At 41.4% G+C, this 57671-nt stretch carries 51 protein-coding genes and 5 pseudogenes (1 of these 56 only partly in view); 27 read left to right on the top strand and 29 right to left on the bottom strand.

Translation table 11 applies throughout. The features are described from left to right. Nucleotides 1-274 precede the first annotated feature (274 nt). Genes V7K30_RS01225 through V7K30_RS01210 form a run of 4 tightly spaced genes read right to left on the bottom strand, consistent with a single transcriptional unit; the run spans nucleotide 275 to nucleotide 2736 of the window. On the bottom strand, nucleotides 275-472 hold the full coding sequence (locus V7K30_RS01225; protein WP_334996322.1) for a hypothetical protein: 198 nt from the start codon (nucleotides 470-472) through the stop codon (nucleotides 275-277). A gap of 54 nt (nucleotides 473-526) precedes the next feature. Then, nucleotides 527-904 (bottom strand): hypothetical protein, encoded by a 378-nt coding sequence (locus V7K30_RS01220; protein ID WP_334996320.1) that lies wholly within the window; start codon nucleotides 902-904, stop codon nucleotides 527-529. Between the two features lie 24 nt (nucleotides 905-928). Beyond that, a complete protein-coding gene (gene map / locus V7K30_RS01215; RefSeq protein WP_334996318.1) occupies nucleotides 929-1714 on the bottom strand; it encodes a type I methionyl aminopeptidase in 786 nt (261 codons plus the stop codon). Continuing rightward, a complete protein-coding gene (locus tag V7K30_RS01210) occupies nucleotides 1714-2736 on the bottom strand; it encodes a Gfo/Idh/MocA family protein (protein ID WP_334996316.1) in 1023 nt (340 codons plus the stop codon). The genes map and V7K30_RS01210 overlap by 1 nt, the downstream gene beginning before the upstream one ends. 902 nt (nucleotides 2737-3638) lie before the next feature. Between V7K30_RS01210 and V7K30_RS01205 the strand changes: the two genes are divergently transcribed. Further along, entirely contained in the window at nucleotides 3639-3938 is a 300-nt protein-coding gene (locus tag V7K30_RS01205) for a ferredoxin (RefSeq protein WP_334878730.1), read from the top strand. Nucleotides 3939-4144: 206 nt separating this feature from the next. On the opposite strand, the gene V7K30_RS01200 is transcribed toward V7K30_RS01205, so the two are convergent. Then, nucleotides 4145-5734, bottom strand: a complete 1590-nt coding sequence (locus tag V7K30_RS01200; protein ID WP_334996313.1) for a SpoIID/LytB domain-containing protein — start codon at nucleotides 5732-5734, stop codon at nucleotides 4145-4147. 262 nt (nucleotides 5735-5996) lie between these two features. Between V7K30_RS01200 and V7K30_RS01195 the strand changes: the two genes are divergently transcribed. From V7K30_RS01195 to V7K30_RS01180, 4 genes are all read left to right on the top strand, one after another. Continuing rightward, nucleotides 5997-6260 (top strand): sulfiredoxin, encoded by a 264-nt coding sequence (locus V7K30_RS01195; RefSeq protein WP_334996311.1) that lies wholly within the window; start codon nucleotides 5997-5999, stop codon nucleotides 6258-6260. A gap of 193 nt (nucleotides 6261-6453) precedes the next feature. Beyond that, nucleotides 6454-6945 (top strand): Dps family protein, encoded by a 492-nt coding sequence (locus tag V7K30_RS01190; RefSeq protein WP_334996309.1) that lies wholly within the window; start codon nucleotides 6454-6456, stop codon nucleotides 6943-6945. 94 nt (nucleotides 6946-7039) lie between these two features. Next, nucleotides 7040-7693: a nucleotide exchange factor GrpE gene (gene grpE, locus V7K30_RS01185; protein WP_334996307.1), complete on the top strand. Its 654-nt coding sequence runs from the start codon at nucleotides 7040-7042 to the stop codon at nucleotides 7691-7693. 688 nt (nucleotides 7694-8381) lie between these two features. Next, complete coding sequence (locus V7K30_RS01180; protein ID WP_334996305.1) at nucleotides 8382-8708, top strand: STAS domain-containing protein; 327 nt, start codon at nucleotides 8382-8384, stop codon at nucleotides 8706-8708. Here V7K30_RS01180 and V7K30_RS01175 read toward each other — a convergent pair whose 3' ends face one another. Together V7K30_RS01175 and V7K30_RS01170 are read right to left on the bottom strand one after the other, a co-directional pair. Next, a complete protein-coding gene (locus tag V7K30_RS01175) occupies nucleotides 8709-9845 on the bottom strand; it encodes a PP2C family protein-serine/threonine phosphatase (RefSeq protein WP_334996303.1) in 1137 nt (378 codons plus the stop codon). Between the two features lie 154 nt (nucleotides 9846-9999). Next, nucleotides 10000-10767 carry a DUF1350 family protein gene (locus V7K30_RS01170; RefSeq protein ID WP_334996301.1) on the bottom strand — a complete coding sequence of 256 codons (768 nt, stop codon included), beginning with the start codon at nucleotides 10765-10767 and terminating at the stop codon, nucleotides 10000-10002. Nucleotides 10768-10771: 4 nt separating this feature from the next. On the opposite strand from V7K30_RS01170, the gene V7K30_RS01165 reads away from it, so the two are divergent. Continuing rightward, on the top strand, nucleotides 10772-10912 hold the full coding sequence (locus V7K30_RS01165) for a hypothetical protein (RefSeq protein ID WP_334996299.1): 141 nt from the start codon (nucleotides 10772-10774) through the stop codon (nucleotides 10910-10912). A 55-nt stretch (nucleotides 10913-10967) separates the two neighbouring features. Here the strand turns inward: V7K30_RS01165 and V7K30_RS01160 are convergent, their stop codons facing one another. The 7 genes from V7K30_RS01160 to V7K30_RS01130 all read right to left on the bottom strand — a co-directional run bounded on the left by V7K30_RS01160 (nucleotide 10968) and on the right by V7K30_RS01130 (nucleotide 16379). Then, nucleotides 10968-11687 (bottom strand): hypothetical protein, encoded by a 720-nt coding sequence (locus V7K30_RS01160; RefSeq protein ID WP_334996297.1) that lies wholly within the window; start codon nucleotides 11685-11687, stop codon nucleotides 10968-10970. Between the two features lie 335 nt (nucleotides 11688-12022). After that, nucleotides 12023-13945, bottom strand: a complete 1923-nt coding sequence (locus V7K30_RS01155) for a M48 family metallopeptidase (protein ID WP_334996295.1) — start codon at nucleotides 13943-13945, stop codon at nucleotides 12023-12025. Nucleotides 13946-13951: 6 nt separating this feature from the next. Beyond that, entirely contained in the window at nucleotides 13952-14539 is a 588-nt protein-coding gene (locus V7K30_RS01150; protein WP_229461425.1) for a LemA family protein, read from the bottom strand. A 337-nt stretch (nucleotides 14540-14876) separates the two neighbouring features. Next, nucleotides 14877-15128, bottom strand: coding sequence for a hypothetical protein (locus tag V7K30_RS01145; protein ID WP_334996293.1), 252 nt, complete (start codon nucleotides 15126-15128; stop codon nucleotides 14877-14879). A gap of 68 nt (nucleotides 15129-15196) precedes the next feature. Then, complete coding sequence (locus tag V7K30_RS01140) at nucleotides 15197-15349, bottom strand: hypothetical protein (RefSeq protein WP_334996291.1); 153 nt, start codon at nucleotides 15347-15349, stop codon at nucleotides 15197-15199. Nucleotides 15350-15806: 457 nt separating this feature from the next. Continuing rightward, the gene (locus V7K30_RS01135) at nucleotides 15807-16196 is read right to left on the bottom strand and encodes a DUF1499 domain-containing protein (RefSeq protein WP_334996289.1); all 390 of its coding nucleotides are present in this window, start codon (nucleotides 16194-16196) and stop codon (nucleotides 15807-15809) included. Between the two features lie 45 nt (nucleotides 16197-16241). Further along, a complete protein-coding gene (locus V7K30_RS01130) occupies nucleotides 16242-16379 on the bottom strand; it encodes a hypothetical protein (RefSeq protein WP_334996287.1) in 138 nt (45 codons plus the stop codon). Here V7K30_RS01130 and V7K30_RS01125 point away from each other — a divergent pair. Beyond that, nucleotides 16360-17508 carry an alanine--glyoxylate aminotransferase family protein gene (locus tag V7K30_RS01125; RefSeq protein ID WP_334996285.1) on the top strand — a complete coding sequence of 383 codons (1149 nt, stop codon included), beginning with the start codon at nucleotides 16360-16362 and terminating at the stop codon, nucleotides 17506-17508. The two genes, V7K30_RS01130 and V7K30_RS01125, sit on opposite strands and share 20 nt — an antisense overlap. Nucleotides 17509-18651: 1143 nt before the next feature. Here V7K30_RS01125 and V7K30_RS01120 read toward each other — a convergent pair. Beyond that, nucleotides 18652-20052 (bottom strand): hypothetical protein, encoded by a 1401-nt coding sequence (locus V7K30_RS01120; protein WP_334996283.1) that lies wholly within the window; start codon nucleotides 20050-20052, stop codon nucleotides 18652-18654. 433 nt (nucleotides 20053-20485) lie between these two features. Between V7K30_RS01120 and V7K30_RS01115 the strand changes: the two genes are divergently transcribed. After that, nucleotides 20486-21259, top strand: a complete 774-nt coding sequence (locus tag V7K30_RS01115) for an MlaE family ABC transporter permease (protein WP_334996281.1) — start codon at nucleotides 20486-20488, stop codon at nucleotides 21257-21259. 122 nt (nucleotides 21260-21381) lie between these two features. Here the strand turns inward: V7K30_RS01115 and V7K30_RS01110 are convergent, their stop codons facing one another. Continuing rightward, nucleotides 21382-21831, bottom strand: a complete 450-nt coding sequence (locus tag V7K30_RS01110; protein WP_334996279.1) for a hypothetical protein — start codon at nucleotides 21829-21831, stop codon at nucleotides 21382-21384. Between the two features lie 225 nt (nucleotides 21832-22056). Continuing rightward, entirely contained in the window at nucleotides 22057-23184 is a 1128-nt protein-coding gene (locus V7K30_RS01105) for an ABC transporter ATP-binding protein (RefSeq protein WP_334996277.1), read from the bottom strand. Nucleotides 23185-23393: 209 nt separating this feature from the next. Here V7K30_RS01105 and mrdA point away from each other — a divergent pair, with 209 nt between their 5' ends. The 3 genes from mrdA to V7K30_RS01090 all read left to right on the top strand — a co-directional run bounded on the left by mrdA (nucleotide 23394) and on the right by V7K30_RS01090 (nucleotide 26402). After that, on the top strand, nucleotides 23394-25241 hold the full coding sequence (gene mrdA, locus V7K30_RS01100; RefSeq protein WP_334996275.1) for a penicillin-binding protein 2: 1848 nt from the start codon (nucleotides 23394-23396) through the stop codon (nucleotides 25239-25241). 182 nt (nucleotides 25242-25423) lie between these two features. Then, nucleotides 25424-25675 (top strand): helix-turn-helix domain-containing protein, encoded by a 252-nt coding sequence (locus tag V7K30_RS01095; RefSeq protein WP_334996273.1) that lies wholly within the window; start codon nucleotides 25424-25426, stop codon nucleotides 25673-25675. Then, nucleotides 25653-26402, top strand: coding sequence for a hypothetical protein (locus V7K30_RS01090; RefSeq protein ID WP_334996271.1), 750 nt, complete (start codon nucleotides 25653-25655; stop codon nucleotides 26400-26402). Before V7K30_RS01095 ends, V7K30_RS01090 begins: the two co-directional genes overlap by 23 nt. On the opposite strand, the gene V7K30_RS01085 is transcribed toward V7K30_RS01090, so the two are convergent. Together V7K30_RS01085 and V7K30_RS01080 are read right to left on the bottom strand one after the other, a co-directional pair. Further along, nucleotides 26365-27522 carry a DNA cytosine methyltransferase gene (locus V7K30_RS01085; RefSeq protein WP_334996269.1) on the bottom strand — a complete coding sequence of 386 codons (1158 nt, stop codon included), beginning with the start codon at nucleotides 27520-27522 and terminating at the stop codon, nucleotides 26365-26367. The two genes, V7K30_RS01090 and V7K30_RS01085, sit on opposite strands and share 38 nt — an antisense overlap. Before the next feature lie 74 nt (nucleotides 27523-27596). Continuing rightward, entirely contained in the window at nucleotides 27597-28400 is an 804-nt protein-coding gene (locus tag V7K30_RS01080; RefSeq protein WP_334996267.1) for a M15 family metallopeptidase, read from the bottom strand. Nucleotides 28401-28502: 102 nt separating this feature from the next. On the opposite strand from V7K30_RS01080, the gene V7K30_RS01075 reads away from it, so the two are divergent. Both V7K30_RS01075 and V7K30_RS01070 read left to right on the top strand, forming a co-directional pair. Beyond that, complete coding sequence (locus V7K30_RS01075) at nucleotides 28503-29420, top strand: AEC family transporter (protein WP_334996436.1); 918 nt, start codon at nucleotides 28503-28505, stop codon at nucleotides 29418-29420. Beyond that, entirely contained in the window at nucleotides 29408-29545 is a 138-nt protein-coding gene (locus V7K30_RS01070; RefSeq protein ID WP_334996265.1) for a hypothetical protein, read from the top strand. Before V7K30_RS01075 ends, V7K30_RS01070 begins: the two co-directional genes overlap by 13 nt. Here the strand turns inward: V7K30_RS01070 and V7K30_RS01065 are convergent. The 4 genes from V7K30_RS01065 to V7K30_RS01050 all read right to left on the bottom strand — a co-directional run bounded on the left by V7K30_RS01065 (nucleotide 29529) and on the right by V7K30_RS01050 (nucleotide 33719). Next, nucleotides 29529-30494, bottom strand: coding sequence for a hypothetical protein (locus V7K30_RS01065; RefSeq protein WP_334996264.1), 966 nt, complete (start codon nucleotides 30492-30494; stop codon nucleotides 29529-29531). The two genes, V7K30_RS01070 and V7K30_RS01065, sit on opposite strands and share 17 nt — an antisense overlap. A 243-nt stretch (nucleotides 30495-30737) precedes the next feature. Then, entirely contained in the window at nucleotides 30738-31397 is a 660-nt protein-coding gene (gene tsaB, locus V7K30_RS01060; RefSeq protein WP_334996262.1) for a tRNA (adenosine(37)-N6)-threonylcarbamoyltransferase complex dimerization subunit type 1 TsaB, read from the bottom strand. A gap of 356 nt (nucleotides 31398-31753) precedes the next feature. Next, nucleotides 31754-33154 carry an esterase-like activity of phytase family protein gene (locus tag V7K30_RS01055; RefSeq protein WP_334996260.1) on the bottom strand — a complete coding sequence of 467 codons (1401 nt, stop codon included), beginning with the start codon at nucleotides 33152-33154 and terminating at the stop codon, nucleotides 31754-31756. 316 nt (nucleotides 33155-33470) lie between these two features. After that, nucleotides 33471-33719 carry a Ycf34 family protein gene (locus tag V7K30_RS01050; protein ID WP_292790237.1) on the bottom strand — a complete coding sequence of 83 codons (249 nt, stop codon included), beginning with the start codon at nucleotides 33717-33719 and terminating at the stop codon, nucleotides 33471-33473. 86 nt (nucleotides 33720-33805) lie between these two features. On the opposite strand from V7K30_RS01050, the gene V7K30_RS01045 reads away from it, so the two are divergent. Both V7K30_RS01045 and V7K30_RS01040 read left to right on the top strand, forming a co-directional pair. Next, nucleotides 33806-35122, top strand: a complete 1317-nt coding sequence (locus tag V7K30_RS01045) for a CCA tRNA nucleotidyltransferase (RefSeq protein WP_334996259.1) — start codon at nucleotides 33806-33808, stop codon at nucleotides 35120-35122. A gap of 390 nt (nucleotides 35123-35512) precedes the next feature. Continuing rightward, entirely contained in the window at nucleotides 35513-35914 is a 402-nt protein-coding gene (locus V7K30_RS01040; protein WP_334996257.1) for a response regulator, read from the top strand. Here V7K30_RS01040 and V7K30_RS01035 read toward each other — a convergent pair. From V7K30_RS01035 to V7K30_RS01020, 4 genes and pseudogenes are all read right to left on the bottom strand, one after another. Then, nucleotides 35877-36281 (bottom strand): DUF2294 domain-containing protein, encoded by a 405-nt coding sequence (locus tag V7K30_RS01035; RefSeq protein WP_334996255.1) that lies wholly within the window; start codon nucleotides 36279-36281, stop codon nucleotides 35877-35879. The two genes, V7K30_RS01040 and V7K30_RS01035, sit on opposite strands and share 38 nt — an antisense overlap. 280 nt (nucleotides 36282-36561) lie before the next feature. Next, nucleotides 36562-36717, bottom strand: a pseudogene (locus tag V7K30_RS34140) (uracil phosphoribosyltransferase); the annotation flags it as partial. 46 nt (nucleotides 36718-36763) lie between these two features. Next, nucleotides 36764-36859 (bottom strand): annotated as a pseudogene (locus V7K30_RS01025) (hypothetical protein); the annotation flags it as partial. A gap of 146 nt (nucleotides 36860-37005) precedes the next feature. Next, nucleotides 37006-37266: pseudogene (locus V7K30_RS01020) on the bottom strand (GTP cyclohydrolase II); the annotation flags it as partial. A gap of 285 nt (nucleotides 37267-37551) precedes the next feature. Between V7K30_RS01020 and V7K30_RS01015 the strand changes: the two are divergent. From V7K30_RS01015 to V7K30_RS00975, 9 genes are all read left to right on the top strand, one after another. Further along, the gene (locus tag V7K30_RS01015) at nucleotides 37552-38034 is read left to right on the top strand and encodes a tetratricopeptide repeat protein (protein ID WP_334996251.1); all 483 of its coding nucleotides are present in this window, start codon (nucleotides 37552-37554) and stop codon (nucleotides 38032-38034) included. A 121-nt stretch (nucleotides 38035-38155) separates the two neighbouring features. Beyond that, nucleotides 38156-38776, top strand: a complete 621-nt coding sequence (locus V7K30_RS01010) for an ABC transporter substrate-binding protein (RefSeq protein ID WP_334996249.1) — start codon at nucleotides 38156-38158, stop codon at nucleotides 38774-38776. 9 nt (nucleotides 38777-38785) lie between these two features. Further along, nucleotides 38786-39049 (top strand): ABC transporter substrate-binding protein, encoded by a 264-nt coding sequence (locus V7K30_RS01005; RefSeq protein ID WP_334996247.1) that lies wholly within the window; start codon nucleotides 38786-38788, stop codon nucleotides 39047-39049. 23 nt (nucleotides 39050-39072) lie between these two features. Then, nucleotides 39073-39588 (top strand): ABC transporter permease, encoded by a 516-nt coding sequence (locus V7K30_RS01000; protein WP_334996434.1) that lies wholly within the window; start codon nucleotides 39073-39075, stop codon nucleotides 39586-39588. A gap of 250 nt (nucleotides 39589-39838) precedes the next feature. Beyond that, the gene (locus tag V7K30_RS00995; protein ID WP_334996245.1) at nucleotides 39839-41767 is read left to right on the top strand and encodes an aspartate kinase; all 1929 of its coding nucleotides are present in this window, start codon (nucleotides 39839-39841) and stop codon (nucleotides 41765-41767) included. An 857-nt stretch (nucleotides 41768-42624) separates the two neighbouring features. Further along, a complete protein-coding gene (locus V7K30_RS00990) occupies nucleotides 42625-44685 on the top strand; it encodes a tetratricopeptide repeat protein (RefSeq protein WP_334996243.1) in 2061 nt (686 codons plus the stop codon). Between the two features lie 507 nt (nucleotides 44686-45192). Beyond that, entirely contained in the window at nucleotides 45193-45885 is a 693-nt protein-coding gene (locus V7K30_RS00985; RefSeq protein WP_334996241.1) for a hypothetical protein, read from the top strand. A gap of 45 nt (nucleotides 45886-45930) precedes the next feature. Further along, nucleotides 45931-47847, top strand: a complete 1917-nt coding sequence (locus V7K30_RS00980) for a hypothetical protein (RefSeq protein WP_334996239.1) — start codon at nucleotides 45931-45933, stop codon at nucleotides 47845-47847. A gap of 10 nt (nucleotides 47848-47857) precedes the next feature. Further along, entirely contained in the window at nucleotides 47858-49258 is a 1401-nt protein-coding gene (locus V7K30_RS00975; protein WP_334996237.1) for a DUF1802 family protein, read from the top strand. A 70-nt stretch (nucleotides 49259-49328) separates the two neighbouring features. Here the strand turns inward: V7K30_RS00975 and V7K30_RS00970 are convergent, their stop codons facing one another. Both V7K30_RS00970 and V7K30_RS00965 read right to left on the bottom strand, forming a co-directional pair. After that, nucleotides 49329-49574, bottom strand: a complete 246-nt coding sequence (locus tag V7K30_RS00970; RefSeq protein WP_334996235.1) for a ribbon-helix-helix domain-containing protein — start codon at nucleotides 49572-49574, stop codon at nucleotides 49329-49331. Between the two features lie 102 nt (nucleotides 49575-49676). Further along, nucleotides 49677-49805, bottom strand: a pseudogene (locus V7K30_RS00965) (aspartyl protease); the annotation flags it as partial. A 224-nt stretch (nucleotides 49806-50029) separates the two neighbouring features. Between V7K30_RS00965 and V7K30_RS00960 the strand changes: the two are divergent. From V7K30_RS00960 to V7K30_RS00950, 3 genes and pseudogenes are all read left to right on the top strand, one after another. After that, nucleotides 50030-50575, top strand: a complete 546-nt coding sequence (locus V7K30_RS00960) for a DUF4277 domain-containing protein (protein ID WP_334996233.1) — start codon at nucleotides 50030-50032, stop codon at nucleotides 50573-50575. 462 nt (nucleotides 50576-51037) lie between these two features. Beyond that, a pseudogene (locus tag V7K30_RS00955) lies at nucleotides 51038-51394 on the top strand (hypothetical protein). Nucleotides 51395-51868: 474 nt separating this feature from the next. After that, nucleotides 51869-57671 carry the 5' portion of an amino acid adenylation domain-containing protein gene (locus tag V7K30_RS00950; protein WP_334996231.1) on the top strand. The gene runs 3026 nt beyond the window's last position, so the window shows 5803 of its 8829 coding nt (coding positions 1-5803); the start codon lies at nucleotides 51869-51871; its stop codon lies off the right edge, out of view.

The raw sequence follows: 57671 nt of genomic DNA, 5'->3' as shown, positions 1-57671 counted from the left end.
TTTAGTTAAGGCTTAACTCTTTATCAAAGTACATTTTTTTAACGAACCGCGTTCGCAAAGCGTCTCCAAGAGTTGGCGCAAAGAACGCAAAGTAAGAGAAGAAAAAAATGCTTAACTGAACCGTATTGTATTTTAAGGGATAAGAATTAAATAACATACAATTTATGTCCCTGGCTTACCTCACCCTCAATCCCTCTCCTTATAAAGGAGAGGGAAGCTAGAGACAGGATGAAGTTTTGCATTTTATTTAATCCACGTTCCTAACTACCTTTAATTAGGCAAAAGTCAATTGACTAATACGCTTCAAAATCTGGAGTACATTATATAAATCATTACCACGGTTACGGATATCAAAAATATCTGAAGTGGCATAACGAGGAGGATAGCCTTTGAGCAGTTTAATGAACATAAAACTGCCACCAGAAGTAATCATGCCAAATACTATATCTTGTGACTGGGGAGCAGCCAGCATATATGCCAAAATTTGGTCAAGTCCTGCTTCTACAGAATAAGCAACCTGTTTTGACTAAATGACTGTTACCCAGAATTTTTGATTTAGAAGTAAGAAGTCAATTCGTCCTTTGATGATAGTTTGGTTGTCTTGTGTTTCAATCTCGATAGATTTCTCTAATTTGAGGTGAAAAGGAGGTAAATAAAATTTGCCAATGAATAGCAGTGGCGATAAAACAGTCGTGTTAATTGTATTTTCTAATAAAGGCGGATAGTTTCGTAAATTTATGTAACCTGCCTTGATTTGATCCAATAGCTGCTGTTCTAAGTTTGTTACTTCTGGTAAGTCATCTTGCCACTCTCGAAAGAATTCTTCCGAATCAACTAACTCTAATCCATAGAGCAATATTAGTTGCTCAAGTGTGGGGTTTTCCGCAGCAAGAGTTTGAGCCATTATGTTAATCAAGTAGTAGAAAAATCAACCAGCCCAGTAATTCTCGCCTTCTGGTAGGGTAAGGATTTCAACCCCATCTTCAGTTACAGCTAAGGTATGCTCACATTGAGCAGAAAGCTGGCGATCGCGCGTTACCGCAGTCCATTTATCGCCCAGAAGCTCGACTTCGTAAGTGCCTTCGTTAATCATTGGCTCAATAGTAAAAACCATCCCTGGTCTGAGGCGCTTGCCCTTCCCGCGTGTGCCATAGTGAGGAACATCGGGTGCAGTATGGAAAATGTTACTGATGCCGTGTCCAACGAAATCTCGCACTACAGAAAAGCCTTGTGCTTCAGCATACTCTTGAATGGCTGCACCAATATCACCAATGCGTGCCCCAGGTTTAACTTCAGCAATACCCAAGCGGAGACATTCCTCTGTCACCTCTACCAGCTTTCTCGTTTTTGGGGAAGGAGTACCAACAAAAAATGTCTTGGATGTATCGCCGTGATAACCCTCAACAATCGGCGTCACATCAATATTAATGATGTCACCTTCTTTGAGGATTTGCTTGGCGTTGGGAATGCCATGACAAATTACCTCATTTACACTAGTGCAAATCGATTTAGGATAACCCTTATAACCAAGGGGTGCGCTTTTTGCTCCATGCGCTTGTGTCCAACGTTCGGCTTCATCATTTAGTTCAAGAGTGCTAACCCCTGGCTTCACAAACGGTTCGAGATGCTGGAGAAGTTTGGCTGCTAAACGCCCAGCTTGTCGCATTTTGTCTAATTCTCGCTGGGATAAAATCACAATTAGTTCAGTTTTCATTAACTTTTATCTAAAGTATCTTTCATAAACATAGTTAACCCTGTCTGTGCAGCTCTTTGTGCAGCATCAGCAACTTTTAGGGTATATAAGCTCTCCTCTGGGGTAACGTACAAAGGAGTGCCATCAAAAAGATGATCTAACACCATACTCGTGTCTTTGGCGAACAAACCCCGGCGAGGTTCAACCTCTATAGGTGTTGTTTCCCCTGGCTGGATGAAAATTCCTGTGTCACCATCAAAAATTAAACCACCTTTTTCACCGTGAACTTCAAACTTGCGTTCTGATTGCCAAATACTTTCACCTTTGCCATAGACTACTTGGGCTAAAAGTCCACTGTTAAAGCACAGTTCACTAGTGCAGAAACAGGTTTGGTAATATTCCGGTTCTATTTCCCAATATCGCTGGTGACAGTTAACAGTAAATACTTTACCAAATAAATCGGTGAGACGATGTAGGCGAGACAGCGCACCAATTAAGGGAAAGCCGAATAATTCGTGGTTATAAGTCCATTTGCGGGGTGCGGGATTCTGGGGATTGATGGTGCTGTAGCGAACATAAAACACCTCACCAATTTTGGCTAAGTTTTGCTTTAAGGCTTGATGCAAACCACCCAAAAGTTCCAGGTGTTCAACGTGCAGGAGTTTTTGTTGTGCTTTGGCTAAGGCAATAAGTTCCTCAGCTTCAGCCACATCCAACGAGAGAGGATACTCCACAATCACATGTTTGCCGTTGGTAAGCGCTGCACGAGCGATCGCACCATGATCTCGATTAATAGTGCAAATCACCACCAAGTCTATATCTTCGCGCTCTACTAGCTCTTGCCAAGAACTCAACGCTTCAATCTCGTACTCTTTGGCAAAGGTTTCTGTTTTTTCTGCGGTATGACCAATAACTGCGACTAAATGCGATCGCATTCGCTCATCATGGAGAAATGCTTCAGATCGAAACTTTGCCGCATACCCAGTACCCACCAAACCTACACGCACTCTTGCTTTTTCCAAAGCTGCTTCTGAATTATACATGATCCTCACTAGTTCTGTTTTTGATCCTGCCACGCTTCTAGTGGTGAGATTCTCTGTTCATTTCACCAGTCTAGACTCTACAACATTCGTCCTACCCTCTCAAGGACGGATGAGCGACTTTATTTGAAGCTAGGCAGAAATACGGATGCAGTTCGATGTAGTCGTTCTTGTACCCCTACTCTTAAAGCTTACGAAGCGCAGCATCAACCACAGCAGAAGGAGAAGAGGAGGCAAAAAAAACCAATTGGAAGAGCATTTAAATCAGGACTTACATAATGAAAACCTAAAACCTAGATCCCTTTGAGCAAGGCTTAAAAGCTCTCTTTTTAAGGGTAGGGCTATTTCGTTCCTTAAAAGGTGCTAATTTACAAGCGTTTAACCCCAAAAAATCAGGTGATTAAAAAATCTGATTCAACAATTATCATGGCGATCGCGGAGCGTCTTGCACCAGAAGCGCAGAACGCACTTAAATTTACGGAGTTGTAGCGGTAATTTTTGGATTACCAACTCAAAGCTTATTTCTCGCTCATAATATTGACAAAATCTCTACCTGAACCTGATCGAATGAAACAGCTATGCTTTTTAAGGGAAGTTAGGGATCTCTTCTGCGTAAGTCTTACAAAATATAGGTGGCATTAATCCTATTCATGTTTTTTCATCTCTTAGATAGTTTTTTCTAATCACAGCCTGACTAGTGCCGGAATTAATATAAATAAAACTTATCAGGATTAAGCAACTAAATTTCATTACTAATCGGGTTCAATTTCCAGTTACATCGTTTAATTTTTCTCGTAGTATCAGAATTGAAGCAAACTTTGAACCAGCGGCTAATCCCACAGAACAGCCGTTACCTTTGCCTAAAGATAACTTATACTGCCCTTTGCAAAAGAGAGGATTACTCAATGCCAACTTATAAAGTGACACTAGTCAACGAGGCCGAAGGGCTGAACCAAACACTTGACGTTGATGACGATACCTATATTCTAGACGCTGCCGAAGAAGCTGGTCTTGACCTGCCTTACTCTTGCCGCGCTGGTGCTTGCTCGACCTGTGCAGGTAAACTCGTAAAGGGTACCGTTGATCAAGGAGACCAGTCATTCTTAGATGACGATCAAATAGAAGCTGGATATGTGCTGACCTGTGTGGCCTACCCAACCTCTGACGTGACAATCGAAACTCACAAAGAAGAAGAACTCTACTAAGAGTTGGGTGCCTCAACAATAAACCTCTTGCAAGAGTTAATCATGTTGAAAAAATAAAAGCAGGGCATCGTAGGGTCAACACCCTCCCAATGCCGTGTGTACCTCTTAAAGCGACTTTGACAAAAAGCCTAATTTAGTATTGAGCAGGAACACAAAATTTACTGTGTTCCTGCTTGATTTTTTAAGTATGGAGTTTCCCGATTAACTTAAAGTTTAGTCTCTTTGCTGAGAATTTTAATCTGAGTACCAGGATAGTAGAATTGGAGAATTTTTGCACTTGACCAACCTAATTTAGCTAAATTTTGAGCGCCAGTTTGACTCAAGCCGACTCCATGTCCTAATCCACCCCCAATAAAAGCGTATCCCCACAGTTCGGGTTTGCCTTTGTTCAGGGGTTCTATGTAAAATAGCGTACTCTTAGGAGCAGCAAAGGCACTACGAACTTCGTCTTTGTGGAGAACAAAGGTGCTGTGATCAGTTTTAACCGCGAGTTCAAGAATGCGTCCACTCTGACTTCGCTTCACTACTGCCATAGCCTGAATTGTCTTAAATTTGGCATCGGGACTGTTCTTCACCTGTAAAAATTTCTGCAAGTCCTTGGTAATATCCTTTAAAGGGGTTTCCTTATGCCAACGAAACATATCCCACTTGCTTTCATTAAATCCTTGTTGCGTATTAATAAATTTTTGGAAGTTCTTTTCATCTGCTAAACTCTGCTTAGACAAGTCCCAAAAATTAGTCGGAGCATCCAGTACAGGGCGCAGGTAGGGACGATCCTCGCCATTCCAGACATCGCTGAAGGAGGCTGTAACGCCACCAGTAGTGGAAGAATACAGGGCGTCTACTAGTTCATTTTTATAAGTTAGTACCTTACCCCTGGTTGAGGCGATCGCTCGGTCTGTTTTGGCGGCCGCCCCATTCAGCCCATAATAAACTTGGCAGTGAGTATCAGCACACAACTGATAGTTATCTGCGGCAAACCTGCGTAAATTTCTCAAGGCATAAGTCCGGGCGAGAATTGCCTGGGCTTCCAGCGCCGTTGTTGGTACATCCGTGCCTATTTCGTAAGGCAGAACCCCACGCAAATAAGTTTCTAAGGGTACTTGATTAACTAGAGTGTATGTGCCGTAGGCATTCGGTTGCAAATTCAGTCGCCCAGCATAAAGACGAGCATTTTCTGGTTTTTCGCTTTTATTCACCCGAATCAAGTTTTTATCAGTGCTGATTTCCAAATCATTTGGGCTATAGCGTTTACCATCCACCACCCAACTAACTCGCGGCACTTGTTTTAAAACTTTAGTATCAAGATATACTTTTTCTTTGGTAGAAGCTTGGATGTTCTGCAATAACAAGCGTCGCAGTAAAGGAGTGCTATAAACATCTCGTTTTGCCCAAACCTGCCAGCGTTCTGGCTGGGCTATTTCCACTTCCATTCCCTGAGAACGCCATTTATTAGCACTGTCTTCCGCAGTTTCAAAAGTGCGGTATGTGCCCAAAACTACCACTTCTTCGACTGCTGGCTGGGGTAAAGCTTGCATGACTGTTTCCAGCTTTACAGGGTTCTTAGTAAACAGAATTTCCTGCTTGTTGTCCGCTTGAAATTTTAGCTTTAAGCGATCGCCTTTTATGGGTTCCAGTTGCAGCTTGGCTGTCGGTTGTGAGCCAAATCGCTGCACAATCCCAATTTTCAGTTCCATATCCTGGATGTTGCTCTCAGGCCCTGATGCAGCAGTTAGTCCCAATAGACAAAATGTTGTCAGCACAGTGTGGGAAAAACGCCAAAACGAAAATTTCATGGCTATCTGATAGCGTACCCCTACGGGGAAGCAAGCTACGCGCAGTGTCTCGTAGAGAAGTAGTAGCGAGTAATCAAGCGTTTTCTGCCCCTTAATACGGCGTTGGAGCTGATTTTCCAATTGCTTTGTAGCGCGGTTTTTTTGTCGCATGAGTGCTCCAATGATACCATTACCAGTTTTGCCCAAAGTAGTTGCAAAACGAAGTCATAATGACTATGATTTATTTAGAGACACAAAACAGAACTAGTTGGATAAACTCCTTATGGTTAAAGTCCAAGAAATTCCATTAAATCAGATAAAACGGCCGTTGCCCCGTGTAAACGATCCAAATAAAGTGCAAGCTTTAATGGAATCGATTGCGGAGATTGGGCAGCAAGAACCGATAGATGTCCTAGAAGTAGATGGACAATATTATGGCTTTTCTGGTTGCCATCGGTATGAAGCTTGCCAGCGTTTAGGCAAAGAAACCGTTTTAGCCAGAGTCCGTAAAGCACCACGTAGTGTTCTGAAGATGCACTTGGCATAGAGAATGAGAGTGGGGAGCAGGGGGAGCAGGGGAAGCAGGGGAAGCAGGGGAAGCAGGGGGAGAGAAATAACTTTTAACTCCTAACTTACAACTCCTAACTCCTAACTCCTAACTCCTAACTCCTAACTGACTGTGCCCATGCCCATTCTCTATACCCATGTTCAATTACATATAACCTAATTAGGAGAAAATTATGTCATCGAAAGTAACAGTCAAAAATGTAAATATCGGCATTGACGAGGCGAGTAGGGCTAAAATTGCTGAGGGTTTATCTCACCTGTTGGCTGATACTTATACGCTGTATCTAAAAACTCATAACTTTCATTGGAATGTAACAGGGCCGATGTTCCAAACATTGCATTTGATGTTTGAGACTCAGTATACAGAATTAGCCTTAGCAGTTGATTTAATTGCGGAGAGAATTAGAGCGCTTGGCTATCCCGCACCAGGAACCTACAGCGAATATGCCAAACTGAGTTCGATTCCAGAAACTCCCGGAGTTCCTAAAGCTGTGGAAATGATCGGCTTATTAGTGGAAGGACAAGAAGCCGTAGTCAGAACTGCACGGTCTATTTTTCCCGTGGTAGAGGAAGTTAACGACGAACCTACCGCCGATTTATTGACTCAGCGGATGCAAGTACACGAAAAGACAGCTTGGATGTTGAGAAGTTTGCTGGAAGAATAGGGAATAGGGACTGGGGACTAGGGAGACAAGGAAGATAAGCAATCCAATCCCCAATACCCAGTACCCAATCCCCAATCCCCAATCCCCATTCCCCATGCCCAATATTTATTTCACCCAAAAGTTGCAAGATTTAATGCAACAGGTGGGTATTTCTAGTTTTAAAGCGCTGAGTCGCGCTGCTGGCGTCTCAGAGCGTCAACTTTTGCGGTTACGACAAGGAAAACTAGAGCAGATGCGGGTAGATGTGCTGCTCAAGCTGTCGCCAGTGCTACAGATGCCATTGAATGAATTAATCGCAACTTTTTCAACGGTAGAGTTGTTACAAGAGAAAGTAGCACCTACTCAGGAATTATTAGAAGAAATTGCAGATTTAAGAAAAGAGTACCAGCGATCGCAGCAACAAATAGAACAGCAGCGAGAGATATTACTACAAGAACTCCAGCAGTCAAGTTTGCAACTGCTGGAGTCTTTATTATTGCAATGGCCAACAGCAGCACAGAAAGCGCAGGAGAATCCACAGCTAGCAGCAGTCAAAATAGTACCGTTGGTGCAGAAACCCCTAGAAAAGCTTTTACAGGCGTGGGGAGTGGAAGCGATCGCACCCGTGGGAGCCGAATTACCTTATGATCCCCAACTGCACCAATTGATGGAGGGAACCGCACAACCTGGAGAAATAGTCAAGGTGCGCTACACTGGGTATCTTCAAGGTGAGAAGCTGCTTTACAGAGCCAAAGTGAGTTCTGTCTGAGGGAGTTAGGAGTCAAGAGTTATAAATCATAACTCCTCACTTTTGGCATTATCTGTTGAGAAGTTATAGACATTGGGAATACTAAAATGGCAGAGGCGATCGCCTCAAAGAACTTCCTATTGGAGCATTGGTGTAGGTTCGAGCTTGGTTGGCACTGCTAAAACCGAAATTTTTTGCTATAGAGCGTTACTCCAGAGGTAAATTATTTCAATAATGTAAGCAATTGGACATAAATAAAAAAATATTTGGGAAATAATCTCAAAAGCAGTAACTTCAGCTTGTAGGTAAGTATATATCTACATAAATGAGATGCAAGTAAGTCGGCGTTAAAAAATCAACCTATGTGACGAAACCTCAAATCAGCAAACAGCTTATAAATCAGCCATTCCAACCTTATTACAAAACTAAATATACATATTTTTACCATGCTGACTTACTTATCTTGTTTATTTATAATTAGTTTTTTCCTAGTAAGAAAACTATATTTAATGAAAATAATATTATTTTTATAATTACAAAAAAATAGATTGAAATATTGATAGTTAATCTTTATTCATCCAAATTAATTATTAATCTTTACTCAATAGTTAATCTTATATTTTATTTTACAGGCATTTTCAAATATTCTATGATGGGTATATAATAGCGAAATCAGACCATCATTTACACAAATTAGCGTGACATAATTATGAGAGAACAAGTGAAAGTTATTAAACTCAGCGGAAATTTAAACGCCACAACTTCACAAGAATTTCGACAAAATATTACTAATATTTTACTAAGTGGTGCAAAAATTGTGTTAGTTGATTTTCAAGATGTAACGTTTATGGATAGTTCCGGTTTGGGAGCCTTAGTATTAGCTTTCAAAACCTTGCGAGCCGCGGATAGTAAGCTTGTTCTCTGCTCAATTAATGAGCAAGTCAGGATATTATTTGAACTGACTAATATGGATAAAGTATTTGAAATATTTCCCAGCCAAGACGCATTTAATCAGGTTATAGTCTCAAATAGTTAATTAATCAAAGTTAATTTGCAAAATAGATAAATCATCATCAAAAGCATCTTTGGAGTTCAGAGCGATTAAATAACTCAGTACGCGATCAAGTTGGCAATCAACAGGATCTTGTAAGCTAACTAGTAGCTGAATAAAAGCATCCAAACTCCAAAGTGTGCCATCTGATTTAGTGATTTCATAAGCGCCATCACTAAAAATGTAAAGGGAACTGAACTTTTCAATATTGCAAAACCCATCAACATATTTTGCCTCTGGAAACATTCCAACTGGCATACCGGGAGATTTTAAGAGTTTAACTTCAGACTTTCTTGGAGATGTGCCTGTTACTAAAACTGCTGGTGGATGACCTGCACTAGCATAAATTAACTGGCGGTTGATTCGGTTGTAAACTCCGTACCAAATCGTAAAGTATTTGTCGTTTTGATAATCCATCTGAAAGGTATCATTCAAAGCCTTCAATACATCACTAGGTTGATAATAATTCAGACTTTTGAGCGCACGGGAACGCAGTAAATTCAGCACTGAAACAGAGGGAAGAGTAGCTTTCAGTCCATGTCCGGCAGTATCCAGTAAGTAAATTGCCAGATAATCAGCATCGAGCCAATAGTAATCGAAACAGTCACCGCCAAGTTGTCGCGAGGGAATGAATCGGAAATTTATATTAAAGGGTTCGGTCATTGAAAGAGGCAGGAGCGATCGCACATATTCTGCTGCTTCTGACATTTCTGATTCTAAAAGCAACTTTTGAGCCTGCAAATCTCTACTCAACTGATGCAGGCGTAATCCTGCTCTTACCCGTGCTTGTAATTCATTATGCTCGATAGGTTTGGAGATAAAATCATCAGCACCAGCATCTAAACCTTTGACGCAATCGGCAACGGAATCTAAGGATGTTAATAAAATAAAGAATGTGGTATAAAATTTTGGGTCTGTCTTAATGCGTTGGCAAACTTCCAGTCCAGTCAAACCCGGCATGATCCAATCACAAATAATTAGTGCTGGACGATAAGCTACTGCTTTTTCTATTCCTTCCTCGCCGCTACTGGCAGTAACTACCTCATAACCCTGTTTTTCCAACATCCTTTTCAGGAGTATTTTTATTGAATAGTCGTCATCAATTACTAGTATTTGAAACATAGAAAATTGTAGGAAACACTCATTAATAAATGGCTGTAAAAATAGAAAATAAAAATCCGATATTGGCGAATGAGTTAGTAGTATAAATACAGAGATACTACTAACTCATTTATATTTTCCCGTCGAATTTATGACTTTTTAACGTCATAAAATATTATGGGGGTGCAAGAGGATTCATCCACAAGAGGATAGTATTTTTTAGCTGATTCAAATCGCGGTATGCTTCTTGCTTGAACCATTGTCCTAATGCGTCAAAGGGGGTGAAAGATGTTCCAGTTTGCCATTTAATATCTTGACCTAGAGGTGTTGTGTGAGTTCCTGGTAACGTTTGTGCTGTCACCATCTCATCAAAGCGTTCTTGTAAGATTTTGGTTAAAGCTGCCGATTGATCAATGGTGTCATTGCTAAATTTTATTAATAAATTGCGCCGGATATTGTAACGTTCTTGGAGAAGCTTGTTAGTTTCCAACGGTGAGGGGGTAAACTCGATTTTCAAAGTAGAATTGAACTGTTCTACTAGGGGGATAGCTTCTTTAGCGGCGTAGTTATTGAAGGATATTAAAATATTGCCTGCACGTTCTACTTTAAAGAGGCTACCAATCAGCAAGTGAAGTTTACAGCCCATGCTGTGTCCAACGCCGTAGATGGGGAAGTAAAGCTTGCGTAATGCCCCAGAGTCGTGTAGGCGTTCGAGAGTGCGGTCAAAGTTTAGCAGTACGGATTGTGCGATCGCAGTATGATCCAATGTATTGACAAAAGGCGTAGCAATTACAACATAACCTTTACTTGCCAGTTGTTCGAGCAACCAGCGATAAGTGATGTGCGGTGCAGTGGCGACAAATGCACCTCCTAAAAAATGAATGATCCCTATGGGATTTCGGGGAATGATTACCCAGTTGCCTCTAACTTCTTTCCAGTCCATGCCGATGAGCGATCACTTTCTTGATATTCTTTATGTTAGACCGGGGATTGCAACCGTGGGAAGGATTATGGAAAAAGCCATTGAGAATATCTGGCTAGTAGGTTGCAAGTTAACCCATCCGGCAGCGTCTATGGACTTACCCTGAGCATCTACGCGTTCTCCAATCACTTCTTTTACGCACGTTGTCCTGAGTATTGGTTTTAACGCTGAGTCTGTAATTTTTTCATTTCGTGTTGCACATCTAATGCAATTTGTAATGCTTCATTGAGCAACCTTCCATGCTCAGTAGCCTGTTCATTTACTTGCATGGCTGTTAAAGTTGCCAAATTGTTGACGAATAGCTCTGTATTACTAAGGAGAAAGCTCTTATTCTCTCTCAAAATCCTTTCTGTCTTCAAAGCGCGAACTAAATCAGTTTTTGTGAGTTTAAGCGCTTCGATAACACCCTCTCTTTCCTTTATAATTACTTCTGGATTGCCAGCTTCTTCTATTTGGTCATTGATATCTATTACTCTAATAACAGTATTATATCTATTAACCTCATTTAACAGAATTTGCAGAGAATTCGTCATATTATTTTTGACAATTTTATTTCTAGCTTTCCATATTAAATATAAGATACTTTGCGTCAGACCACCAATCCAAAGTCCTAAGATAATTAACAATATCCAAGATGGAATTGTTATCCATGTAACAAAGATTTTAATAATTATATCAAATAAAATATAAACAAAAACAAATGTAGAAAATCCAATAAAAACTACAGTTGCCCCTTCAGAACTTTTAAGTTTTTGCATATACATATATGCTAATTTTTTCAGAGGATTTGTAATGATTAAAATTTCCTCATTGACAGGCAAATTAGTCAGCTTTTGCAGATCATCCTGACTAATTTTCAAGCCCTGTAAATCATCCCGCACAGCTTTTCAACCCTTGCCAGAATAGTTATTTAATCTAATATAGCAATCAAATTTCTGGAATGCTGGCATTTTGTCTAAACTTTTTCAGACAAGTTAAGACTTTTAGGCAATGTCAAGAATTTTTGTACAATATGATACTCTTTTGCCAAGATAACTATTTATAGTATAAGAGAACAAGAACGAAGATAAATCAATTGCCTGTAAATGCAATGAAAATGCAACAGGTTATTGTCCTGGTAAACAGCCATTTGCAACTACAAGAAAGAATAATGGAAAAGCCCGCAAAAACGGACTTTATTTGTATAGTTATAAATAATCGCGTCTCACTTGTTACATTAACTTTGCTTTGGAGAAGATTGTTTCTGTTTTGAAACGCCACGCTGAGGGTTTAAAAATGGGGGGATGGGACAGTCTAGCATCATGGCGATCGCTCTTAGTAAATCTGCTTCTGAATGTGTAACTTTGTTATCTAATAGTACCGTGTGGGCGCAGGCATCAACAATAGCTTGCTTGAGTTTGGGACTGGCAAGGCGGAGGCGCTCAATACTCTTTTTGAGTTCAGTGAAATTACAAGTAAGTGGTATGTCTGGTTTTTCTTGCTCTCCGGCTTTGGGAAGTCGAAAAACTCCAGAACGAAAAGCATAGGCGATGTCTTCAGTATACGCATCGGGTTGAGAGTGTCCAACGCGGGCAATTGCGGACAGTACTAATAGACTATCTGGCCAAATCTGTTCGATGGAGGTGAATTCTACCGTTGTAGCCGACGGAGGATTTATACTAGGTTGGAGACGATGCCACAGTATTAACTGCAACACAAAATGCCACAGTGATAAACTTCCGGTGGCTGTAACTAAACCGTGGAGGCATTTGCACAGCCTTTGGCATTCTTTGGCAGAATTTTGGCGTAATACCGGTACTGCCAAATCCACAAGTGGCAAGCGAATTCTAGGATCTAACTGGCTAATTTCACTACTAAATTCCAGGGTTTTGTCTACCAAATCAACAGGCTGCACCTCGCGTAACCAAGCAATTTGACGTTCTTGGATCTGGAGATTTTCCGTATCTAACGCTAGCGCAAAAGCGATCGCCATTGCACTTTGCTGCTCCCGCACACCCAAACGCAGGGATTCTGGTAACTGCGACAACAGCGCTTGAGCATGGGCAAAATGCTCTGGTGTTACCCTTCCCACCTGGTTTACTATCTCTTCTGGCGTGGCGTTAGAACCACCAGCAAAGCCCATTGTTAGGGATTCCTGGGAAGGGGAACGCATCTGATTACGAGATGGCATTGCTGCTAAATTGCGCGCGTTCAAACCCCCAACGCGGCGGATACGTTCTGCTAGGGGTGGGTGGGTAGAAAACATATCTTCCCAGAAAGAGGGGTTAAGGGCATTGCCAAAAAACATATGGCTAGCGGCTTCTGCTCCGGGCGAAATCAGGCGTGAGTCCATCTGTTGGAGTTTTTGGAAGACTCCGGTAAGTCCATTGGGGTTGCGAGTGAACTGTACAGCCGAAGCATCAGCAAGAAATTCGCGTTGGCGAGAGACGGCGGCTTTAATCAGGCGGCCGCAGAGTAATCCGATACTGCCAATTCCCATCAGTCCCAAGCCAAAAGCCCACAGGGGCAAACCCTTGTCTTCGCGGGAACTACCACGAATGCGCCACAGCAATTCCCCGGTTAAATAAATGAACAAAATCCCGTGCAGTAGTCCCACCAAACGCAAATTTAGCCGCATATCTCCATTGAGAATATGACTGAATTCGTGGCCGATGACTCCTTGTAGCTCATCCCGGCTCAGGTGTTGCAAAGTTCCACGGGTAACTCCAATTACAGCATCATTGGGCGTAAATCCGGCAGCAAAGGCATTAATGCTGGTTTCTCTTTCAAGGAGATAAACTTCTGGCACGGAAATACCAGAAGCGATCACCATTTCCTCGACAATATTTAATAGTTGTCGCCCTTGTTCATCTGCCGTTTCTGGTAGCAGGAGTCTTCCCCCCAACTCCTGAGCAATTACGCTTCCGCCCTGCCGGAGACAAGCAATTTTATACAGACTTCCCACTGCGATCGCAATTATTGTAATCCCAGCCACATAGAGAAATAATCCTGGATGCCACCAAACACGAGGAGCCATGCGGAACAGAAATAAAGTGGCAATATAAATCGCAATAATCATGACTGCGATCGATAGGGAAAATAACCCGATTAATTGTTGCGTATTTTGGCGTGCCCGATCCTGATGTTCAAAGAAATTCATAGATACCTAAAAAGACACGCGTGGAGCATTTCTCATTTCTGGAGTAGCTTCGGCGAGCAATTCTGCAACAGTAAAGTTAAAAGTATTTGCTACAAGGTTGCTGGGGAAAGATTCGCTCTTGGTGTTGTAAAGTGTCACCGCGTCATTAAAAGCCTGACGTGCAAAAGCAATCCGGTTTTCGGTGGAAGATAATTCTTCCATTACCTGAGTCATGGCGCGATCGGCTTTCAATTCTGGATAAGATTCTGAAAGTACCATCAAGCGACTTAACGCACCCGTCAGCGCCCCTTCAGCATTGCCCAACTGTTGCATCGCTTGGGGATCGCCGGGATTTTGTGCGGCACGACTGCTAGCATTAATTGCAGAATTCCGAGCCGCTATAACTGCTTCTAAGGTTTCTCGCTCATGTTTCATGTACCCTTTGGCAGTTTCCACTAAGTTGGGAATTAAGTCATAGCGGCGCTGTAATTGAACATCGATTTGAGAGTAAGCATTTTTGTAACGATTGCGATACTTGACTAAATCGTTGTAGCCATTAATGATAATTACAGCAACAATGGCAACTAAAGCAACAGAAAATATTAAAAGCCCCATATTTTTAGATTATTTCCATTAGGTACTTACTTTTTTGCAGATTTACCAATCACGGTAATCTTTGATATCCAGGAAAATTTGTGTGGATATAAAGATGAGTCTACTTGTAGCAAGTTGGCTTCGTCGTCTGTAAAACTAGTTACGCAATTGCACTGAGCTAGATAAGTTTTAAGATTTTTTAAATAACCACAGAGGCACAGAGAACGCAGAGAGAAAAAAACACAGAGACAAGAAAAATAATTTCCAACAATTCCAAATTGTTTGTGAACTCTATCATCTCTCTTTTCTCTGTGTACTCTGCGCCTCTGTGGTTGATTAAAAATTGTAGCCAGATAAGTTACCTATGAATCTGAGTAAATAGGGAATAACCACTGACAGCAAAAATAAAAAGGATGGCGGCGGGAAAAATTACTACATCCCTGACAATAAATAAAATCCAATCTTTTCTTAGTTCCTGTTTAAACTTGAGTTCCCGCAGTTTTCGCCCAAGTTCTGCATCTTCTTGTGACTGCAAATCTTCTGTTGACAGAATTAGTGGATTGTCGCCTTTGCTGGCAATTATTTTTGATAAATCTGTTCTGTCTGTCATGCTGTTTAGATACCAATAATTTCAGTTTCAAGGTTTTGGTTATCATCTACAATCCAGATATGCTTGCCTTATACGCCTACTTCCATCAATGCGCTTGCTTTTAACAGCAACTCAGCATTATCTCCATTAATAGATTGCGCCAGATTATTTAGTGTCTCATAAAGTTCTGGCGATAAATCTAAATTTGTTTGAATTCGTTTATTGTTTTCTTGTGCAGTCATTCCTTAATATTGAGTAAATAGTTCACAAGCTATAATTGCGTAGGCGTAGCCAGCCTTAGGCATCGCTTCCAGTCCGACTTGAATATATTTCGTCAACAATTTCTTCTGCGGTGCGTGTGTCTTCCCAGGTTCCGGTGCGATCGCGCATGATAAATTAATGTGACAAGATTTTCCATAAGCTCACAGGTAACGGTCGTATTCATCTCGTTCAAATCGATGTTAGCCCTTCGTAAAATCGCAAAGGTATTGTTAGAGGAGACATCACGAATGAAGCTGCCTATCAGTGGCGTTTAGCGATCGCTAAAATTATTCAACCATATTGCCCTAACATAATGCAACGACGGCATTTCATGAAGCTTTCTGGCGAATGGTGGCTTAAATTACGTTGGCTCTGCCCACCGCAGGTATCGCACTCCCAATTTAACCCTTTAAGAAATTGAAACCTACAGCATAATACTTACTTTAAGTTGGCTCTAATCGTCTCTATTAATTGACGATTGACACCCAAATTACTCTGACCTAAGCGCGAGGCTGAACGCACTTGGATAACATTCGCATTCCGGTCTAGATAGAATTCTACATCATCCACAAATCCCAGTAAAGTACTTTTAAATTCCGCATATAAATAATCTTTGCTTTCGGTAATGATTTTGGTTCTTGCTAAGGACTGAATAATCTTTTTAAGATTAGTAATCGCTTGTTCTGGAGTAGATGTAAAAGTCAGTGGTGCAATTTTGTGGGTTGCATCTGGACTCTGACTAGAAACACAGTTAGGGGAGTTATGGCAAGGTGCTAATTTGCCCTTGTTAACACCTAAATTAGTTGGTCGTTTGCCAGCAAAAACCATAATTATCTCTTAAGGAAGTAAATAAGTATACTCTCACACTTTAGTTTAAATCACTGTAATACTTTGCTGCGATCGCATCTTCTGACAAATGGCAGATTCACTAAAACATTGGTGATGCGATCGCTCTATGATGCGGTAAGTATTGTCTAAGCAAAGATAGATTATGACGCAAACAATTTCCATCAACGACTCTGGGCGCTTGCAACTCACACCGCTAGAAATCCCATCCCGTCTACTGTTAGGGCCAGGGCCATCCAATGCTCATCCCACAGTTCTCCAAGCGATGAATACCTCACCCGTTGGGCATCTTGACCCAGCTTTTCTCGCACTCATGGATGAAATTCAATCGTTGCTACGCTACGTATGGCAAACAGAAAACCCACTTACCATTGCAGTCAGCGGTACGGGAACAGCCGCAATGGAAGCAACCATCGCCAATGCCGTTGAACCCGGTGATGTAGTTTTAATTGGTGTAGCTGGTTACTTCGGTAATCGCCTTGTGGATATGGCTGGACGTTATGGTGCCGATGTGCGAACCATTACCAAACCTTGGGGACAAGTCTTCAACCTAGATGAACTCCAAACTGCCTTAAAAACTCATCGTCCAACTATTTTAGCTCTAGTTCATGCCGAAACCTCCACCGGCGCCCGTCAACCATTGGAAGGGGTCGCTGATTTATGTCGAGAATTTGGCACTTTCTTACTAGTAGATTCAGTCACAAGTTTGGGTGGTGTCCCCTTGTTTTTGGATGCTTGGGGAGTTGACTTAGCTTATAGTTGTAGCCAAAAAGGGTTGGGTTGCCCTCCTGGTGCTTCGCCCTTTACAATGAGTGCGCGTGCAGTTGAAAAATTGCAGCAACGCCAAACAAAGGTTGCAAACTGGTATTTGGATATGTTGTTACTGGGTAAGTATTGGGGCCCTGAACGCACCTATCACCATACAGCACCCATTAATTTATACTATGCATTGCGGGAAGCACTACGTTTGCTTGCAGAAGAGGGGTTAGCAAACTCCTGGCATCGGCATCAAAAGAACGTAGAATATCTCTGGGAAGGGTTGGAGAACTTAGGATTGAGTATGCACGTTGAGCAAGAGTATAGACTGCCAACGCTTACCACAGTCTGCATTCCAGCAGGGGTAGATGGTAAAGCGATCGCTCGGCAGTTACTCAATGAACATAATATTGAAATTGGCGGTGGTCTTGGCGAACTAGCTGGTAAAGTTTGGCGCGTTGGATTGATGGGCTTTAATAGTCGTAAGGAAAGCGTTGACCAACTTTTAGCAGCACTACGGCAAGTTTTACCTAAATAGTTTTCGGGGTAAGATGGTGCGTTAACAGTAGCTTAACGCACCTGATAAAAAGAGCGATCGCGCTAACATTATTTGAGAATTAAAAGAAAGTTGATGCTTCACACTTACTTGCTCTTTTTACTTACAGGACTTACACATTGAAAACCTGAAACATCGATCCCCCCTAACCCCCCGATAAATTGGCTACGCTGTACACACAAGTCCTAAATATCTAGCGTGATAAGGCTTTCCTCGTTCCTATGCTCTGCATGGGAATGTATTCATTAAGGCTCTGCCTCAATGTCTAGCTGGAGGCAGAGCCTTTAATCAGCCATTCCCATGCAGAGCATAAGAACGAGAGAAGTCCTGTTTAGTTCAAGGCAGGGAGAGGTTTGTCTAACTCGCGCTAACATTGTTTGAGAGTGAAGCAAAGCTGGGCAGGTTAATTTTTGCAAGTCGATACAATTGTATTGTAAGCCAATACAATCGCAATGTCAGCCGATACAATCGCAATGTAAGTCGATACAATCGCATTGTAAGTTGATACAATCGCAATGTAAGCCGATACAATCGCATTGTAAGTTGATACAATCGCAATGTAAGTTGATGCATTAACAATTCAGAGCTTGGCTTAAGATAGCACAGCAATACAAAGTGCGACTCGTTCGCATTTTGTGAAAAACGTTAGGAAAGTATATTTGTTGAGTATTCCTCACTAGCTTCACTGCGAGAAAAAACCAACAACCAGCAGAGGCAAGAGTATTAGGACAAACACAATCAAAACGAGGGTTGCCGGCTCGATTTTAATGTGGTTCTTCTGTGGATCGCGCATTTGCCACTCTCTCGAACAATAAATATATTAACTCAGCCTAAAGGATGTTTACTTCTTTTTCCAAGCCCAATGAGGTTTAGAAGTGTAAACTTTTTAGCTATTGCAGTCCATTTAACTTGCAGATTTTTGATTTTAGAAATTTATCGCCCCATCTGCTTATTTCTTCCAAGGTAGTTTAGTCCCCATTTCAGTCAATGCAGAAAAGATCAGATAAAGAATGAGTAACCCCGCACCCGCAAAGAAAGCCAGTAAATCGTTATCCATAAATGCTGTTAGCTAAAACTTCGCTAATCATAGCGGAATCACCTAATCTTTAGCATTCTTCTACAGCCCTACAATCTTTGGTCTTCTGGATGCAAATACCAGCCATACCAGTGACGAACTGCTAGCCAAACGGCTGAAAGTAAACCCGCTAGGCTGAGGGTTAGTCCACTGAACGGTACTAATAATCCAAAGATGGGTAATACTGCTCCAGCAATAGTGCAGATAATAGCAGCAAGAGAAGCACTGCGACTCGCCCCCAAACCCCATGTCAAAATTAGTAAGATGATGGAAATTAAAGTCCAAGCCAACTGAGCATTGATGACGCGAGCTAAATAGGTCAAAATCAATAGACAAGCAAAGAAAATACTACCAGCGATCGCTATATTTTTGAAACTCATTGGCAGTGACAAATATAACAATAATATCCACCACAAAAATATTGCTGGTGCTAGCAATAAAAGCCGCGGAATTACTCCCGTGTGAAGAAGAGGTTCGGTATTGGTAAACACTCCAAAAGGATTTTTTACTGAAACATTATCGTCAAATTTCCAAGTAAATTGCGTACTGCGTCCGTCAAATTTAGTCTCATCAGGTTCAATACCACTGGCAAAATTAGCCGGAGCAAAGTTAGCAATTGCGATGAGGCGGAAGTTAGATAGCATCTGTCCTGCTGCACTATAAACCCAGCGAGGCCCGCCTCTAGCCTGATATGTGACTCGAAAGGTGGTTTCTTCCCCTGGTTGCAGCTGGAAGGGAAAGCCATAGTCTCCCGGATTGGTTTGTTGTAACCTAGTACCATCACGCTCGATTTTGTAGCTAGCAAGCAGTGTGTAGCCGTTGGGGGGCGGTGCTTCAAAGAAAAAATTATTAATATCCTTGAGTTGGTTAACTACTTTATAATCGGCAGTATAATTTGCCCGATAAATTGAGCTACGACCTGGAACATCTACGCTTTGGTCAAGCTTGACTTGAATTTGCGAACCAGCCAACGTCAAGAAGCGGTTAATCTCTCGTGTCTCATTTACCTTAACTATTTTGCCACCGACTTGAGTGGTATATGAGTATGGCTCTCGAATAGAGTAGCGCACTTGAGGCGCAAATTGTTCGAGCTTCTCACCTGCAACACTTTCAGCCACTTGAGCCACCCTTGCTTGTTCCCAGTGGTGATAGCGATTGCTTAAAGTTGAACAGAGAAAAAATCCCGGTACTAACAGAACTAATACCAAAGTTAAATGCTGCAATCCCCGCAACAGTTGGGAATAACGAACAGCCCATTCGCCGATGAATATTACTTGTTCCGGCTGGCTTCGACGCAGGGAAAAACTTATCAGTGCGATCGCAATTCCTAAAGCTACAACCAAAAATACTAATAACAGTGAAGCTTTGAGCGCCTGGGTTCCAAATTGGACAAGCTCAATCGGATGCGTCAAATCGGGTAATCCGGGAATACCTTGAGCAGAAGATGACATTGGCTGATTTTTGCAGAATTTGCAGAACCAGACCGATAAAATCTCTCAAAAGTTTCTGGAGTTGAGTTGAGTCAATTACTTTTCCCAGTTTGACAGACCGAAGATTGCAACTCCATACCACACAAAGCATGAAAGCAGCGGCAAAAAAGCTCACAATACCATAGGTGCTATTTGACGCTAAAGTTTACTAAGCTAAGTTGAACCATGCCCAAACACCTCCTCAACTTTGAGGGTAAACATCTAGTGCGTCTGTTCATGTACCATACCCTAATACCAATTCGTAATACCTACCCAAAGCCGCACTTAGTGCGTATACATAATAGAGAAAGTCAGATTACATCTGGCTGGGTTTCTACCATTTGTATCTGTATTCTTATTTTGAATAATTGAGATCACATATGTGCAAAAAAAGTCAGTCTTAAGGACGATAAAATTGCGACTAAAAACAAATTTTGAGCAATCTGAGATTGTACGCTGTTTTGCAGCAGTACTGCTTTTCGGTCAAGTATGGCTACATTTACTCCAAGGAAAAACGTACTACCGCAAGATTCTGCAACATATGGTGACTGCTGGGCCAGTTTCTATCTCTCCAGTTCTCCTTGTTAGCGGTTTTGCCGGAATGATTTTTACTATTCAAACGGCGAGGGAATTAGTCCGATTTGGGGCTGTTGATGCTGTGGGAGGTGCTTTTGCCTTAGCTTTTTGTAGAGAATTGGCTCCAATTTTGACAGCTAGTATTATGGCGGGACAAGTCGGTTCTGCTTTTGCAGCAGAAATAGGTGCAATGCGGGTTACGGAGCAAATTGATGCACTTTATATGCTCAAAACTGATCCAATTGATTATTTAGTACTTCCTAGAGTCATTGCTTGTAGTTTAATGGTGCCTTTAATGACCATTTTGGCTTTAGTTACGGGCATCATCGGCGGAGTTTTTGCCGGAGCACAGTTTTACCAAATTATTCCAGAGACATTTTTAGAATCAGTGAGAAATTTTTTAGAACCGTCAGATTTGTTTATTATTTTGCTAAAAGGGTTCATTTTTGGAGTGCTGGTTGCTGTCATTGGCTGTAGTTGGGGGTTAACTACTAAAGGGGGAGCCAAGGAAGTAGGAGAATCGGCAACAAAAGCAGTTGTTACTAGTTGGGTATCAATTTTTATTATGGATTTTTTCCTCTCTCTGCTGCTGTTTGAACAGCCTGCATTTTGAACCCAAGCAAGTATTAAAAAAGATTCCCGACTTCTTAAAACAGTCGGGAATCTGAGCCAAAAAGAACTCTTTAAGTAAGCAATATCGATTCTGAAGCGATGGCTAGCTTTTTTGGATATACTTCATGACCTTAGTGGAATGTGAGAATATATTAACTTGTAGATTAGCGCACCCAAGGCCAAACCTGTCAATGAAAAGATAGACGCAGTTGAAAAGGCTAGCCCTTCCCTAAGACCCGCTCTTTGAAAGTCTATCCTGACTAATATAGTCGCTGAAATAATGAGTAAGGTATCAAGAAATACCCCAAACCAGGCAATCATAATAAAAAACGAGAAAGCTGCTAAAACGGCAACGCCGAAAGACCTCGTATTTGATTTAAGCAAAATACTGAAGTAATATGTCATTTTTGGCCAGGGAGCGGTCAACGTTACTATTAAAAGCAAAATAGCAACCACAGTTACCAGCCATACAAACAGAGGGGCACGTGTTTCAGATATTACCCAGCCCAAAGTACTGTAACTAAGCAGTACTAGCGCCAGGGACACCCAAGGAACTCTTTTCAAAATTGACATGGGTTGATATTACTAGTACGGGGTCAAGGTCTTATTCCATTACTAAATGTTATAACTCACCGTTCCACCCATAGGATTTGACTAAGAAGAATTATCCATCAGGTCGCTATAAAAATTAGGTAACAGATCGAGCAAACTAATAATTTCTTGCTGTAAGTGAATTCCTTACCAGGCGAGAGAACTGAAGAAAGTGATCCTTTTACCAATTAAGGCAGATTATTATAACTATTGACTAATAGCTAAACAATCATTTTCTGCCCACCAAGCATAGATGGGCGTGTCGCGGTCTGGTAAACCGCCAAAAGTATTAGGTTGCAACACATTAATCCTAATGCCATTTGTTAATTCCACAACATAATTAACGTGTGTGCCTAAATACATAACATTGACAAGCCGTCCTTCAAAGCAGTTAGCTGGCAAATTGGGTGGATAAAGCGAAAGCTGTATTTTTTCTGGGCGCACACTCACTACCACCGCTTGTGATAATTCAGATGGTGTGTCTTCAACGCGGCTAATAACAATTGAAAGTCCCGTTTTTGTCGAAATTTTCACATTAGAGGAGTCTACCGCGACGATTTCACCGCTGAATAAATTAGTATCGCCAATAAAATCAGCAACAAAAGATGTGCAAGGACGTTCGTAAATTTGGCTGGGAGTGCCAACTTGTTCAATTTTGCCTTGGTTCATCACAGCAATGCGATCGCTTAAACACAATGCTTCTTCTTGGTCGTGTGTCACCATCACAAAGGTAACACCCAAGTCTTTGTGTAAATTTGATAACTCAACTTGCATTTCCTTACGCAGTTTTAAATCTAACGCCCCTAAAGGTTCATCCAGTAGGACAACGGTGGGACGGTTGACTAGGGCCCTTGCTAAGGCAACTCGCTGCTGTTGACCACCAGAAAGTTGATTGGGAAAGCGTGATCGCAAACTTTCCATTTTCACGAGTTTTAAAGCTTCTTGGACTCTAGCTTCAATTTGCGATTTGCGTATTTTTTTTAACCTCAGTCCGAAAGCGATGTTATCCCAGACATTCAGGTGGTTAAATAGAGCGTAACTTTGAAATACAGTATTGACGGGTCGGCGGTAAGGCGGCACATTAGTCATAGACTGACCCTGAATTAACACCTTGCCAGCGTCAGCGATTTCAAACCCAGCAATTAAGCGCAGTATTGTTGTTTTACCACAACCGGAGGGGCCTAAAATACTAAAAAATTCTCCTTGTCTGACATCCAAGTCGATTCCATTTACTGCTGGTTCTTGGTTAAAAAACTTGAAGACATTACGCAGTTCAACATCAAGTGGCTGAAAAGTTGTTATCCCCCTCTGATTCTGCATGACAATTTGAGCCATAATCCTCAGTAGAATGCCGTGATATTACGTGAGTTTGTCAATTGATGTAGTCTATTGGGCAGACTAGATTTGACACTTTGGTTTATTGTATCCGCCAAAAACAATTGTTCAAGAATATACTCGCCCAATTCTTTCATACCCAGTACTGGGCATGAGTTTAGGGTAATTGTGTACAGATAATACCGCTCTTGGAATTCATTCTTTGTCTTATGTCTTTATTCCCATCAATTGGCAGTAAAAAAGATACCCGTACAGTTGGACGTGGTTTCCAATCAATATTTTTAATCGTATTTACCCTATTAATGACCGCTGGTATTGGGGCACGTTTGGCATATTTGCAAATTGTTGAAGGGTCAAAACTCCGGGAACGAGCCGAAGCGAACCGAATTCGGATGATTCTCAAACAACCCGAACGGGGAAATATTTTTGACCGCAACGGTAAACTTTTAGCTAGTACTCGCTATCCTAGCTCTGTATACTTGTGGCCGATGGCACATACTAAGCCTTCCTGGTCTGTAGTCGGCCCGCGTCTAGCGCAAATTCTCAACATTCCGCAAGATGAGATGGAAAAGAAATTAGAACAAGCTGGTGCTAATTCTTCTTCACTCATTCGGATTGCTCGTGATCTAAATGAAGCAGAAATCACGGCATTAAAGGAGTATAAAAATGAACTTCCTGAAGTAGAAATTAATACAGATTCTGTACGTTATTACCCTCATGGTAGGCAATTAGCACATGTCTTAGGTTATACGCGAGAATTGACCGCCGACCAGTTAAAGGACAAGAAGCAGAAAGGCTATCGGCTGGGAGATGTAATCGGTCAGATGGGGGTGGAAAAGGCTTATGAGAAAGCGCTGCGGGGCGAATGGGGCGGTCAGCAGGTGGAAGTAGATGGTGCAGGCAGACCAATCCGGGTTTTGGGGGAGAAACAGGCAAAAGCTGGTAACGATTTGCACCTGACTATAGATTTGGATGTGCAAAAGGCAGCAGAAAAAGCTTTGGGAAATCACCGAGGTGCGATCGCAGCAATTGATCCGAATAATGGTGCTGTTTTAGCAATGGTATCTTACCCCACCTTTGACCCAAATATTTTCTCCAAACAAAAACTCTCCCAGCAAGATTGGGAAAGCGTGCAAGCTAAAGATCATCCCTTGGTCAATCGCGCCCTGAGTGCCTTTCCACCCGCCAGTACTTTCAAAATTGTCACTACGACGGCTGGACTAGAATCGGGTAAATTCTCTCCAGACTCAGTATTACAGACCTTTGGTTCCCTGACTGTTGGGGGAGTAACTTTTGGTGAGTGGAACCACGCTGGATTTGGGCCATTGGGATTTCCCAGAGCGATCGCTATGAGTAGTGATACTTTCTTCTATCAAGTTGGTAGAAAAGTCGGTGGCCCAACTTTAATCGAATGGAGTCGCAAATACGGATTTGGTCAAAAAACTGGCATTGAATTTCCTAACGAAGAATCAAAAGGCTTGGTTCCAGATGAAACATGGAAGCAGAGAGTTTTGAAAACGCCTTGGAGTGTCGGTGATACCATTAATATGTCAATTGGTCAAGGGGCTTTGCAAGTGACACCCCTGCAATCGGCGATTATGTTTTCTGTCCCTGCTAATGGCGGGTATCGAGTTCAGCCGCATTTGCTCAAAGACAACGAAGACGCAAAAAGTTGGCGAGAATCCTTGAATATGAAGCCGGAAACTATCAAAGTTCTCCGCGACGGACTGCGGAAGGTGGTGAGTGAGGGTACAGGTAAGAGCTTGAACGTGCCGACAATTCCCCCAGCGTCTGGAAAGAGTGGCACTGCTGAAGCTGGTGGTGGTCGCCCAAATCATACTTGGTTTGGTGCTTATGCCCCCAGTAATAAGCCGGAAATTGCGGTTGTGGCCTTTGGGGAAAATACTGGCGAACATGGTGGTACTGTTTGTGGCCCGATGGTTTTACAAGTGCTAGAAGCTTATTTTCAGCATAAGTATCCAGGTAAGTATCAAAAACCTCAGCCCGATCCATCAGAAGCTAAAACTCAGAGTTCAGGACATGGCACTGGAGACTAGTACACTATGGCGTCAGTTTGCCTACCTTTAACCAGTTGCTCAGAGCAACTTGTTAAGCCCCAAGTCTTGTTAATTGAGATGGTAGGTGGATTTACGCCCATCTTTGTTGTGTCGCTTATCAGGCTATTTTGAATACTTTAGTCTGTAAAACTTTTGTATTCAAAATTCTACGCTTTTTCTTTATGCAGCCCAGTAAACTAGACCAAATTTTAGGACTAGAACTACAGCGTCGTCGCACAGAGAAAAGTTGGTCACAGGAGTATCTTGCAGAAGTGACAGGTCTGCATAGGACTTACATCAGCCAGCTTGAGCGAGGGCTAAAAAGTCCATCTGTTAGAGTTCTCAGCCATATTACCAATGCTTTAGGTATGACCATGAGTGAGTTTTTACAAGCTGTAGAGGAATCCCTGAGTGTTGACGGACAACGAAATTGAAAGATTAAGCCAAGCCATTATTGCTACCATTGCATCTCCAGTCATCGGCTCGATAGAAGATTATACGTGGGAAGCAATTTTTCATTATGTCAAGAACATTCCTTTATCAGATCCGGCTCTGGGACGTAGCAAACTTCTCTATGATGCTGTTGACCTGGTGACTAAAACTGGTTGGTCACTCAAATCCCTCCAACTAAATAGCCTCAACTTTGCAAATCCATTTTTGTTTGTCATTCAGAGAGCGGATGTCATCAAGAAGGCTGTCCAACTGGGTTTTCCTGGTCTGACCGAGCAATCCTTGCCTAATGAGCTTGGAGCAGCCATTATCCAACATTGGAACGAAAAGATTATTTTGAGTCAGGCAGCACAGAGCGTTATCAATAGTTATGAAGGAATATTACTAAAAACTATCAAAGGCTATGAGTATATTTACTGCGATTTTCCACTCAATCCTCTTGACCCAAATACGTTTTCTTGGGCTTGGACGGTAGATAAAACTACTGGGGGATTAGGGGCTGGACTACAGGGAAGCGTTGCAGGCAAAACAGAATTGGTTTGGTACAAAAATCAGAAACAACTTTTCAGAGCTAGGGCTATTCCTACACAGGCGGTTCGTATTACAGTTGCCAGAACTCGTCTTACACTTGATCGATATGTGGAGACAGTTCTTTCTGCTTTGCAAGATCAAATCAATACGCAGTTTTCTGAGGATAAGCCTGAAGAATAGATGAAGCTATCACTTTACCTAGTAGGGGAGGTACAGATTCACCAATTTGAGAAGCCATCTCAGTATATGTTCCCAAAAAATGAAAATCATCTGGATAAGAATGTAATCTTGCAGCTTCGCGTATTGTAATTGTTCGATCTTGAGTAGGATGAAAAAACCTACCCGATCCTGGATGGAAGACCCATCTGGTGATAGTTCTCGCTGGCTTATCCCAGTAAAGTCTCCCGTATGCACCGCTGTAGTGTTTCTTGGGAGCTAATTCAGCAGGTAAGTCCCTAGCATCTTGTCCTTCACAAAGAGCGCGAGCTCTCGAAAATTGAATTGGACTCAAAGCACGAGCAACATGATTAACAATTTTTATGCTTTCATGACGCATCATCGCTTGATATCTAGTTTGTGGAGGAGAAGGATAAACTTCAGCGTCATAGTCTTGTCCTGCATCTAGTGGTGGTAAGTCTCCAATCGCATCTCTAACTGTGACAATTGGAGAAATATTTGCCTTTAATAAATTAAGCTGATTACAAGATTTTGTAGTTCTATAGTCACTCCTAATATCACCAAAATGTGTTGGCTCAGGAAAATGAAGGGAGTTATCCAGACTAGCTAGAAAAAAAGCTCTGGTTCTCGTTTGTGGTATTCCATAATGTGCAGCATTTAATGATGAAGAGACAACTTTATAGCCCAATGATTCTAGTTTTTCTGTTATTTCTTCCCTAATTACGCCATTGTAAGCTTTCAAGATTTCAGGCACGTTCTCCATTACGACATAAAGGGGTCTAAACTCCTCTACGAATTCCAAAAACGTTCGATATAGCAGGTTACGGGAATCATTGAGGTAGCGATAACCAGCAGGAATATTTCTGGAAAATCCCTGACACGGAGGGCCGCCAATCAACAGTATTGGTGCTTCTCGCCGCAAGCCCAACGCTAATCGTAAGTCATCAGGACTAACCTTACATATGTCCTGATGAATGATTTTAGTTTTTGGGTAATTGTGCTTATAGGTCGTCAAGGCTTTTGCATTTACATCGATTGCACATAGCGATTCAAAGCCCGCCATGTGAAAGCCTTTTGTCAAGCCGCCAGCACCAGCAAATAAGTCAATAATCTTGTGTATCATTTCTGAATACTATAGTATTCAGAATATATCGTCAAGCAACTCCTTTATAAAGATAGTAATCCCTAGATCAACTTTTATTGAGGCAACTTAGCGGGTTTCAAATTTCTGGCTTTGTAGAACATTTCCAAGCTGTTGCGATCGCCTACAAAACGCCAGTGCCAAGGCTCATAACTCACACCTTGAACGTTATCTTTAGGAAATGACATTTCAAAGCTGAAACGCGCTGCATTTGCTTGCAGCCACTGATAAGCCTTGGTATTGTCAAAGTTGGTTTGGAGATTAGTTGCTGGTACTGCTCCGTCTGCAATATCCACAGCATAACCTGTGTGATGTTCGCTATGTCCAGGAGGAGCGCTGAGGGCAGCTCGTTCTGCTGGCGTCTGATTTCGCTGGGCACTGACACCAAAAAACAACTGCTCCTGGTCTTTGACTGAGCGAAAGCCAGAAATTGGTACTAAAATTACACCTGCACTCCGCGCTGCTGCTACCATCTCCTCAAACTTTTGGGCAGCAGCTTTTCGCATTCTAATGCCCCTATTTGCGGAGATGGTTACTAGTTCTGACTCCGGGGCTTCTGGGTATGGAAAATGCCCTAACACAGTATCGCTAGAATTATTAGATGGTGCTGGAGTTGCAGGAGCAGAAGTAGCTGGTAAAGGTTGAGAATCGGCGGTTTTTTTGGGTGCGGTGACGAAAAACAAAAAACCGCTAATTAAAGCCAGCAGGATAAATCCCACTACTCCCCCAATCAGCAGAATTCGGGGTTGCAACCACATTTTAGGTGCTGCAACAGGGGTATCGCGTACAGCCACTGGAATATCATCACCAAGGTCATTCGATGAGTTTTGCGGTTTTCCAGAAAACCCAGCCTTATTCAAGGGTAAACTCCTGTTTTTGTGGGATAGCCATAACAGATTTTGCACTGGACAAAAGTAGACGTAACAGGTAGCATTTTACATCTGTGGTTCTTAGGCGCAATCTTGATAAACCTTTTAGAACTATACGTCAAGCTGGGAGGATTAGTCCTGGTAGGTTTTATTCTGGGACGCAAATTACCTGTGACAGTTCCTACACGTTTGGGACGATTTCTTTTTTGGGTGGGAGTACCCATTAGCATAGTATCTTTTTTGCGTCAATCTAGCTTGTCGGGGCAAATTTGGATTGCACCCGCGATCGCTTATCTCGCCATTTTACTAGGAGCATTTTTAGCTTGGTTAGGAATTAAAGGACAAGCCTATTTTAAAAATACTGTCCCTCAACAATCGACTCAGGCTAGCTTGATATTAGCAGCAATGTTGGGTAACACAGGTTATCTTGGCTTTCCCATTACCTTAGCAATTGTAGGCAAGGAATACTTTGCTTGGGCGCTATTTTACGATTTGTTCGGTTCATTCCCAGGAACTTATGGCTTGGGTGTGTTATTAGCAGCGCGTTTTGGCGGCGGTGTACATAATCATTGGCAGATTGCTAAATCCATCTTAATTAATCCTGCCCTTTGGGGTTTCGGATTTGGCTTGCTGTTTCGGCAGGTGACAATTCCCACAGTTGCGGAATTCTGGTTAGAGAAATTTGCTTGGAGTGTCGTAGCTTTATCTTTGATGTTAATTGGGATGCGGCTGGCGCTGCTCAAATCTTGGTGTAGCCTACCACAAGCAGGGATGAGCTTGGGAATCAAAATGTTGCTAGTTCCCTTGATATTGGGCAGTATTCTACCTCTGTTTGGATTAACTGGAGCGATCGCAAAAGTCATTGTCCTACAAATGGCCATGCCTCCAGCTTTCGCCACACTTGTAATTGCTGAGACATTCAATCTCGATCGCGATCTGGCAGTTACTGCCTTAGCTGCTGGGGCTATAGTATTGCTGGTTACTCTCCCAGTTTGGCTGTGGCTGTTTTGATTTGGGATTTATGCGCTGTGATGCGATCGCTTAAAACCCCAGGAAAAAGCTATCACAAATTGGATGTGCTGTATCTATCCATTCGCACAAAGCGATGTCTACGACGGGCTATTTGGCGTCGCTGATCTCCTCTTCTATCATCTTATGAAAACGACTAGCAAAGCCGAAAGCAGCTTCATTGTCCACTTCTATCCAATAGTCACGCTCTTTAAGGGGCAACTCAAGAAATACCCTCAGCGTATAATGCTCGTCTTCTTCAGGATTCAAGACAAGGTAATGCGTAACAGCTAAACTGTGAAATTTTTGATGAGGGATTTCCTTTATAGTCATCTGCTCTAAGTGTGATGAAAAAGTGTGCTGGAGTGTTTCCGTGACTTCCTCTGTTGTATCGGAAGATGGGAGGATAAATGTATATCTTATTCCACGCCCTATATTTTTCTGCACCACGTTTTTGACGCAGGTATTTTGTAAATCTTGGTAGGGAGAGGGAGTAACGACCCAAATTGACTTACAATCAGCATTTACCTCAATTTTACCGAGGTTGCCTGGAGTGTATAACCATTTATACCCAGTTTCAGTTTCACCCTCTTCGCTCTCCTCAACTCTATCTAATGCTTCTTTGAGTTCATGCCACCAAACATCAAACGTTTTTCTGAGAATTTCATGCTCCAACCTTCTCTCAATGCCTAACCTCTTGTTGATGCTGGATAGCAAGTTGAATACATCTTCCTTTTCATAAACTGTGGATTGAAACTGTGACAGAGGCCCTTGTAATTCAGAAGGCTCAACACGAAAGAGAAATGGTGACAAAAATGAGCGATCAATAGATTTTGATAATGCTCCTGCTTCAAAGTTTAGCCAAGGTGCTCTAACGTTATAGGATGTTATACAGATAATGCCAAATTCTGTATCTTCAAGCTCTTTAGCAAGCACATCGCCCCAGCGTTCGCCTTTGCTAATATCTCCAGAAGAGACAAAAGGGTTAACAGCCTGTATTACATAAGGCAGCCAGTCACGTAATACACTAGCAACCTGATGACTCTTTCTACCAGACCAACTTATAAACACTTTCATAGGAAGATTCTCAATCTCTACTGCATGATAAGCCCATAACTATATGCAACCTAACTATAGCAATCCTATTTGAGATCCGAACAGTGTGCATACAAATGCAGCTTAGGAAAATCAAATTATTGGTGATTAATAAAGAAATTCAGCTTAGTATAAATGTATTATTAGTTTTTATCTCATTTAGAATTGCTATAGTTATTAGACGGAATTTTCTCGATATCCACCTTCGGGAGCAATTTACAAGCATTATGCACCCTGTACTGGATGCTGCCCATAATATGGCAAAGCCTCTGACCAATTAGGACATTTGCCCTCTTGCCAATCGAGATTAGCTAGTTCCAAAATACTTGTCACTGTCGCTGCTAACCCAGATTGAGCTTGAATTAGCTGATAATTAGTGTTCCAATTCGCTAAAGTTTCCTGCCATGCTTCTGGTGTCAACACTCTATCTGACAAACACGCTCTTAGTTTAGAACCATCTGGCTCAAATTGATAAATAGCAGCAAAAATTTGACCTCGTTGTGCTGGCATTTCCACAGCAATAGTTTTGGAATTTTGACTTTTGCCTGCTTCTGACCAAGCTACCGCAGCCAAAGTTGAAATCGCAAATACAGGGATATCTAATTGTTGCCCTAAAGTCCGAGCAGTGACAACACCAATCCGAGTTCCCGTAAAGCCGCCAGGGCCTTTTGCAACTGCGATATAAGACAAATCTTCCCAAGTTTGCGGTTTGATAAATTCAATTAAATATTGATGTATTAAGCTAGATAAATCACGCCCCAAATTCCAAACTTGAGAGCGAGTATCGCCTACAAGATTACTAATTGCCAAACCTAATTCGGGAGTGGTGGTGTGTAGTGCCAATGCGTATTTATTTATTGCAATGTCTTCTAGTTCCGTTGTCAAAGTTACTTAAAATATCTATTTTTATAGAGTTAACATGATTTATTCATTCAAGCATATAACATAGCGGTTCTTAATTGAATAGACTACACTTTTTTTCTTGTGCTATTGACAGAAGATTGTCTCGTTCCCAGTCTGAAACTGGGAATGCTTAATGGGGGCTATCGGCTCAAGACTAGCGGCAGAGCCGCAATGAGCAGCATTTCCAGCCTCTGGCTGGAAACGAGGTTTTAAAAGGGTTTTAGCTTAAGTTGACACCCATGAGCAATATTCCCTATGATAGATGTGGTTCAAATAAGTGAAAACTGCTGTAAGTAGCCAATCTTATTTTTGAATGCTCTTTTCAGGAACGCCGGATATCAATACCCCCCTTTAATCTTCTGGGGTACAAAGCCTGGAATGTCAGTAGTGTCAATTGCGAAGACGAAGAACTTGTTTGGGTTGTCGATACCTGCTGGATGGTAAGCATCCGACGTTATGGTGCCAATGAAGTCGTTATCGTTGGCGATGAAAAGCGTATGCTTGATCACGTGGTTGATAACCACATCCGATCCGAAAGCCAAACCTTCAAGCTTGGCAGGTATGTCTTCTGCTTTGATTCCATTCTGAGTGAGCGTAGCTACTACATCAAGGAACAGGGTTTTGCCAACTGCCTTACCAGCGAGATTGTTTTCCCCGGTGATATTACTTACTTCTTGAGCATTCGTCAGATCGATACGGTATATCTTCTTGAAGGCAGCTTGAGAGCCGTCGCCCAATCCCTTACCATCTCGTTCGTCTACTAGGAATTCGCGATCGCTGATGGACAAAATCTCACTTACTGTCGGGTATTTCGGTTTAGCTGCGGTGCCGATATTATCTAGCTGATAGGCGTATTCCTTGGTGGCACCTGTTGCAATGTCGATCTTAACAATTCTGGTGTAAGCGCCATTAGTACCACCGTCTTGGATCAGCGGACTCTGCATGATGCCGACTAGAGTCTTGCCATTAGGGGTAATCGCAAGTCCTTCCATACCCTTGTTCGCAACACGTCCAGACGTGTTACCGCTAATCTCTGTAGCACCAACAGGACTTAAGTTTTTGACTGCGAACTTGCTGTCGAGCGTAAAGACCTTAATGCGCTTACCTGTTTCGCGGTTGAATTGGTACACATAGGGGCCGTATTCATCGGAGATAAAGATGGACTCACCGTCATTGGATACACGCACGCCCTCAGGATCGAAGCGGGCATCATTGGGATTGGTCGATATCTGGCTGGGGTCGAAGTTGTCTGAGCGTCCAGTGAAATAGTAGGTATTCTTGGCATTTAGGGCAGGGACGCCGCTCGGCAGCCCCAGTCCCATCCCAGTCCCATAGTCTAGAGGTTTCTTGCTCGATAGCAGGGTTGTGTCAATTAGAGAAGGAGTAAGAGTAAAGGGTAACGCTGAACCAAGTCGGCTTGGTACGAGTTTCACGCTGATGGTTTGGAAGCGGTTGATGTAAGATGTTGTGTCATCCACAGCGCTATTGTATGCCTTGGCATTCGGACCCCGATCTGGGATAGCGATGAAGGTGTTACGGCCAGCGTAGGCTAATCCTGACCCAAAACCACCGAGGAGGTTTCCCGGAACACCGCTTTCGAGCGGAGCGGACGTTTTGTTGGAGAGGTCTCTAATGTTACCACTCAAGCTCCCAATCGCGATCAGCTTAACCTCTGCTTGGGCGGCGGGGGCAGCAAAAAATGACGCTAACAAGAACAGAAAGAGATTTCTCTTGAGCATATCAGTATTCCTACTAGGGGCAATATTTACTGAGGGATATTGTATTTTTTTTACTTTGTCATTATGTATGCCTCAAGATTAAGCTATTTTTAAGTAAAGATTAAGCAAAAGTTAATTCATAAATAGCTAATGCCCGCCAGTATTAGGTGGGGCTGTGGACTGGGCATAAGAAGGCAAACGAGAGTACAAACTTTACCCGCATTTCTCACTTATGAAAAATGCGGGTAAAGTTACCCTTATAGTTATTTACAAAAATATCTACGACTACTGCTGTTTGGTGCAGTAGTCAGCTTTAAGATACACTCATCATTTTCTATCAAGTCGGCACTAATTCACCAGGACGCAACTTCGACCACTTACCCGTTTCCCGCTTAAAGCTCAGACAACCAACAACATCCCATTCCATTTCAATTACATCCTCTTTAGTCCGAATGTTGACATTGATAGAAGGTTCATTCGGATCAAAATTTGGTGTTTCAGTCAAGTGAGGCTGTTGGTGCTGCCCTTCTACGGCATGATAGGTAAAACAGCTGTCTACATAGTGGCAGTTCACGCAAATACACATAATAGAACCAACTCCAGGGGCCTTTATTGTTAATCTAACTTAAGCCCAACTATTATTCATGAGTTGCTGGGTTGATTTTTATTACAATGCATGAGTCAGTTCTTTCTACCTTAGCTCCCCAAAATTGGCCTTTTAGCTTGGAATTGCTGCCACAACCCGCTTACATGGTAGGTGGGGCTGTCCGAGATGCTATCCTTGGCAGAACTCGTGAATATCTGGATCTAGATTTTGTTATACCATTTAAGGCGGTAAAGGTAGCGAGAGCGATCGCTCGTCATTACAAAGCTGGTTTTGTGTTACTCGATGCCGAACGACAAATTGCCCGTGTGGTTTTTCCCCACGCCACAGCTGATTTTGCCCAACAGGAAGGAAATAGTTTAGAAGTTGACTTGCACAGACGAGATTTTACAGTAAATGCGATCGCCTATAATCCGCATACCCAAGAAATCATCGATCCTCTGCAAGGTTATCTAGACTTACAACAGGGCATTTTGCGAATGATATCACCAGCGAACCTAGAAGATGACCCTTTGCGGTTAATGCGAGGTTATCGCCAAGCCGCCCAACTAGGTTTTACTATTGAGCCAGCTACCCAAGCCGCAATTCGTTCTTTGGCATCACATATCAGCAAAGTTGCAGCCGAACGAGTTAGGGTAGAAATTGGCTATCTACTGGCAAATTCTCAGGGTACTCCCTGGATCACAAGCGCTTGGGAAGATGGTTTACTTGCCCCTTTCTTCAAAAATGCCACCCGTGAAAGCTTGATCAAACTAGCAGCAGTTGACAATGCAGCTGCCTTACTCACCCAAAATTGGCAACAATTAGGGGCACAACTGCAAGAATATGTCCGCGATAGGATCAAAACCACTTGGTTAGGTATTGCCAAACTTGCTTGTCTTGTCAACCCAAACCCGGAATTAGCAGAAATAGAGCTACAGGAACTAACTTATAGTCGTGCCGAAATCCGGGGTGTAACCACTGCTCTGAAACTGTTACCGCAACTTCAAGTAGTAGATATGTCCTTGCGAGAACAATACTTTTTGTTCCATGACGCAGATATGGTGTTTCCCGCTATGGCAGTGCTAGCTGTAGCACTTGATAATTTGGTAGAGGCGATGTCTGGTGACAAGCCACTACACACAGCAGTGGCTACAACAGAGGAAACCGAAGCAAGGCGCTACCAAGTCTTGGCACCTTTGATTAACCGCTACTTGAACCCTGATGATCTGGTCGCTCATCCCACTCCACTAGTCAGCGGGAAGGAGTTGATTATAACATTAGATATTCCAGCTACGCCAATCATCGGCCACCTGTTGACAGAAATTGGCGTAGCACAAGCTGAGGGGAAAGTTTCAACACCAACAGAGGCGATCGCTTTTGCACGTCAGTTACTTGAGGGTTAAATATATTTAATCAATTTCTGGTGATGCAACAGAGGCGATTGCAATTTTGGCATTGTTGGGTAAGGCTGATAAATCGCAACCCCAAGGGCATTAGCTGTCCCCTACTTGCCAGAAAATCGCGCTCATTTAGTCAATTCTTGCAGCTATATGCATCACTTATGCTACTATTTGCTTGATATTATGACTGCCTTGTTATATTCTTCACTAAAATTCAGCGCCGATGGACAACCTAATGGATTATACACCAGCCGATTCATTTCATACTCTAGTTAGTGGTCTGAAGCCAGCCTTGTAGATTTACTTAAGCACTTACCACAAAAAAAGACCTCTAACTTTTCCTGATGGGTGGAGTCTTTATGCCTAGCCTTTCTTGGACAGGATTAGCTGCTTATGAATGGACAGCCTTTAATTTTGGTTGTAGAACAGAATCTACATGATTTAGAGCTACTTAATTCTCATCTAGGAATATTAAATTTTTCATGCATATGTACCAAACAAGGGGTGAGGGCTGTGATATTGGCACAAACTCATCAACCAGATTTAATCCTGCTAGACATGATGCTATCTAATTTGAGTGCGAACCGAGTTATTGATAACCTCAAACACGACTCAAAAACTGCTAATATCCCAATCATTGCAGTAACACCTCTAACAATGATACAAGATGATGACTCAACGATGCTCACAGGATTTGATGATAGCATTACTAAACCCTATGATTTTAATCAATTAGAAGTGGTTATCAGTCGCCACATCAGTCAGCTAAATTATTTATATTTTCCTGGGGAATAGATTCAGGATTACGAACATCAGGTAATTGATTGAAAACTACAATAATCCCAGTCCGACTTGTTGCTAAATTTGTGTTTGTCATGAGGTAAAGGACAGGTTGACCAATAATTTCCTCAATCAAATTTTTCAATTCTGGTTTAATTATTTTATCTAAATACAATCGTACTTGTTCAGCTAAACTATCATAACCTCCCTTCAGTAGAGTTTGTTCAGCTTGGGTAACAGAGTTTTCTAGAGAAATTACAATTTCAGTATCAAAAAAATGGCAAATGATTTGGCTAGGAGGCTTACCTATTCTATCATTGTATAGTTTTATCATCCTCTGTGATATTTCTATTTCTAATTGTGCAATATTAGTTTGTACCATTAGCAGCTACGATGTAATATTTATCGTTCGAGTCTCAGAGTCTAAGTATTCAATATTATAGTAAATGATTAGGGAAGAGTCTGAGAAAATTATCAATTTTATATATTAAGTTAGTGTATCAATGTGATGTATTTGCTATGGATTTGTTTCTTAAAAATTACCAAATTTGACGAATGCAAAAGTTGTTAATCGACAATTCATCCAGTGTCCGGTTAATTACTGCATTGATCATCGTTTGCTCATGGGTACTCAGCTTATTTTGTGCCAAACAAGCGTAGGCATCGCCTGCATCTCCCAACCCAGGAATAATATAGCCATGTTCATCCAAATGCTCATCAATGGCGGCGGTATACAGTGGCACATGAGGATGTACATCACAAAAATGCTCGATCCCTGATGGTGCAGCAAGTAAGCAGACAAACTTAATTGATGTGTGCTTGAGTGATGGCGATCGTTGGACGAATATCATATCCCTGTTGCTAATAGGATGCAAAAACCTCAGATGCCAGCGCTCCAAATAGGTCGAGGGATACTATTTTATCAGGGTCGGCCCAACTAGGGTGAAGCCCAATATGCTCCAATACGGTTCACTTAAGGATAATTGTAGGTTGGGTTGAACGTAGTGAAACCCAACAAAGTCCTGAAAATGTTGGGTTTCGTCCCTCAACCCAACCTACGCTAGTTTTGGTTTTTGGCTTTAACCCAAGCGTATTGCAATATGCTCTACTGGGGATGTATTTGTCAGATCCGCTCGATGAACCGACTGCAAAGCACCGCTAGCCACTGCTAGAGCACGATAAATCGCATAACTGCCAGAGTGAGTGCCAATCACGTTTCGATGTGCCTGCTTAGTTAGCGTAGCAATAATCTACCCACGTTCCATAGGGTCGGCTACTCCCCATTCAGTGGAAATTGGTTTAGGACCAAAGCGACTAGGATGGGAAGTAAGAACAATATGCCTAGAAACCTCGTTTTGCTTTGGCATAGTCATTAGTTTTTTGTGATGTTGTTATCAGTTATTAGTCACTAGGGATCTGTCAACTACCTATAGTCAGTTTTTATTTTTAAAGTTTGGTATCCTAATGACCAACCACTTATGACTTTAGATGTCGAGTATGGTATTAGCCGTATTACTGAATATAAGAAATAACACAGGAAATTCATAATTATCAATTAATCACCGCAAATTTAAAGATGACTTTAAAAATGATTGAATAGATATATTTTGTGAGAAAGTTAATACAAAGGTATATTCACTGATCTCAAATTCATGGATTCTTTATCTATCAATTCCTTACTTGAAGAGTTGAAAAACCCGGATGCCACAGTCCGCGAAAAGGCAACCAGAAAAATCTGGCGGATTTGGTTTCAGCAAAAGGGAATCTATGGGCTGGAAATAATTGACCGCAGTCAAAAGTTACTGGATGCAGGTGAAATTACTGAAGCAGAAACAGCGCTGACGGCACTAATTAAAGACCAGCCAGATTTTGCCGAAGCCTGGAATCGCCGGGCTTTTCTCTATTACAGTATTGGTGATTATCAAAAATCTCTGGCAGATTGTCAGATGGTTGTGCAGATAAATCCAATACATTTTGGAGCACTTCACGGTATGGGCTTGTGTTATGCGGCACTAGGAGAGTATGGTGAAGCAATCCAAGCTTTTCGACGCGCTCTAGAAATTCAGCCCTATTCGCTAGTGAATCAAAAGCTGATTCTAGAATGTACATTTAGATTCAGCTACAACAGCAGATAAGCAATTCAAAATGTTCGTGTAGCGTCTCGTAGAGAATAAATGCTATCGGGTAAGCATCGTACCAGTCAGCTAGATGCGAATTCAAGCAAAGACAGCTTAGAAGAAAGCATTATACTGTTTTATGAATCCGTCATCACCCTTATCAACAGCAATTCATCGCCTTAGTCGCCGCAATTTTATTCAATACGGTTCTATCTGGATTGGTAGTAGCGTCATTGCTGCTTGTACTAACAGTAACCAACCGTCAACTAGCAATTCTCGGTTGGATAAAGTTACATTTGGTACAAACTGGATAGCACAAGCAGAACACGGCGGATTTTACCAGGCGATGTCTACGACGGGTTGCGCCTACGCCACTGGTATTTACAAAGACTACGGTTTAGATGTAACTATCAAAATGGGTGGTCCCCAGGTTCCTAGTGATACTCAATTGTTGATGAGGGATGCGGTAGATTTCTTTATGGGTTATAGCATGGATGCCGTGAACGCCATAGCACAAGGTATTCCCAAAATCACAGTCGCAGCAATTTTCCAGAAAGACCCCTGGTGTCTTATTGCACATCCCAACCCAGCAATTAAAACCCTTGCCCACCTCAAAGGCAAACCAATTTATGTCTCTGCTTCTGCTAACATTACCTATTGGCCTTTACTCGAAGCAAAATATGGTTTTACCGAAGATCAAAAACGTCCCTACAACTTTAATCCTGCTCCTTTTCTGATTGATAAAAACTCAGCCCAGTAAGGTTATATTATGTCTGAACCCTTTGCTATTGAAAAGCAGAGCGGTTTTCAGCCAGTGGTATTTTTATTAGCAGATTTTGGTTATCAACCATATGCAACCACTATCGAAACAAAAAAAGAACTAGTAGAAAAAAAACCAGAATTAGTGCAACGATTTGTTGATGCGTCAATTAAAGGTTGGTATAGCTATCTAGAAAATCTGCAACCAGGGAATCAGTTAATTAAAAAAGATAATCCAGAAATGACCGATGAGCAACTTGTCTATAGTAACTAAGTTGTTCAGCTAAACTCAAATCGATACCATTCAGATTTGTATTCCCAGTGTTTATCAGGAATATTTATTTAACATCTACAATCATTCTCTGGCTAAAAAATAATACCTTCGCCGCCTTAGTAGTTTGTGCCTGGATTGTTGCCTTTTTCCCCATCGTGTCCAACACTACATTAGGACTCAACAGCGTTGACCGAAACTTGCTCAACTTATTTCAACTTTACAAAGCTTCTCCCTGGCAAACACTGCTATATCTCCGTTTACCTAGTGCGATGCCCTATTTCTTAGGTGGTTTAAAAATTAGCGGTGGTTTAGCATTAATTGGCGCAGTCGTAGCCGAATTTGTCGCCGGGACTGGTGGGGCCAAATCTGGAATAGCTTACCGCATTTTAATATCCAGCTACAACTTACAAATTCCTCGGATGTTTGCAGCATTATTTCTCACAATCAGGTTGGGTGTATTAATTTTTGTCAGCTTGAGTGCCTTCTCTGACTTTATATTAGGTAAGTGGCATGAAACTGCTATTAAACATGAAAACTAGCTTTGGATTTTCTCACGCAGAGACGTACAAGCTTAGAGAGTTAACTCCTCTGCGAACCTTTGCGCTTTCCTTTGCGTGGATTTTGAGAAAACAATGGCAGCACTTTCCGAAGATGTAGTTTTTGAATAATCAATTATGATGGGGTATTTTGCACAATGTTTAGTAAACTAAATATCTATGTAATAGCTTCAAAGCTTCCTAACCCGGCGGAGCATTGAGCAAAACAGACACAATTGATTGACTAAAAGTTATGGCGCTCATAGTTCAGAAATTCGGTGGTACATCTGTCGGTTCAGTCGAACGTATTCAAGCTGTTGCACAGCGCGTTTATAAAACTGTTAAAGCTGGAAACTCTCTGGTAGTAGTGGTTTCGGCAATGGGCAAAACCACCGATGGACTCGTCAAATTAGCTAATGAAATTTCTCCCAATCCTAACCGCCGGGAAATGGATATGCTGCTTTCCACTGGCGAACAAGTAACGATCGCCTTACTCAGTATGGCATTACAAGAACTCGGACAACCTGCAATTTCGATGACTGGCGCTCAGGTAGGAATTGTTACTGAAGCTGAACACAGCCGCGCTCGGATTTTGCATATTGAAACTACTCGCCTAACTCGTCACATAAATGAAGGTAAAGTAGTTGTAGTAGCAGGCTTCCAAGGTACATCTAGCGGCGGAGAGATGGAAATTACGACTTTGGGTCGTGGTGGTTCCGACACCTCAGCAGTGGCGATCGCAGCCGCATTAAGAGCAAGTTTTTGTGAAATTTATACAGACGTTCCAGGGATTTTAACTACAGACCCCCGCTTAGTTGCCGAAGCCCAGTTGATGGATGCCATCACCTGCAATGAAATGTTGGAACTAGCTAGCTTGGGAGCAAAAGTGTTGCATCCCCGGGCTGTGGAAATTGCTCGGAACTACGGTGTACCCCTCGTGGTTAGGTCTAGCTGGACAGATGCCCCCGGTACTTGGGTAACATCAGCTAAACCCCAAGGGCGATCGCTGATCAATCTAGAAATTGCCCGTCCAGTGGATGCTGTAGAATTTGACACTAACCAAGCAAAGGTAGCTTTGTTGCGCGTACCCGACAAACCAGGCGTAGCAGCAAGGTTATTTGGTGAAATTTCTCGGCAAAAAGTAGACGTAGATTTGATTATTCAGTCAGTTCATGAAGGTAATAGTAATGACATTGCCTTTACTGTCACCACACCAATATTAAAACGGGCCGAAGCAGTAGCAGCAGCGATCGCCCCAGCATTGAGGAGTCAATCTAACCCCAAATTTGACGAAGCCGAGGTAATGGTAGAACATAACATTGCCAAAGTCAGCATCGCAGGTGCGGGAATGATTGGCCGTCCCGGTGTAGCTGCAAAAATGTTCGCCACCTTAGCAGCAGCAGGCGTGAACATCCAGATGATTTCCACCAGCGAAGTGAAAGTAAGTTGCGTAGTAGATGCATCCGAATGCGATCGCGCTGTCACTGCACTCCGCACCGCCTTTGAGATCGAAGCAGGGAGTAAGGAAGAACTCCTAACTCCTAACTCCTGTACAGACGCGATTAATCGCGTCTCTACTCCTAACTCCTGTACAGACGCGATTAATCGCGTCTCTACTCCTAACTCCTGTACAGACGCGATTAATCGCGTCTGTACTCCTAACTCCTCCCCCACCCCCCCCGTTCGCGGTGTTGCCCTCGATTTGAACCAAGCGCGTCTTGCTATTCGCCAATTGCCTGATCGGCCAGGGATGGCGGCGAAGCTGTTTGGATTATTAGCGCAACATAATATCAGCGTTGATATGATTATCCAATCTCAGCGCTGTCGGGTGATTGATGGTGTTCCTAGACGAGATATTGCCTTTACAGTCTCGCGGCTGGATGGGGAAAGTGCAAAAGAAATGCTTACGCAAGTAGCAGCAGAATTAGGATGGGGTGAAGTTGTTTTAGATAGTGCGATCGCTAAGGTAAGTATTGTAGGTGCAGGGATGGTGGGACAACCAGGTGTTGCCGCTAAAATGTTTGAAGCGCTAGCCCAACACCAAATCAATATTCAAATGATTGCCACCTCAGAAATAAAAATTAGTTGTGTCGTGGCGCAAGAGCAAGGTGTTAAAGCTTTGCAAGCCATTCATACTGCTTTTGGACTGGCTGGTAGTGAGAAATTTGTAGTACCAGCGTAAAACCTGACTCTAACCCCCCTCTTTGTTGTGGATACGGAGACTATTTTCTTCTTGCATTGTTAATGTATCGACCTGCAATGTTAATGCATCAACCAGCAATGGCATAACATTGACTTGCAATGGCATAACATCGACCGCATTGCTAATGTATCGACCTGCAATAGCATAACATTGACCTGCAATGGCATAACATCGACCTGCAATGTTAAGTTAGTTCGATAGATTTGGACTGACCCTCTCCAAACCTATCCCCAAAGCGGAGAGAGGCTTAAAAAGCTTATTTTTTCTGTTCCTCTCTCTCTTTCTAGGCTACGGTGTACACACAAGTCGAAAAAAGCTCGATTTCTCATTTCTCCTTGTTCTCTCGTTCCCATGCAAAGCTAGGAATGGTTGATTAGAGGCTGCTGCCTCCAGTCAGATATTGAGTCAGAGACTCAATGAATGCATTCCTCATGCAGAGCATGGGAACGAGTCAAGCCTAATCAAGCTAGGTTTTTAGGACTTGTGTGTACACCGTAGCCCTACAGCCCTTCTCCTAAAGGAGACGCGCTCTTGCGAACGGGCATCCTACGGCGGGCGCTAGCCTCTCCCAATGTGAGAAGGAGAGACGCTGCGCGTAGCTTGCTTCCCCGTAGGGGTACAAGTCGGGAAACCGCAAGGGCGCAGTGGCTTCCCAACCTACGCAGTTTAAGATTTTTGAGGCTAACCCAAGCGTATTGTCTTAAAAAGGGAGCTTTTCAGATCCCTACTTTTTAAGGGGGGTTAGGGGGATCGAGGTTTCAGGTTTTCAGTGCGTAAGTCCTAATTAATAACACGTAAGCTATAATCGAACAATTTATAAGACTATATTTATATTAATGAATAGTCATTTACTAGATGGACATTATCAAATACTAAACGTTCTCAATGATGGTGAAAAGGGAAAAACGTATCTAGTTAAAGATGTTAATCTTCCTGGCAGCCAATTTGTAGTAAAGCAGTTACATCCGCCTAGTAGCAATCCTCAAACTTTAACAATACTGCGCCGCTTGTTTGACAGTAAGGCAGCAACTTTAGAAACACTAGGACAGAAACACGATAAAATTCAAAAGCTAATTGCTTGTTTTGAAGAAAATGAAGAATTCTATATAGTCCAAGAGTTTATCCCCGGTACTCCTTTAACTGACGAAATTATCCTCGGACAACCTCTAAGGGAAGACCAAGTTATTACTCTTTTATCAGATATATTAGAAACTTTGGTGATTGTACATAGCTATGGCGTGATTCATCGGGATATTAAACCAGCAAATATTATTCGCAGGGAATCAGATAAAAAGTTAGTTTTGGTTAATTTTGGTACTTTTAATGAAGCCATCACTAATACCGTTGACAATCGCGAATATATGCCTATAGAACAAGTGAACGGCAACCTCAAATACAACAGCGATATATATGCTTTAGGTATAGTTGCGATCGCAGCACTTCTAGGTTTACCTGTAAACGAAATATCTAACTTGCGAACTCAGAAAAATAAACTGACAGGTGAAATAGTTTGGCGTCACAAAAATCTCAAAGTTAACAGTAATTTAGCAAAAATTATTAATAGGATGGTGCGTTTTGACTATCGCAAGCGCTATCAGTATGCGACCGAAGTTTTAGATGATCTCAAAAAGATAACAAATGTTGACCACGATCAGCAAAAACAGCATCATAAAAAATTATTACTAGTTCTGACAGGGATAGCTGGCTGTATTATGCTTGGTATTGCAGCATGGCAATTGAGGTTGCCAAAACCTATAAATAATGCTGAACAAAAATTATATCAAGAAGGAGTAAATAAATATGAGGCAGGAAACTATGAAGAAGCAGTTAAAGATTTCAATCAAGCTATTGAATTAGATCCAAAAAACGCTCTGGCTTATAATAGGCGAGGCAATGCTTATTATCGATTAGGAGACTACGAGCAAGCACAAGCAGATTCTAGCCAAGCAATTGCGCTCAATCCTCAAGATGCTAATGCCTATTTTGACCGAGGATTTGCTCTTTCTGAATTAGGTAAATACAAAGAAGCGATCGCTGACTATACCGAAGCAATTAAGTTAAATTATCAAAATGCATACGCTTACTATGGCCGGGGGTTAGCTCGTGCTAAATTGAAGGATAATAAAGGGGCAATCGGAGATTTTAGCAAAGCGATCGCTCTCAAACCTCAATATACCGAAGCCTACTTACAGCGAGGGATTCTCCGCCGTCGCCTCAAACTTAGACAAGCAGCAATCGAAGATTTTGATAGAGTAATTAAGATTAATCCTAATGATGCTAAAGCTTTTTATCAAAGGGGTTTAACTCAATCTATTAATAAACAAAAATATATAGCACTTAAAGATTACACAGACGCAATTAGAATCAATCCCAAATATATAGAAGCCTATCTTAATCGTGGTGATGTTTACAGCGATTTGGGAGATAAACTCGAAGCTAGTGAAGATTACAACGCTATTTTACAGATTGATCCGAAATTTATTGCAGCTTATATTCACAGAGGTATTCACCGCTTTTCTTTTGGAGATTATAAAGGCGCTATTGAAGATTACACCGAAGCGCTGAAACTAGATGCTAATAATATAGCAGCTTACAATAACCGTGGTAATGCCTATCTCGAACTGGGAAATAAAAAAGCTGCAAATCAAGATTATTCACGAGCGATCGCAATTAATGCTAACAATGCCTTAGCCTACTATAACCGGGGTGTGATTCGCACCAAGCAGAAAAATAGACAGGGTGCGATCGCAGATTTCAACAAAGCTGCAAAACTATTCCAACAGGAAGGGGAACAAGATAGTTATCAAGATGCACAGAGAGAAATTGCAATTCTGCAAAATAATTTAGCACCAGCGCCAACTACTCGTCCTAAATCTGGGAAAAGAGAAAAAAATTAAGCTATGACTCAATACAGTAATGCCATTTTGGGACTATTCCTTTTATACTATTAGCCCAATATGTCCCAATCCGCTTGAGTTAAGGCTTGATTCTCCCTAACTTAAAAAGGAGGGAATTAGAGCAAGCCTTTTTTAAGGCAGGACTTTGTGGGATGAAACAGCCTGCCCTTAAAAAGGGGAGTTAGGGGGATCGAGGTTTCAGGTTTTCACTGCGTAATATCATGTCCGCTTGATTGCTTATTAAACCCGAAGAACCCCACCCCTTAATCCCCTCCCCGCTCTTCGGGAGGGGAGACAAAGCATAGCTTTGGCGGGGTGGGGTGCAATGACTGTGGGAATCGTAACTAATTATGCGGACATGATATAAGTCTTGATCTTGTTGATTTTTGATTAATCAATTTAGCTGAAACGCGGAAATATTCAGCAATTTCTCGGTTATTTTTTCAGGGTAAATAAATTAAAAAGATACAGCCGCTACGATAAATATTGTCAAAAAATACACTCAATATGACATCAAAAAATACACCCCAAACTAGAACTCGTCTCCTTTTGGCTTTGTGGAATTTGGGAGGAACGCAGCAAGAAGTGAACAAACGTCAACTTCATGACCGAATTGTATCCAAAAGCCAGAAGGTAGCAGATTATCAGGACATATTCGAGGAATTACAGAAGCAGGGTGCGATCGCAATCTCCAAAAAGGGATATTCTCTGACATCTGGCAAGGGTTTAGAGGTATTGGGTGAGGGTTTGAGGAGTGGCGAGTTTAAGTTTGAGGGGACGATTGTCGGAACTTGGGCGGCGAATGCGTTGGTGAAGTGGATTAGTCAGATTGATGTTGCGGTAACTGGTGCAGATGTATCAGTTAATGGGAAGAGTGCGATCGCGGAGCTTTCCGTTCACGTAGCGTCTCGAAGAGAAGGAATCGCATCTTACGACGAGTTTAAGTTAGTGACTTTGGAAGTCTACGACAAGTTGAACTATGAGTACAACTTTAATAATCTGGTACCAATTTATCGCATCAGGAGAGAAATAGGCGATCGCGTTAGTCGTACAGAGTTTAATGACTGGCTGCTGGAAACGCAAGCTAACGATATTTTGCAACTACAGGGCGGAACTGTAGAAGATAACGCAAGCGACAAAATCGAAGATTCTATTAGTACCAAACTAAATGGACTACGCTGCTACGCCATACGTTTATAACCTCAAGTTTTGTTTTAACTCGTCACACGTTAACTCCGCAAAATTATGTCTACTAATACATATACCATTGACGAACTGATTAAAAATCACAATCCATTTGCAGGGCATATCGTTGTCAGACCACAACAAATATGGGGCAAAAGCTTTCCTGATGTACCTTCAATTAATGCTCATGCGTCCAATGCAGTTTTTGATGCTGTTGAAAAAATCCGTAAAGGAGAAAGTGAAACTGTAGGTATCACAATTGCATCTGAAAAAGGTGCTGGAAAAAGCCATATTATTAGCCGGATTCGCCACCGTCTACAGACAGAAGATGGTAGCTTATTTGTTTATATGAGTAAGTATGATAACTTGAATCAAATTAAGTCTCAATTTCTGCAAAGTGTCGCCTCTAGTCTTAGAGCTTTTGGTAGTCAAAAAGTAATGCAATGGCAGGAAATTGCAGCAGCTTTAATTAACGAAGCAAAGCAATGGAACTATACGCCACAACAGTATATTAATATGTATCCAGGTTGGTTAAGCAAACACTCAACTAAGGCGATAGTTAATTTGACAGAAAGTGTTCTGAAAGTCAAGCCTGAAATAACCAACCCTTACATAGTGAAAGCAATTTTATGGACACTTTCTCCAGTCCATATTAATTATGCAAGCTATTGGTTATCTGGTTTGGAATTAGCACAATCACAAGCTGAAGCAATGGGGTTGCCAAATCCTAAAAGCGAGGATAGAGAAGCTGAAGCATTAAGCACTGTCCGCCAAATTTTAGATATAACTAGCGATTACAAAATTCCAGTTATTTGCTTTGATGAATTAGATAATTTGGAGGTTTCAGTCCCTGGTTTTACAACAGCCCAGGTGATTGCCGATCTAGTTAAGGATATGTATAACAGTCTGAAAAAAGGTGTTTTTCTGCTGACAATATACCGTGAAACTTGGGAAGATCAAATAAAGATTTTACATCAAGCTGAAGCTGTTATGGATAGATTAGTCAGTAATCAAGTTGATAGACTACCAATTCGACTAAATTTTTTAACCCCTGATGATGTTATAGCTATAGTTCGTCAATGGTTACAAGAATTTTATGAAGAGAATAAACAGACACCTCCTCATTCTCTCTATCCATTTGATGAAAATCAACTCCGAGAACTTGGAAAAGAAAGACCTACAGTTAGGTCAGTTTTGAAATGGTGTGCAGATAATTTTGTACCTAACGAGCCTATTATTGATGATCCGACAAATTCAAAAAGAAGCACTACAAATACTACAAGCGCATGGACATCTACAACAATCCATCCAGTTAAAGCATACTTCGACAATGAGTTAGCAAATGTTGAGGCTTCCATTGATTCATTAATGGAAGAAGAAGCAACAATTACAGAAGCTCTTTTGCTTGCTTTCAATATTTTAATAGGTAAAACTTTAGAGGGAGTAACAATCGAATCAATTGAAGAAGTAGAGCCTAGTGCAGAAAATAATGGCTTTATGGATTTCAAAATTATTGGCAATAAGAGAAAAGTGAGGATTGGAGTTGATGTAGTTCAGCAAGATTACAATGTTATAGGTGCTGCCTTGGGACGACTAATTGATTACAAAAAATTTGACCTAACTCGCGGTTGCTTGGTGCGTTCAAAGATAATTAGTCAAAATGCAAAATTAGCTAGAAAGCATTTGAAAATACTGTTGCAAAAAAAGGGTGGAGAATGGGTAGGCTTGCAAAGCCAAGACATTAAACCTCTTTTAGCTATCTATTTTCTTTGGTATAAAAAAGAGAGTTACAAACTGACAGAGAAACAGATTTTTGATTTTATTGAGGAAAAGCAACTAGCAATAAATAATCCTTTGATTCGAGAAATTCTCAGCGATCCTTCTGGGCAAGAATCTACTAATTTAACTGATGATGGATTACCTATTAGTATTCCTAAGCCTATTGCTAATGCTGATAATATCGATCTAAATCTATAGCTAACTAGAAATGAATCAGCAGTTTTCTATTTCAATAGCGCTGTGTCTACCTGTCCCTGATATTGAAGCCTTAATACAGGGGCGAACAATTGTAGCTTTACCCAAAATTTTTATTCGTCCTGGACAGAGATTTGCACTTTATCCTGTTGACTCTTCAGTTTCAATTAAAGCTTGGGCTAAATGTGAACTTTGCCAAATTTTAGACGAGACTAAACCATTAGATATTTTGTCTAAATTAACAATATGGACACCAAAACTATTAAGAGAGATACTACGACAACAACAGTATATTTTCTTGGCTTACTTGCGTGTCTATCAGTTACCTCAGTTACAAGAAATATCAGTCAATCCCAACATTCAGGAAAAGCTAGGAAAATTTGTTAGTTTACCTAATTCTCTAACGGTTTCTGAAGAAAAGCCAGTATTAAACGATCGCACCTTCGCCCAACGCAAGCATCAACTAGAAAAACTAGAACCCGCGCTGCATCCTGAATTGGAAGAATTGCAGAGTGCGATCGCATCCCTAAGCATTAGCCAACCAGCAGCGAAACAATTAGACGACGATATCAAAATATTTTTGGGTTGGAGTAGTGACAAGCTAATCAAGCAACCCGATCAAAATTTAGCTTGGATAAATGATATCGCAAAATTGGGCGATCGCAGCATCGAGCAAGATGAGGGTAAAAGTAACTATCAAGCTGGTACAGATTTTGAAATCATCGCACGCCGTAGCCTTGATTTTTTAGGATTCAAGGTTGAAGAAAACTACAAAGGCGGTGCAGGTGGCTTAGACTTATTTTGCTCACAACCTTATCCTCTTGTTTGCGAATGTAAAGCAGGTAAAAGCATTCCTGATCGTGCAGTAGAAGAATTAGATAGGATTGGTAAAAGGCATCTTAAAGAAAATTATCTTCAAGCTGTGCGGTTGATCATTGGCCCAGGTAAACCCACTAAAAATCTGAAAGAATCTGCTGAAATATCTAAAATCAGTATTATAAATGTAATGAGTCTACAAAAGCTAGTTGAATTCAAAGCAAAATATCCAGGTGCTATTAACTTAGTCGAATTACAGCAATATCTAGAATCTGGGCAAATTGACTATAAAATTGATGAATATATTGATAAAGCTGAGAAAGAGATTAATTTGCGATCGCACATTATCACAGTAGTCAAAGAACTCTCTGAACAAGATAACCAAAGTTCAAAAGCTACACATCAGAGTTTCATAGTTACAGAAACTCGTGTTCATTATAATGCCACTCATAACCCCAAGCTAAATGATGAAGCAGTTCACGATTTACTGATAGAACTTTCTTCACCCTTAACAGGCTATTTAGGACGAATAAAAAGCAGTAATTGGAATAGCGATCGCTTTTACTTTCTCCGCAATTTAACTATTAATCAAAGATAATACAATTCTGATAAATCCTGACTGGCTTTTGGCAAAATAATATGTTGCTTCATCCTTGTAATTCTCTCGCTTAACGCAGTTTTTCTCGCAATTGTTCAACTACAATTTCCCCATCAATACCTTCCGCTCTATCTAGTTGATCAATAGCAACCTCACCTTTTTCGCGTGTTTCTTCAACCCACTGCTGATAACCTTTTTCCCACTCTAATAGCAACTTTAATGCTTTACTAATAACTTCTTCGGGATTCGCGTATCTACCTGTAGCAATTTGCGATTGGATAATTTGCTCTAATTCAGGTTTGATTTGGATATTCATGATTTATACTTCCACTTGATTGACAGCTTTAACCTGATTGTAATAACATTTAAAGTTAGATAATTTTAAAAGCATAGGCGTAGCCCGTCGTAGGCATCGCAGTTATCCCAAAGTTAATATATCAGCCTGATAATTAACTACCAACGGCAGAATTTTTAGCCATTCTGAACCTAACACAACTTCCGTAATTTCATCTCCTGCATAAACAGGAATTTCATAATTGTGGTTTTCCTCACGGCTTGGATTGTAAATTTACTTCAACTTTTTGTTGTCTTACAAGCTTTTACACTAAACTCTTTGACACGGAAAATATGTTAGCTACTTTCCTGATTTAAATGTTTTTCTCTTATATGTGCTGCAACTATTTTTTATCGAATATCGACAGAGTATGACTTCATTTAAAAGTATTTATATTTTAATCTAGTGTACCTCATAATAGACGCAAGTACTGTAAGATGAAAACTGACATAGAAGTAGAAGTTCAAGATATAGATCATTTAGGGCTAATAGCAGGAATTATAGATGATATAGGAATTGTGGAGATAATTGATCAAGAATTAGGAATTCATGAACAAGAGAAAGTGAGTGCGGGACAAGTAGTTAAAGCCATGATAATTAACTGTATGGGGTTTTTAACTGCGCCGCTATATTTATGTAGTGAGTTGTTTGCAGGAAAAGCGACAGAATATCTCATCGGTGAAGGAGTAAAAGCTGAATATCTAAACGATAGTAGGATAGGAAGAGTACTAGAACAACTATATGAATATGGCATAACACTGCTGTTCTTGAAAATAGCCAGTGCAATGGTAAAGCAGTGGGGAATAAAAATACCTTGTGTCCATATTGATGGGACTAGTCTATCAGTGCATGGAAAATATGTGAAATCAGAAGATGTAGAAGATAATTTACCTGAAGCAAAACAAGATATAGAAGAAGAATATTCACCAGTACCAATAACCATAACTCACGGTTACTCCCGTGACCATAGTCTGTTCATCTAGTCTTTATTGATGGAATTAAATCTTCGATTAAACTCACGGATAGACAAAAACTGATTTTGCAGTTCTTTGGTTCATCTTCTCATCAATATTATTTTTTGTCTTAAAGAACCTGCTGAATGTAGGTTTTACGATCGCCCTGCTACCCCTTGAACACTTACACTTACTCTGTGTTTTTGGGAATATGTCATTGGGTATACTTTTAACTGCTTATTTTCTCTAACTCATGAAAAAATGGGCGAACCGGGAGTAATTAAATATTAACTGTCTTAACTGTCTTAACTGTCCATTTAAGTGACTTAAACTGCTATTGCATTTTATTGATAAACCTGAGATTATCTGTTTATTAAAATAAAATTGTGAAAAACAATAAAATAAAAAGACTTCTACTTTTCATTAGGCTAAATAACTTTTATTGCCATTTATAATGTTTAACTAGCAAAAAAAATTTTGAGGGGGATTAAAATGAACGAAATCGTTAAAAAGCTTGCTGGACTGGGACTTCCTGGCGTAATTCCCGTGATTCTAGCGGTTACATCAGGAGGTAGTTCCGCCGCCGTTGCAGCTACCCTTACAGCATTAGGGGGTTTGTTTGGTATCGTCGGAGGTATAGCCCTGCTTGGTCTAATAACTGTTGCAGGAGATGCCGTAGCCTGATATGGAATAGAAGCCATTCTCAACGCTATCTATGAAGAACGAAGCAAAACTGAATCCATGACATTTCTCCTCAATGAAATTAAAGATTTACCAATTACAGAAGAGCTAAAACTCAAACTGAAAAATGAACTGAAACCAGAAAACAGTATAGCGGTTCTCGCTTAAGTGAGGTACAAGAACCCCACCCCCAACCCCCTCCCCGCAAGCGATGAGGGGACTATGATGTACCTCATGTGATCAGTAAACGCTATACTGATGCCCAAAAGGTTGAGATTCCAAAAGTAGTTGAAATCGTTGAGGAATAAATTATAACTTCTCAATAGGTAGGCGCTGGGAAAGGGCGGAGAGTTTTTATTAACTCTACTGTTACCTGATGTCAACCTACTGTTAATCAAAGAACAGTACAGTGATTGAAAAGTTTTTGGCATAAAAAAAGGAATGCTATTCGATGACACCTGCCGTTAGATATTAGAATTAGTCGAGATGAAACCGTTAAATCGATGTTTTATCATGCGGCTCAAATATACATCAGATTCTTTTGATTCCTTATTTTAAGACTGATTGAGATGCTTTTCCTATCGCATAATTTCCTTTGATTTAGAAATAATTACTGAAAATCAGTTTTATAAATACACAAGTATGAATACACAAGATTTATTAAAACACATCTCTAAGCAAAAAATTGTTATTACAGCTACGTTTACAAGTGAACCAATTGAGGATTCCCTATCGTATTGGTTCCAAGAAATAGGAATTCTTTATTCAATAGAGTTTGCTCCTTACAATCAGGTATTTCAAGAACTTCTCAATCCAGTCAGCCTTCTGACTAACAATCAAAATGGAGTCAATGTAGCTTTAGTTAGGTTTGAGGATTGGGAAGAAACTAAGAATCGTCTGCAATTAACAGTTGACGATTATCTAAAAGAAGAAATTTTTGGCGATCGCTTACGCCACACCTTACCAAATCACTTAGAAATAGCTCACCTTAACCAGTACGAAACCGAGTATCTATATCAAGAGATTTTTGGCGATCGCGTCTATTTAAAGCATGGAATTGTCTTCAATGAAGATGACTGTATAATTGATGTGGGAGCGAATATTGGTCTATTTACCTTATTTGCTCAACAAAAATCCCCAACAGGGACTATTTATGGTTTTGAACCTGCACCTCACGCTTTTGACAAATTACAAACTAACGCCAAGCTTTACTGTCAAAACACCCATCTTTTTAACTGCGGTTTAGGTGGTGAACGCAAAGAAGAAACCTTCACTTTTTATCCTCGTTCCTCAGTTTTCTCAAGTTTTGCAGCTGATACAGAGCAAGATGAAAAAGCTATTCGCTCAGTCATTATTAATATGCTGCAACGCGATAATTCCCTCGATGAAGAGTCGTTAGAACGCCTGGCTGATGAATTTCTCAAGGATAGGCTTGAACGAGAAACTTATCAAGCTCAGTTGCGAACTCTTTCAGAAATTATCGAAGAATATAAGATTGAAAAAATTGATTTACTGAAACTAGATGCTGAAAAAAGCGAGTTAGCAATTCTCCAAGGAATTAAAGATCATCACTGGTCACTGATTAAACAAATAGTTATGGAGGTGCATGACCAAGAAGGCAGTACAATTAAACACGTCATGCAACTGCTTGAAAACAAAGGCTTTCAATTTGTTGTCGATGAAGAGTCTCTCCTGCACGGTTCTGGACTGTTTAATATCTACGCCACTCGCCCCAACCTGAAGCAAAGCTCAGTATCACAGCAATTTGAAAAAAATCCAGTCCAACTAGAGCAAACCGTTAAGGATTTTGGCAGTGCTTTGAAAACAGCAACAACGCGATCGCCAAATCCTTACTTGGTCTTTATCTGTCCTCCCTCTCCAACAACAGATGCAGCAGATAACACTTTACATGAGAGAATGCAGGAACTGTTAGCAGCTGATCTCAAAGATGTTAGTGGTATGTATCTGATAAAAAGTCAAGAATTGACCAGTATCTACCCAGTAGAGGAGTACTACGACCCTTACGGAGACGAACTAGGACACATTCCCTACACGCCAACCTTTTTTTGCACTTTGGGGACAATGCTGGCGCGGAAAATCTTTGCTTTACAAAGCTCTCCTTATAAGGTTATTGCCCTTGATTGCGACCATACATTATGGAGTGGTATTTGTGGAGAGGATGGAGTTGGAGGAGTCAAAATCAATCCACCCTATAGAGCGCTCCAAGAATTTATCATCGCGCAGCAAGCAGCAGGAAAGTTGATTTGTTTGTGTAGCAAGAATGAACAAGAGGATGTATTTGCAGTCTTTGACCAACATCCAGATATGCTGATGGGTCGCCATCATCTCGTTAATTGGCGCATTAACTGGGAATCGAAATCGGAGAATCTGAAGTCTTTAGCTACCGAACTACAACTGAGTTTAGATAGCTTTATTTTCATTGATGACAATCCAATTGAGTGTGCTGAAGTTAGAGCAAACTGTCCAGAAGTGCTGACTTTACAACTTCCAGAACAACCCGATCGCATCCCGCAGTTTTTAAAGCATATTTGGGCTTTCGACGAACTCCAAACCACCCAAGAAGACCAACAAAGAACTAATCTCTATCAACAGAATGTCCAGCGCCAGCGTTTGCAACAGGATTCTTTTTCTTTTAGTGATTTCCTCGCCCAACTGAACTTAGAAATAGAGATTTCCCCGATGCAAAGCGAGCAACTTTCGCGGGTTGCTCAACTTACCCAACGCACCAATCAGTTTAACCTCACAACAATCCGCCGGTCTGAGGCTGAAATTCAACAACTTTGTAATTCAGAAAAATTAGAATGTCGGGTGGTCAAGGTTAAAGACCGCTTTGGAGATTATGGTTTAGTCGGTCTGCTGTTGTTTGAAGTTCAAGAAAATGCGCTAGTTGTAGACACCTTTTTACTCAGTTGTCGGGTACTTGGTCGGGGTGTGGAGCATAGAATGCTGTCCTATTTAGGAACTCTTGCTCAACAAAGAGGATTAGGACGAGTCGAGCTTTTCTATATACCTACCAAGAAGAATCAGCCAGCCTGGGATTTTCTTACTAGTATTGGTAGACAATTTCAGCAAGAGAAAGATGGTGGTTGGTTATTCGAGTTTCCATCTCAAACCGCATCCGAAAGTAGATTACTACTCATATCCGATATAGATGCAGTAGATAGTCAGTCTGATGGGAGCTTAGTAGAAACAGCCTCGTCAGAAGGAGATAAAATACTCATATCCGATATAGATGCAGTAGATAATCAGTCTGATGGGAGCTTAGTAGAAACAGCCTCGTCAGAAGGCAACAAAGTACTCATATCCGATATAGATGCAGTAGATAGTCAGTCTGATGGGAGCTTAGTAGAAACAGCCTCGTCAGAAGGCAATAAAGTACTCATATCCGATATAAATACAGTAGATAGTCAGTCCGATCGAAAAGCGAAATTCGGATCTGATAGATCGGCAAAAATAGCCTCTTTTGCAGACTTTTTTGAGCGCATTGCTCGGAATCTATATAGTCCCGAACTCATTCTCAAAGAGATTGCATCTCGACAACAGCGCCAACGTTCTCAGTTAGATATAGAATTTGTTGCTCCTCGCAATCCTATAGAGAAGGCGATCGCACATTTATTCGCAGAAGCCCTCAAACTAGACAGAGTGGGTATTGATGATAACTTCTTTGAACTAGGCGGCGATTCGATTCGGGGAGCGATTCTGATTAATAAACTGCAAGCGCAATTAAACGAGATTATTCATTTTGTTGTTTTATTTGATACTAAAACAGTTGCTAAACTAGCAGCTTACATAGAAGAAAACTACCCACAAGCAGGAGCAAAACTGGTTGGTAAGGAAATAAATTCAACTATTGACATACCACAAGAGCGAATCGGTGAAGCTAAAGTTTTGCAAATGCGATCATTGATTTCTCCTCTTACTCCCCCAATAGATGACGACGCAATCAAAAACCCGCCAGCTATATTTATTCTCTCGCCTCATCGTAGTGGCTCTACCTTACTGCGCGTCATTCTAGGGGGAAATCCCCAATTGTTTGCGCCTCCAGAATTGGAACTGCTGACATTTAATACACTTAGTGAACGAAAAGCAGCATTTTCTGGACGTTACAGCTTTTGGATGGAAGGGACGATTCGCACAATCATGCAAATTCGGGGGTGTAGTCCAGAAGAAGCGATCGCACTTATGGAAGAATTAGAAGCGAAAAATCTCACTACAAAGCAGTTTTACCAACTTATACAGCAATGGCTGGGCGATCAAATCTTGGTAGACAAGACCCCCTCCTACTCCATAGATTTAGAAACCCTAAAACGGGCGGAAATAAACTTCCAAAACCCACTCTACATTCACCTTGTGCGTCATCCTTATGCAACGATGCGCTCTTATGAAGAAGCTAGAGTAGAGCAAACATTTCCATATCAACATCCCTTCAATAGGCGAGAACTCGCTGAACTCGTTTGGCTAATTAGTCATCAAAATATTCTCGAATTCTTGCAACAAGTTCCCCAAGAACGCCAGTATCAAGTCAAATTTGAAGACATAGTTAGCCAACCACAGACAAGTGTTGAGGGCTTATGTCAATTTTTAGGGGTGGAGTTCCATCCTGATATGCTGCAACCATACAAAGAGAAAAAGCAGCGCATGACAGATGGAATTTATGCCCAGTCTAGAATGGTGGGGGATGTAAAATTTCACGAACATCAGGGCATTAATGCTAACACCGCAGATAGTTGGAAGCAATACTACAACACTGACTTTTTAAGTGATGTGGCTTGGCAAGTAGCAGAGTCTTTAGGATATCAAAGAAATAACCGTGCTATTGGGAAAGTTCGTCGGGGAAATCAAACAGAATCTCAGACATTCCCTCTTTCTTTCGCCCAACAACGCCTATGGGTTTTGGCACAATTGGAGCCGGACAGTCCTTTCTACAATATGTTTAAAGCTGTTCGTCTCAAGGGACGTGTGAATGTAGAAATTTTAGAACGCAGTCTCAACGAAATTATCCGCCGTCACGAAATTTTACGCACCACTTTTAGTGCTGTGGCGGGAACACCTGTACAAGTAATTGCTCCCCACGCAACCATGAAACTCTCGGTTGTAGACTTGCAACAATTGTCAGGACAAGAACAGTCAGAACAATTGCAACTTTTAGCAACCCAAGATCAATTACAACCCTTTGACCTTACCAAAGGACTGTTGCTACGAGTCACTCTGGTACAACTCAAGTCAGAGTCTTATGCTTTGTTATTGACCATGCACCACATTGTCGGTGATGGCTGGTCAATGGGAGTATTCATCAAAGAATTATCGAGTTTGTATCGAGGCTTTTTGACTGGCGAACCTTCTCCACTTCCAGAATTACCGATTCAATATGCAGATTTTACAATTTGGCAACGCCAATGGTTACAAAAAGGAACGCTCCTCCAAACCCAAATCAATTACTGGAAGCAACAGTTAGCAGCCGTACCACCTCTTTTGGAACTACCTACAGATAGGCCTCGTTCCTCTGTGCAAACTTTCCGGGGTTGGTGTTTTTCCTTCCAGCTAGATGCAAAACTGACCGCATCGCTGAAAGAACTTAGCCACAAGTCAGGAACTACCCTGTTTATGACCTTGATGGCGGCTTATGCGACTCTACTATTCCGTTACAGTGGTCAAGAAGATATTCTGTTAGGAACACCGATCGCTAGCCGTAACCAGCAAGATATAGAAGGGTTAATTGGCTTTTTTGTCAATACCTTGGTGATGCGAACTCGACTAGAAAACAATCCGAGTTTCTCAAAACTACTAATGCAAGTACGTTCTACTTGCATGGATGCCTACGCCAACCAAGACGTTCCCTTTGAGCAAATTGTCGAAGCTTTGCAAATAGAGCGTAGTCTCAGCCACAGTCCTCTATTTCAGGTGATGTTTGCATTGCAGAATGCCTCAATGGAGGAATTAGAAACGCCTGATTTAGCCATAGCACCTCTACATCTAGATAATGTTAACGCTAAGTTTGACCTAACCTTACAAATGTGGGAAAACACAGATGAAAGAAACTCCCTGCAAGGGTTTTGGCAATATAACAGCGATTTGTTTGATGAAGATAGAATCGCTCGCATGAGCAGTCATTTCCAGACATTATTAGCGGGAATTGTCGCGAATCCCCAAGAATCGGTAGGTAGATTACCATTGCTAACTGAGCGTGAACGTCATCAATTGCTAGTGGAATGGAATGATACTCACATACCATATCCCGATACGAAATGTATCCATCAAGTGTTTGAGGAACAGGTAGAACAAAACAGTAATGCGATCGCACTGGTGTATGAGGACGAGTCTCTAACATATCGAGAGTTAAACGATCGCGCCAATCAATTAGCGCACTATCTACAAAGCTTGGGAGTCAAAAAAGAAGTATTGGTAGGGATTTGCGTCGAGCGAT

The organism is Nostoc sp. (assembly GCF_036917655.1).
Classification (GTDB): Bacteria; Cyanobacteriota; Cyanobacteriia; order Cyanobacteriales; family Nostocaceae; genus Nostoc.
Note: the sequence above shows the minus strand (reverse complement) of the source record. Positions and strands in the feature narration are given on the sequence as shown.

Coding starts and splice junctions, on each gene's coding strand:
- V7K30_RS01105 (WP_334996277.1), bottom strand. CDS start 23,184: ATGGCTCAAATTGTCATGCAGAATCAGAGGGGGATAACAACTTTTCAG.
- V7K30_RS01175 (WP_334996303.1), bottom strand. CDS start 9,845: ATGTTTCAAATACTAGTAATTGATGACGACTATTCAATAAAAATACTC.
- V7K30_RS01180 (WP_334996305.1), top strand. CDS start 8,382: ATGAGAGAACAAGTGAAAGTTATTAAACTCAGCGGAAATTTAAACGCC.
- V7K30_RS00995 (WP_334996245.1), top strand. CDS start 39,839: ATGGCGCTCATAGTTCAGAAATTCGGTGGTACATCTGTCGGTTCAGTC.
- V7K30_RS01165 (WP_334996299.1), top strand. CDS start 10,772: ATGAGCGATCACTTTCTTGATATTCTTTATGTTAGACCGGGGATTGCA.
- V7K30_RS00980 (WP_334996239.1), top strand. CDS start 45,931: ATGTCTACTAATACATATACCATTGACGAACTGATTAAAAATCACAAT.
- V7K30_RS00970 (WP_334996235.1), bottom strand. CDS start 49,574: ATGAATATCCAAATCAAACCTGAATTAGAGCAAATTATCCAATCGCAA.
- V7K30_RS01005 (WP_334996247.1), top strand. CDS start 38,786: ATGTCTGAACCCTTTGCTATTGAAAAGCAGAGCGGTTTTCAGCCAGTG.
- mrdA (WP_334996275.1), top strand. CDS start 23,394: ATGTCTTTATTCCCATCAATTGGCAGTAAAAAAGATACCCGTACAGTT.
- V7K30_RS01110 (WP_334996279.1), bottom strand. CDS start 21,831: ATGTCAATTTTGAAAAGAGTTCCTTGGGTGTCCCTGGCGCTAGTACTG.
- V7K30_RS01210 (WP_334996316.1), bottom strand. CDS start 2,736: ATGTATAATTCAGAAGCAGCTTTGGAAAAAGCAAGAGTGCGTGTAGGT.
- V7K30_RS01205 (WP_334878730.1), top strand. CDS start 3,639: ATGCCAACTTATAAAGTGACACTAGTCAACGAGGCCGAAGGGCTGAAC.
- map (WP_334996318.1), bottom strand. CDS start 1,714: ATGAAAACTGAACTAATTGTGATTTTATCCCAGCGAGAATTAGACAAA.
- V7K30_RS01035 (WP_334996255.1), bottom strand. CDS start 36,281: ATGGTACAAACTAATATTGCACAATTAGAAATAGAAATATCACAGAGG.
- V7K30_RS01195 (WP_334996311.1), top strand. CDS start 5,997: ATGGTTAAAGTCCAAGAAATTCCATTAAATCAGATAAAACGGCCGTTG.
- V7K30_RS01140 (WP_334996291.1), bottom strand. CDS start 15,349: ATGACTGCACAAGAAAACAATAAACGAATTCAAACAAATTTAGATTTA.
- V7K30_RS01065 (WP_334996264.1), bottom strand. CDS start 30,494: ATGAAAGTGTTTATAAGTTGGTCTGGTAGAAAGAGTCATCAGGTTGCT.
- V7K30_RS01135 (WP_334996289.1), bottom strand. CDS start 16,196: ATGGTTTTTGCTGGCAAACGACCAACTAATTTAGGTGTTAACAAGGGC.
- V7K30_RS00990 (WP_334996243.1), top strand. CDS start 42,625: ATGAATAGTCATTTACTAGATGGACATTATCAAATACTAAACGTTCTC.
- V7K30_RS01190 (WP_334996309.1), top strand. CDS start 6,454: ATGTCATCGAAAGTAACAGTCAAAAATGTAAATATCGGCATTGACGAG.
- V7K30_RS00975 (WP_334996237.1), top strand. CDS start 47,858: ATGAATCAGCAGTTTTCTATTTCAATAGCGCTGTGTCTACCTGTCCCT.
- V7K30_RS00985 (WP_334996241.1), top strand. CDS start 45,193: ATGACATCAAAAAATACACCCCAAACTAGAACTCGTCTCCTTTTGGCT.
- V7K30_RS01125 (WP_334996285.1), top strand. CDS start 16,360: ATGACGCAAACAATTTCCATCAACGACTCTGGGCGCTTGCAACTCACA.
- V7K30_RS01045 (WP_334996259.1), top strand. CDS start 33,806: ATGCATGAGTCAGTTCTTTCTACCTTAGCTCCCCAAAATTGGCCTTTT.
- V7K30_RS01085 (WP_334996269.1), bottom strand. CDS start 27,522: ATGATACACAAGATTATTGACTTATTTGCTGGTGCTGGCGGCTTGACA.
- grpE (WP_334996307.1), top strand. CDS start 7,040: ATGCCCAATATTTATTTCACCCAAAAGTTGCAAGATTTAATGCAACAG.
- V7K30_RS01015 (WP_334996251.1), top strand. CDS start 37,552: ATGGATTCTTTATCTATCAATTCCTTACTTGAAGAGTTGAAAAACCCG.
- V7K30_RS01200 (WP_334996313.1), bottom strand. CDS start 5,734: ATGAAATTTTCGTTTTGGCGTTTTTCCCACACTGTGCTGACAACATTT.
- V7K30_RS01055 (WP_334996260.1), bottom strand. CDS start 33,154: ATGCTCAAGAGAAATCTCTTTCTGTTCTTGTTAGCGTCATTTTTTGCT.
- V7K30_RS01150 (WP_229461425.1), bottom strand. CDS start 14,539: ATGGGGCTTTTAATATTTTCTGTTGCTTTAGTTGCCATTGTTGCTGTA.
- V7K30_RS01095 (WP_334996273.1), top strand. CDS start 25,424: ATGCAGCCCAGTAAACTAGACCAAATTTTAGGACTAGAACTACAGCGT.
- V7K30_RS01225 (WP_334996322.1), bottom strand. CDS start 472: ATGCTGGCTGCTCCCCAGTCACAAGATATAGTATTTGGCATGATTACT.
- V7K30_RS01130 (WP_334996287.1), bottom strand. CDS start 16,379: ATGGAAATTGTTTGCGTCATAATCTATCTTTGCTTAGACAATACTTAC.
- V7K30_RS01050 (WP_292790237.1), bottom strand. CDS start 33,719: ATGTGTATTTGCGTGAACTGCCACTATGTAGACAGCTGTTTTACCTAT.
- V7K30_RS01010 (WP_334996249.1), top strand. CDS start 38,156: ATGAATCCGTCATCACCCTTATCAACAGCAATTCATCGCCTTAGTCGC.
- V7K30_RS01170 (WP_334996301.1), bottom strand. CDS start 10,767: ATGGACTGGAAAGAAGTTAGAGGCAACTGGGTAATCATTCCCCGAAAT.
- V7K30_RS01120 (WP_334996283.1), bottom strand. CDS start 20,052: ATGTCATCTTCTGCTCAAGGTATTCCCGGATTACCCGATTTGACGCAT.
- V7K30_RS01220 (WP_334996320.1), bottom strand. CDS start 904: ATGGCTCAAACTCTTGCTGCGGAAAACCCCACACTTGAGCAACTAATA.
- V7K30_RS00960 (WP_334996233.1), top strand. CDS start 50,030: ATGAAAACTGACATAGAAGTAGAAGTTCAAGATATAGATCATTTAGGG.
- V7K30_RS01155 (WP_334996295.1), bottom strand. CDS start 13,945: ATGAATTTCTTTGAACATCAGGATCGGGCACGCCAAAATACGCAACAA.
- V7K30_RS01040 (WP_334996257.1), top strand. CDS start 35,513: ATGAATGGACAGCCTTTAATTTTGGTTGTAGAACAGAATCTACATGAT.
- V7K30_RS01145 (WP_334996293.1), bottom strand. CDS start 15,128: ATGACAGACAGAACAGATTTATCAAAAATAATTGCCAGCAAAGGCGAC.